Below are 46,328 nucleotides of genomic sequence, written 5' to 3' on the forward strand. Positions count from 1 at the left end.
CGTGATGCCGTCGTACCCGGTGAGCCACGCCCAGGCCTTCGCGGCGGCGAGCAGGGCGGTGGCACCGCGGGGGCTGACACCGACCCGCACGGACGGGGCCTGTCGGGTCGCACGGGCGAGGTCGACGATGTACGCCAGGACGTCGTCACGGGCTCCGACGGCCCGGACGGCCCGCTGGGCGGAGAGGACCTGGTCCGCACCGACGACCGGCACGATGCCCGCCGAGCGGACGTCGCGGGGGACGAACCCGTCGGCGTGCCGGCGGAGCACCTGCCACTCGACGTCGCGCGGCGGGATGTCGAGGGTCAGCTTCATGAGGAAGCGGTCGAGCTGGGCCTCGGGCAGCGTGTACGTCCCCTCGAACTCGATCGGGTTCATCGTGGCCGCGACGAAGAACGGGTCGGGGAGCAGCTTCGGCGACCCGTCGACGCTGACCTGGCGTTCCTCCATGGCCTCGAGCAGCGCGGACTGCGTCTTCGGGGGCGTGCGGTTCACCTCGTCGGCGAGGAGCACGTTCGTGAACACGGGCCCCTCGCGGAACGGGAACGTCCCGGTGGAGGCGTCGTAGACCAGCGACCCCGTGACGTCGCCGGGCATCAGGTCCGGGGTGAACTGGATGCGCTTCGTGTCGAGCGACATCGCGGCCGCCAGGCTCCGTACGAGCAGTGTCTTCGCGACACCGGGGACGCCCTCGAGCAGGACGTGGCCCTGCGCCAGCAGCCCGACGATCATCCCGGACACCGCGCCCTCCTGCCCGACGACGGCTTTGCCGACCTCGGCGCGGACGCGGGTGAACGCGTCGCGGAGCTCGTCGGTCGACGTGGCGCCGGTGGCGCCTGGGGTGGTGGGCAGGTCGGTCACGGTCGTCCTCCTGGTCGGGGGTCGGTCAGATGTGCGGGTCCGGTGGTGGTCGGGTCCACCGGCCGGGAGGCTCGTGGTGCGTCCCCGGCGACGGCTCGCCGGATGGTGCGTCCCAGGTCGTCGACCGCGGCCGCGCCGTCGACGAGCGCGCGGTCGTCCGGCGTCGGACCGCCGACGAGCACGGCGCCGACGTGCGTCACCGGCAGGCCGGTGGCGTCGGCGGCACGGCGGACGACCTCGTCGACGTGGGCGGAGCGGGGGAGCCCGAGCGACCGACCGATCCGGCGGAGGGCAGCGACCCGGAGGGTGTCGAGCGCGTGGGTGCGGTCGCGGGTCCTGGCGTAGAGGCGCGCTCGGCCCTCGGTCGTCTCCGAGGCGCGCACCACGACCGGCATCGACTCGACGACGAGCGGGCCGAGCCGACGCCCGCGCCACACGCCGGCTGCGACGGCCACCGCGGCGAGCATGCCGATCGCGCTGGGCACCCACGGGGGAGCGAGGTCGCCGAGCGAGGGCGCGGCGTCGGTGCTGCCGGCCTTCGGCACGTACCAGGACAGGTGGTCGGCGCCGCCGAGCAGGCCGAGCGCCAGCGACGCGTTCCCGGCGGTCGTGACGGTGTCGTTGCGGAGCGCCCCGGTGGTGCCGACGAGCGTCACGGTGCCGGTGGGGGTGTCGGTCCGGACGAGTCCCCAGACGCGGGCGGACCCCGTGCCGTCCGGGGCGCAGCGCGTGCCGGCCGACGCCCGCACGGTGTACCCGGAGCCGGTCGGGGTGACGGACCGGGCCGTCCGCGCCGCCGGGATCCCGCACGCCGCGGTCGAGACCGGTTCGGTGGAGTCGACGGGGCCGGCCGGTTCGGCGTCGACGCGGAAGGACTCGAGGACGCCGGGGTCGGAGGTGACGAGCACGACGTCCGACGCGGCACGGGCGATGCGTCGGGCGACACCCGCGGAGAGCACGCCGGCGGAGTCGTCCACCAGGACCGTGCCGTCGGGGTCGATCCGGTCGGCGTCCCGCACCACGTCGACGGTGGTGCCGCGCTGTTCGAGGACCCGGACGAGCGCCTTTGAGCCGCTCGCCGTCGACGACCCGGGGTCGAGCGGTGTGTCGGAGGGGCCGGACCCGCTGCCGACCGCCGCCGTGACCGCCGCGAGCAGGAGCCCGACCAGCACGATGGCGAGCCAGAAGACGACGCGGAACCGGCGGCCTCCGCGCTGGCCGTCCGGCGTCGGTGCACCTGGACCGGCGGTGGCGCGCTCGGCCGCCGCCGCCGCCGTCCGCGCCGGCGTCGTGGTGGTGGCGCTCACGCGGGGACCGCCGGGACGTCCGACCTGGCCGGTCGCGCCGTGCGGAGACGGCTCTCGGTGTCGAGGACCTGGCGCGCTGCGGCCTCGTCGGTGTCGAGCCCGAGGTACCGCACGGCGTCGAACGTCGTCGCTGCCCGGTGCAGGTCGTCGCTGAACGCCGGGAACGGCCGGGACGCCCGGACCGCGATCGCGCTCGCGGTGGCTCCGGGGACGTCGGGGACCAGGTCGCGCTCACCGAGGCCGCGTGCGACGGCCCGGTAGCCCTCGAGCACGGCGGTCGACCAGTCCCCGGCGCGCAGGGCCGCGCGGGCGGCGTCGGCGATGGCGGCGGCCGAGCGCAGGTCGTCGTCGTCGAGGACCCCGCGGGCGTCGTCGGCCCGGAGCCGGGCGCGGCGTCGGGGGAGCCCACGCGAGACGACCACGAGCACGACCACCGCGACGAGCACCACGATCGCCACGACGAGCAGCGTGCGGCTGACGCCGGCACCACCGAAGCCGTCGGGGCGGAGCGAGCCGAACCACTCCAGGACGTCCCGCGAGGCCCGGTCCCACCAGGTCACGTGGGCACCGCTGTACTCGCCACGCTCGAGCTCCCGCTCGAGGAGCCGTCGGGCCTGTCCGGGGTCGACGCTCGTCATCCCCGCCCGTCCGGTCGTGACGGTCCCCACTGCGGCGGTTGCTGCTGTCCACCCCACTGCTGCGGCTGCTGGCCCAGCGGCGGCTGCTGACCCCACGGTGGCGGCGGCGGTCCCCACGGCTGCTGCGGCTGCTGCGGCCACGGGCGCTGCGCGACGGGCTCTGCCGGCGCGAACGGGTCCGTCGGCTGGCCGGTCTCCAGGTGCGCGGCGATGCGCTGGTCGAGGGCCTCGGTCCGGATGCGGCGGTCGATCGACAGGAAGGTGGTGACGGAAGCGCTCAGGACGTCCGTGATGCACTGCACCGCGATGGTCAGGAGACTGCCGACCACGAGCGCGACGACGGCCCCGGCCGACAGGCTCCCCGGGCGCCCGGTGGTCTGGCCGAGCGGGTCGAACACGCCCGAGAAGAGCGAGACGCCGAGGGTGAGCGGCGTGCTCGCGATGCCGGCCACGATGCTGAAGGCGAACTGCACCAGGAGCAGGATGCCGAACGTCCGCCAGAAGGCCCCGCGGGTCAGGCGCCACGACTGTGCGGCGGCGGAGAAGACCCCGCGGCCCTCGAGCGCGATCGTCGGCACCGTGAAGGCGAACCGCGTCGCGAAGAACGCCACGAGCAGCCCGAAGACGAGCCCGAGCCCCAGGAGCGCCAGGAAGAACCCGCCGATCGCGGTGTCCGTCGCGCCGAGGGCCCCGAAGAACCCGATCAGCACGACCAGGAACACCACGCCGATCACCGCGCCGGCCGCGAGCTGCAGGAGCATCCACCACAGCACCGACAGCCGCCGGCCCTCGAGGAGCCCCCAGAGCCCGCGGAACGTGCCGCGCCGGCCGAGCACCCGCTGCCCGGTGTCGACCGCGACGGGCGCGACGAGGAACCCGCGTGCCAGGAACGCCAGGAACGGCACCCCGACCGCGAGCAGCAGGTACAGCGTGACCGAGCCGGCGGCGATCGCGTCGGCGTCCGTGCCGCCGCCCGTCCCCGTGCCGGTCTCGGTGCCGATCGCGGAGAGCATCCGCTCCTGCAGGGACCGCTGCCCGAGCGTGGTGGCGATGGTGGACGCCAGGCCGAGCACGCCGGAGAGCAGCAGGCTCCAGAGGAGCAGCACGCGCGCGTTCCGTCGGAACACCGTGAACGCGCCGGCCAGCACGTCACCGAGCCCGAGCGGGCGCAGCGGGATCACCGGGCGTGACGGCGGCGTCGGACCGGACCCGTGCCCTGGACCCGACCCCGTCGGGGACGGTGGCGGCGTCGTGCCGTACCGGGGGCCTCCCGGCTGCGGTCCCTGCTGCCCACCGGACTGCTGCTGCCCGCCGGACTGCTGCCCACCTGGCTGCTGTCCACCGGCAGGGGCCCCGCCTGCCCCTGGTGCGTGCCATCCATCGCCGGCCATCGGACCGCCCCCCTCACGTCGGCCGCGCAGGGAACACGCGGACCAGTCCATCATGGCGGAGAACCCGGCGTGATGGGCGCTCGGCTATCGTGAGCGGACGGTGCCTGCCCGGGCACCCCCGCACGCCACCCGGAGTCCACATCACATGACACCGCGCATCCTCGTCGTCGACGACGACCAGGCCCTCGCCGAGATGATCGGCATCGTCCTCCGCGCCGAGGGATACGAGCCCGAGTTCAGCGGCGACGGCAACGACGCCGTCGAGGCCTTCCACGCGACGAAGCCCGACCTCGTGCTCCTCGACGTCATGCTCCCGGGCATCGACGGCATCGAGGTGTGCCGCCGGATCCGCGCCGAGAGCGGCACGCCGATCATCATGCTCACCGCCAAGGGCGACACGTCCGACGTCGTCGCCGGCCTCGAGAACGGTGCCGACGACTACGTGGTCAAGCCCTTCAACCCGAAGGAGCTCGTCGCCCGGATCCGCACCCGCCTGCGGCCGACCGCGTCCGACGCGACCGTCCTGCACGTCGGCGACCTGGTCGTCGACGTCCCCGGGCACGAGGTCCGCCGCGGGGACGCCGTGATCGCGCTGACCCCGCTCGAGTTCGACCTGCTGCGCGCCCTCGCCGAGAAGCCGAACCAGGTCTTCACCCGCGAGATGCTGCTCGAACAGGTCTGGGGCTACCACTACAAGGCCGACACCCGCCTGGTCAACGTGCACGTGCAGCGACTCCGCGCGAAGATCGAGCACGACCCCGACGCGCCGCGCATCGTGACCACCGTCCGCGGCGTCGGCTACCGCGCCGGGGGAGCCTGAGCACCGTGCCGAGCTCGTCCGGGCAGCCGTCCCTGTCGCGGGCGCGTCGACGGCTCCGGGCATGGGCCAGGCGGGGCTGGCGGGGCATCGCGTTCTTCTGGCGGCGTTCCCTGATGTTCCGGTCGGTGGCCATCACGGTCACCACCACCGGACTCGCCGTCGCGATCATCGGCACCGCCGTGATGCTGAGCATCTCGAGCAACGTGTACTCGCAGCGCCGCGACCAGATCGAGGCCGAGTCGGCCCGTGCCACCAACGTCGCACAGGGCATCTTCGACGCCGCCACCGCCGCCGAGGACAACAACCAGTCCGAGCTCGAGACGCTGCAGAACGAGGCGCAGCGGGCGATCCTGTCGAACACCACGAGCCCGGGCGGCACGAGCATCGCGATCGAGCGCTCGCCCCGGTCGTCCGGCCCGCAGACGCTGCAGAACCTGGCGAGCCAGGACTTCCCCGACGCCGTCATCACCGACGAGCTCCGGAGCGAGGTCGCGAAGAACACCGGCAAGCTCAGCCTGCAGGCCGTCCGGCTCGAGGACGACGGGCGCCGGCAGCCAGGGCTCGCCGTCGGGTCGACGCTGCAGATCCCGAGCGCCGGCCAGTACGAGCTGTACCTGGTCTACGACCTGTCCGACGCCCAGCAGACCCTCGACTTCGTGTCGCAGACGCTGTCGATCGGCGGTGTGGCACTCATCGTGCTCATCGCCCTCGTCACCTCGCTCGTCGTCCGGCTCGTCGTCGTGCCGATCCGCGGCGCGGCGGAGACCAGCCGGAAGATCGCGTCGGGACGGCTCGACGAGCGCATCCCGGTGCGCGGGCAGGACGACGTCGCAACCCTCGCGCGGAGCTTCAACGGGATGGCCGACGCCGTCAGCCGGCAGATCACCCAGCTCGCCGAGCTGTCCCGGGTGCAGCAGCGCTTCGTGTCCGACGTCTCCCACGAGCTGCGCACCCCGCTCACCACGATCCGCCTGGCCGGTGACGTGCTCTACGACGCACGGCACGCCTTCGAACCGGCGGTCGGGCGCTCGGCCGAGCTCCTGCACGACCAGATCGACCGCTTCGAGCTGCTCCTGTCCGACCTCCTCGAGATCTCCCGCTACGACGCACAGGCCGTCGAGCTCGAGACCGAGCCCGTCGTGCCGGCGTCGCTGACGGCCGACATCGTCGACGAGTTCCGCCCGCTCGCCGAGCGCGCCGGCGTCGAGCTCGTTCTCGCGACTCCGGGCGGCCACACCACCATGCAGCTCGACGGCCGCCGCATCCGCCGCATCCTGCGCAACCTGGTCGGCAACGCCGTCGAGCACGGGGACGGCAAGCCCGTGCACGTGGTCGTCGACAGCGACGCCAGGACCGTGGCCGTCGCCGTGCGGGACCACGGCGTCGGGATGCCCCCGGAGGACACCGCCCGCGTGTTCGACCGGTTCTGGCGCGCGGACCCCAGCCGCAAGCGCACCATCGGCGGCACGGGCCTCGGCCTGGCGATCAGCCTCGGCGACGCGAACCTGCACGGCGGCCGCATCGACGTGTGGTCGCGGCCGGGCGAGGGCTCCGCGTTCGTGCTCACCGTGCCGCGCACCGGGCAGGAGAGCTCGGCGACGTCGGCCATCCCGCTGCCGGAACTCGACGAACACTACGACGGCCCACGCGGAGGAGGCACCCGATGACCAGGACGACCCCGACCACGCCCGTGGTGCCGCCCGCCCGTGGCGCCGGCAGCGCGCCCCGACGCGCGCCCCGGCGCCTGCTCGCCGTGGTGCTCGCCACCCTGACCCTCGTCGCGCTCACCGCCTGCGCCGCCATCCCCACCGGCGGTCCGGTCCGGAGCGGCCAGGACCTCAAGGACGACACCGTGTCCGGGGTGGACTACCGCCCGAGCGGCCCGGAGAAGGGCTCGGCCCAGGACACCATCCTGCAGCAGTTCATCGAGGCCGCCACCGGCGCCCAGGACAACTACGCCATCGCCCGGCAGTTCCTCAGCAGCTCCTTCGCGCAGAAGTGGAACCCGCGCCAGAGCGTCACCGTCCGCCAGGGCGCCGGGGACGTCGACCGCACCGGCACCCGCGAGCTCACGTACACGCTCACCGCGAGCGCCACCGTCGACAGCGACGGCGAGTACACCCAGGCCGTCCGTCCGACCTCGTCCACGCTGACCTTCCAGTTCGTGAAGGAGGACGGCGAGTGGCGCATCAGCTACGCGCCGGACGGGATCATCCTGACGCCGGTCAGCTTCGAGCAGGTGTTCCAGGCGCACGCGCTGTACTTCTACGACCCCACCTACCGCTTCCTGGTCCCCGACGAGCGCTGGTTCCTGGCCCGGTCGTCGACGAGCACCAGGATCGCGAGCGCCCTGCTCGCCGGCCCGGCCGACTGGCTCAAGGGCGCCGTGGTGTCCTCGTTCCCCGAGGGCACGCAGCTCTCGCTGAACGCCGTCACGGTGGACAACGGCAGCGCCCAGGTGGACCTGTCGAGCGACGCGCTCCGGGCGAGCACCGTCGACAAGGTGCGGATGCGGGAGCAGCTGGCCCGGTCGCTGTCGACGGTCGCCACCATCTCCTCCGTCACGATGACCATCGAGGGCGCCACCGTCTCGATGCCCGACTCCAGCGGCACGAGCGCCGTGGTGGACCCGGACGTCGACCCACGACCCCTCGTCGTCGACGGCAGCTCGGTCGGCTTCGCCACGCCCGGCAGTGGCGACGTCACCCCGCTCGGCAACGGCCTCGGGACCGCGATCAGCCGGCTCGACCCGACGTCGCTGTCGCTGACCGCCTCGGGCTCGGACGCCGCCTTCAGCAACGCCGACGGGGTGTGGACGGTGAAGAACGGCAAGAAGCCCCTGCGGATCGACACGCGGGACGACCTCGTCGACCCGTCCGTGGACGACGCGGGCTTCGTGTGGGTCGCCGAGCAGTCGAACACCAGGAAGATCACGGCCTACGGCTTCGCCGGTGACACGCACGCGGTCGCGTCGACCCTGCCGGACGGCGACCTGGTCTCCTTCCAGGTGTCCCGGGACTCCACCAGGGCCCTCGCCCTCGTGGACACCGGTGCCGGCGCCGCGCTCTACGTGATGGCGGTCATCCGTGACTCGGACCGCTCGCCGACGGCGCTCGGCGCACCGGTCCGGCTGCAGGCAGCGTCCGGCGAGGCACTCGGCGCCACCTGGGTGAGCGACCTCGACGTCGCCTCGCTCGGGCAGGCGACGAGCGGTCCGAGCGTCGTCCGCGCCACCATCGGTGGGCAGTCGACCGCCCTGCAACGACCGGAGGACGACGCGACGCAGATCGTCGGTGGCAGCGCGCACTCGCTGCTCCTGCGGATGCGGGACGGGCAGGTGGTGCAGTCCACCGGCGGTGGGTGGGACCGCACCGGGATCTCGGCGTCGGTGCTCGGCGTGCAGCGCTGACGGTCGCGGTCCGCTCCGTCCCTCCACAGGCGGCCCGGCCGGGAGGCTCTCCACCGCCCCCGCCGTCGGCCCCCGCCCGGCCCCCTCCCGCGGCCAGGATCGCCCCATGCCCCCGGCTCCACACCCCTGGCGCGACGCACTCGCCGCCGTCGTCGCCCTGTTCCTGCCCGTCGCCTGTCTCGGGTGCGGTGCGCCGGACCGTGCCCTCTGCCGGTCCTGCCGTGCCGCACTCGCCGAACGCCCGCGCCGGGTCCGGCTCGTCGGCGGGGTGCGCCTCGACGCCGCCTTCGAGTACGAGGGCCTGGTCCGCACCCTGCTCCTCGAGCTCAAGCTCCGGGGCCGTGTGGACGTCGCGGGCCCGCTCGGCCACCGGACCGCCGCGTTGGTGCGTCGCGCGCTCGCCGAGGCACCGCCGGGCACGGTCGTCCTCCGGGTCCCACCGTCCCCGCGCGGTCGCCGTCGCCGTGGCTTCGACCCCGTGGTGCTCCTGCTGGCGCGGGGCGGTGTCCGAGGGACCGGTCGGCTGCACCGCGCCCGGGTGCCCGGACGCGGACTGCTCGGCACCCGGGGCCCCGCCGGCGCCGGCCAGAAGGAGCGCACGGCCCTCGAGCGCGTCGCCGCGACGGTCGGCACCCTCCGCGCCGACCGCGTGCAGGGCCGCGACGTCGTCCTCGTGGACGACGTCGTCACCACCGGCGTGACCATGGCCGAGGCGGTCCGCGCCGTCCGGGCAGCCGGTGGCCGGGTGGTGCGGTGCGTGGCGACGGCGAGCGTGGAGTCGTGACGAGGTCCTCGGGTGGACGCCCGGTGTCCTCTGTGCATCCGGTGGGTGTCCGGCGCGACGCGCCCGCTCGCGGTGACACGGGTCGACCGGCGGGTCTAGCGTCCCTGACAAGGCGCAGGAGTTCGCCGGAACCAGGTGACGCGCCGACTCAGCGATGGGAGCCGCCATGGACGTGACGATCACAGGCCGGAACGTCGGGATCACCGACCGATTCCGTACCTACGTCGAGCAGAAGTCCGACAAGATCGACGTGCTCGCTGACCGCGCGCTCGCGTTCGAGGTGCGGATCAGTCGGCACAACGAGAAGAGCGGCGGCGGTCAGGGCGAGGACCGCGTCGAGCTGACGCTCATCGGCCCAGGACCCCTCGTGCGGGCCGAGTCCGCCGCGTCGGACAAGTACGCGGCGTTCGACCTCGCCTTCGCCCGGATCATGGAGCGCCTGCGCCGGGCCCGTGACCGCCGCAAGGTGCACCGCGGACGTCACCGCCCCACCTCCGTCGCCGAAGCGGCCGGTTCCGCGTTCGACGGCATGGACGTCGTCCCCGCGGACGGCAAGCTCATCGAGGAGGTCGCCACGGGCGCGATCCCCGTGGTCACCGAGGAACGCCACGACGACGACGAGGACGAGGTCTACTCGCCGGTCGTCATCCGCGAGAAGGTCTTCACGGCTGAACCGATGACCGTGGACGACGCGCTCTACTTCATGGAGCTCGTCGGGCACGACTTCTACCTGTTCGTCGACGCGGAGACCCGTCGTCCGAGCGTCGTCTACCGGCGCAAGGGCTGGGACTACGGCGTCATCGGGCTCGACGGCACCGACGCCGCCGACACCGACACGGCGGCCTCCGGTGCCGCACAGACGGAGCCCGCGGCCGCGCTCGCCTGAGCGACCGGGGGACCACCTGCGGTGTGCGCGGCCCGTCCTCGGGTCGCGCACACCCACGTCGGACAGCGTTCTTCACAGCGCACGGCTCCGGCGGGTTGCTAGCATGACTGGCTGATCGGACGCGCCGACCGCGCGCGACGACCTGTAAGGAGTTCACGTGGCAAACGTGCTGGAGAAGGTCCTCCGCGTCGGTGAAGGACGCACCCTCCGACGACTGAAGGCGTACGCCTCAGCGATCAACGACCTCGAGGACGACTTCGCGAGCCTCAGCGACGAGGAGCTCCAGGACGAGACCAAGGAGCTGCGCGAGCGGTACGCCAACGGCGAGACCCTCGACGACCTCCTGCCCGAGGCCTTCGCCGCGGTGCGCGAAGCCTCCAAGCGCACCCTCGGCATGCGGCACTTCGACGTGCAGCTCATGGGTGGCGCGGCGCTCCACCTCGGCAACATCGCCGAGATGAAGACCGGTGAGGGCAAGACCCTCGTCGCGACGACCGCGGCGTACCTCAACGCGATCCCGTCCCGCGGCGTCCACGTCATCACCGTGAACGACTTCCTGGCGTCGTACCAGTCCGAGCTCATGGGCCGCGTGTTCCGTGCCCTCGGCATGACGACCGGGTGCATCGTGGCGAACCAGTCGCCGGCCGAACGTCGCGAGCAGTACGCCGCCGACATCACCTACGGCACGAACAACGAGTTCGGCTTCGACTACCTGCGCGACAACATGGCGTGGCAGGCCGTCGACATGGTGCAGCGCGGACACTTCTTCGCCATCGTGGACGAGGTCGACTCGATCCTCATCGACGAGGCCCGCACGCCGCTCATCATCTCGGGCCCGTCCTCCGGCGAGGCCAACCGCTGGTTCACCGAGTTCGCGTCCATCGCCAAGCGCCTCACGGCCGGCGAGGACTTCGAGGTCGACGAGAAGAAGCGCACCGTCGGCGTGCTCGAGCCCGGCATCGAGAAGGTCGAGGACTACCTCGGCATCGACAACCTCTACGAGTCGGCGAACACCCCGCTCATCTCCTTCCTGAACAACGCCATCAAGGCGGACTCGCTGTTCAAGCGCGACAAGGACTACGTCGTGATGAACGGCGAGGTGCTCATCGTCGACGAGCACACCGGCCGCATCCTGATGGGCCGTCGCTACAACGAGGGCATCCACCAGGCGATCGAGGCCAAGGAGGGCGTCGAGGTCAAGGCCGAGAACCAGACCCTCGCGACCGTCACGCTGCAGAACTACTTCCGCCTGTACCAGAAGCTCTCCGGCATGACCGGCACCGCGGAGACCGAAGCGGCCGAGTTCATGTCGACCTACAAGCTCGGCGTCGTCGCCATCCCGACGAACAAGCCGATGCAGCGCATCGACCAGACCGACCTCGTCTACAAGAACGAGAAGGCCAAGTTCGAGCAGGTCGCCAACGACATCGAGGAGCGCCACGAGAAGGGCCAGCCCGTCCTCGTCGGCACGACCAGCGTCGAGAAGTCGGAGTACCTCTCCAAGCTCCTCGCGAAGAAGGGCGTCAAGCACGAGGTCCTGAACGCGAAGAACCACGCGCGAGAAGCCGCCATCGTTGCCCAGGCCGGTCGGTACGGCGCCGTCACGGTCGCCACGAACATGGCCGGCCGCGGTACCGACATCATGCTCGGCGGCAACTCGGAGTTCCTCGCCGTGCAGGAGATGCACACGAAGGGCCTCTCGCCCACCGAGACCCCCGACGAGTACGAGGCCGCCTGGGACGAGGTCTTCGCCTCCACGAAGGCGGTCGTCGAGGAAGAGGGCGACAAGGTCCGTGCGGTCGGCGGCCTGTACGTCCTCGGCACCGAGCGCCACGAGTCCCGTCGCATCGACAACCAGCTGCGCGGTCGTTCCGGCCGTCAGGGCGACCCGGGCGAGAGCCGCTTCTACCTGTCGCTGACCGACGACCTGATGCGCCTGTTCAACTCCGGTGCCGCCGAGAGCCTGATGGGTCGGTCCAACGTCCCGGACGACCTCGCCATCGAGAACAAGCTCGTGGGCCGTGCGATCCGGTCCGCCCAGTCGCAGGTCGAGGGCCGCAACGCCGAGATCCGCAAGAACGTCCTCAAGTACGACGACGTCCTCAATCGGCAGCGCGAGGCGATCTACAGCGACCGCCGCCACATCCTCGAGGGCGACGACCTGCACGACCGCACCCAGAACTTCCTGAAGAACGTCGTGGACGACGTCATCGACACCCACACCGGAGAGGGCTCCCCGGACGACTGGGACCTCGACGCCATGTGGACCGAGCTCGGCACGCTGTTCCCGATCTCGATCACGATCGACGAGATCATCACCGAGGCCGGCTCCAAGGGCAAGGCCACGCGGGAGTTCCTCGGCCGCGAGATCCTCTCGGACGCCCAGCTCGCCTACGCCAAGCGCGAGGAGACCCTGGGCGAAGAAGCGATGCGCGAGCTCGAGCGCCGCGTCGTCCTCTCGGTGGTCGACCGTCGCTGGCGTGACCACCTCTACGAGATGGACTACCTCAAGGACGGCATCGGCCTGCGTGCGATGGCGCAGCGCGACCCGCTGGTCGAGTACCAGCGCGAGGGCTACGCCCTGTTCCAGACGATGATGGGGCAGATCCGCGAAGAGTCCGTCGGCTTCCTGTTCAACCTCGAGGTGCAGGTGCAGTCCGACGGCGAGAACGCGGTCATCGAGGCCAAGGGCCTGGACGAGGAAGAGGTCGCCGGCCTCGAGTTCTCGGCGCCGTCCATCGACGGCGAGGTCGAGGTCCGCGACGAGCGCGGTCGCCTCGAGCAGGCCGCCACTGCGCTGGCCCAGCAGGCCCAGGCAGAGGAAGAGGCCGAGATCGCGCCCGAGAAGGGCTCGGCCTTCGGCTCGGCCGCCACGGCGACCGGCCAGGCCGCGTCGACCAACCGCGCCGACCGTCGTCAGGCCGCCAAGAAGGGCTAGACCCGACCACACCACCAGACGGGAGGCCCGGTGCCAGCTGGCACCGGGCCTCCCGTCTGTGGCGTGGTCCGTCCAGGAGCGACCGCGCCGGTCAGAGCATCCCGATCGCGGTGGCGCGCCACCGGCCCGCACGCTCCTCGAGCCGGATCGCGACGGCGCGCGCGTGGCTGCGGGTGTGGACGACCACGCTCGCCTCGGCGACGCCGTCTCGCGGGCGACTGACGACGACGCTCCCGACGCGGATCGACGGCCGTCGGTTCCGGTGCGGGGACGCCGACCGGGCCCGTGCGGCGTACGCGGCTCGTTGGTGCAGGTGCCGCTGCACGTCGTCGGTGATCCACCGGGCGATGCTGTCGACGTCCCGCGCCCCGGTCAGGATCTCGGCGACGCAGAGGGCCAGCGCCTGCGCGGTCTCCGCCGGGTCGGGCAGGGGTGGTGGCCTCTCTGCGTACCGCTCGACCGCGGTGTCCTCCGGTCCCGTGATCTCGTGCAGATCGTCGTCGATCCGCCGTGCTTCCCGCGCCACCCCGGCCCCTTTCGTTGGTGGGCAGAGCGTATGGGGAATGCGAAATACGAAATGGCGAGGGGCGAGGGCCTGTGGACAGAGGCGATCTGTCCACAAGTCGCCGGACCTAGACTGGTCGGGTGTCGACCCTCAGTGATCTCGTCCTCGCACAAGGCCGGTCCTCCGAAGCGGACGTGGAGTGGCTCCACCTGCTGGTGGGGGACTGGCAGCTCCTGTCGGACCTGTCCTTCGCCGACATGGTGCTCTGGGTGCCGACGGCCGAGGACGGCTCCTTCGTGGCGGTCGCCCACGCGCGCCCGTCGTCCGCCGCGACGCTGTTCTACCGCGACATCGTCGGGCAGGAGATCCGCGAGGAGTGGCGCGAGCAGGTCACCGAGAGCTTCGCGTCGTCCCGGGTCGTGGACTCCGCCGAGCCGGACTGGTACGAGGACACCCCGACGCGCGTCCGTGCCATCCCCGTGCTCCGCCGCCTCAGCGCGAAGACCAAGCAGACGACCGATCGGCCCATCGCCGTCGTCACGCGGCACTCCAACCAGGACGAGATGCGCACGCCGAGCCGTCAGGAGCTCAACTTCACCGCGAGCGCGAACGACCTGTTCGGCATGATCGCGACCGGGGACTTCCCGGACCTCGGCGCTCCCGCCGGCCCCCGTCGTGGTGCGCCCCGTGCCAGCGACGGCCTGCTCCGCCTCGACACCAACGGCATCGTCACGTTCGCCAGCCCGAACGGCCTCAGCGCCTTCAACCGGATGGGCTTCGAGGGCGAACTCGAACGGAAGTCCCTGGCCGAGGTCACCACCGAACTCCTCGGCGCCCAGCTCGACGTCGACGAGTCCCTGCCGCTCGTCGTCACCGGGCGTGCCCCCTGGCGCGCGGACATCGAGTCCAACGGCGTGGCCGTCACGCTCCGCTCGATCCCGCTGCGCGACCACGGTGAGCGGATCGGCGCCGTCGTGCTCTGCCGCGACGTCACCGAGATGCGGCACCAGGAACGCGAACTCATCACCAAGGACGCGACGATCCGCGAGATCCACCACCGCGTGAAGAACAACCTGCAGACGGTGGCATCGCTCCTGCGCATCCAGGCACGTCGGACCCATTCGGAAGAGGCCAAGACGTCCCTGCAGAACGCGATGCGGCGCGTGGCGGCGATCGCCGTCGTGCACGATACCCTGTCGACCGGCCTCAGTCAGAACGTCGACTTCGACGAGGTCTTCGACTCCGTGCTCAAGCTCGTGACCGAGGTCGCGGCGTCCCACAACACCACCGTGCACCCGAAGAAGACCGGGGAGTTCGGCGTCCTACCCTCCGAGGCCGCCACGCCGCTCGCCCTCGGGCTGACCGAACTCGTGACGAACGCGGTGGAGCACGGCCTCGACGGCCGCGACGGCGAGGTCGAGATCGTCGCCCACCGCTCGGACGACCACCTCGAGATCCAGGTCCGCGACAACGGGGTGGGCCTGCCGGAGGGCAAGGTCGGTTCGGGCCTCGGCACGCAGATCGTCCGCACGCTGATCCAGGGCGAGCTCGGCGGCACGATCGACTGGCACACCCTCACCGGCAGCGGCACCGAGGTCACGATCTCGATCCCCTTCCGCTGGGAGACCGCGGCCGCGTAGCCCCCGCGGCCCGGCGGCCGGCGGCGTGGCAGCGCCAGCGTCGACTTGCGCCACCGACGTCCGCGGCGCGAGCGGGTTGCCGTTGGGCGGGTCCGTCCGGAACCGTCTGGAGGCCCGCAGCGCGTCCGGCGGGCCGCTGCTGGGCCTCCCGGCGGCGCCGGCGGCTCCGCACCGCGGAGCGGACACTGCACCGCGCGCAGCCGTGGTGCAGTGTCCGCAGCGTGGTGCGGTGCGGTGCGGCGTGGCACCACCAACGTCGGCTCGCGCCGCCGACGTCCGCGGCGCGAGCGGGTTGCCGTTGTGCGGGTCCGTCCGGAACCGCCTGGAGTCCCGCAGCGCGCCCGGCGTGCGGCTGGCGGGCCTCCAGGCGGTGCCGGCGTGGTGCGGTGCGGCGTGGCACCACCAACGTCGGCTTGCGCCGCCGACGTCCGCGGCGCGAGCGGGTTGCCGTTGTGCGGATCCAGGCGGTGCCGGCGGCTACAGCACCGCGGAGCGGACACCGCACCGCGCGCAGACGTGGTGTGGTGTCCGCCGCGTGGTGCGGTGCGCCCCCGCGCGCACCGCGCGCCCCACGCACGACGACGCCCGCCGCGCCCCGGAGGGCACGACGGGCGTCGTGGTCAGCGCTGCTGCGTCAGGAGGCGCGGCGAGCCCGGGCGGCGCGACGCTTGAGCGCGCGACGCTCGTCCTCGCTGAGGCCACCCCAGACGCCGGAGTCCTGGTTGTTCTCGAGTGCGTACTGCAGGCACATCTCCGTCACCGTGCAACGAGCGCACACCGACTTGGCCTTCTCGATCTGGTCCACCGCGGGCCCGGTGTTCCCGACGGGGAAGAAGAGCTCGGGGTCTGCGGTGAGGCAAGCTGCCTTGTCACGCCAATCCATGTGGTGGTGCTCCTTGATGTCAGTGCTCGAACGGCAGGCCGGGGCCGTGGTTCGGGGCTGGAGGACTCTGCACATGCACATGTGACGAGCGGGAAGATCCTGTGGGGAGGAAACCGCGCGGGGAGAGCCTGACGCCCGCAGAACGCTCGGGGGAGGAGCGTCGAACCACGGGAGACGCACACCACATCGTGCCGTCCAAACGACCTCGGACATCGTTCCATACTGATATGACCAAATCAAGGGTTGCAATGCTGGAGGATCTCTGTGTCTGACCCCACCTCGACCGTCCCCGACGCTCCCGAGCCGCGGTCGCGGGCGATGTACGGGCTGCTCATCGTGCTCGCGCTCGAGTTCCTCGCCGTCGCGGTCGTGACGGTCGTGCTGCTCGTCGAGCTCCTCGTCGCGCCGGCGACGAGCGTGGCGTCCGGCATCGCCCTCGTGGTGCTGGCGGCGATCGCGGCGCTGTGGCTCGGGTCGCTGCTCGTCGGCCTGTGGCGCAGCCAGCCGTGGGTGCGCAGCGGCATCGTCGTCTGGCAGGTCCTGCAGGGAGCCCTCGCGATCGGTGCGTTCCAGGGCGTGTTCCGCGTCCCGGCGGTCGGGTGGGCGCTGCTCCTGCCGGCGCTCATCGCGATCACGCTGGTGCTGTCGAAGTCGGTCACCACGACGCTGGCCCGCCGGGTCGAGTAGCGACACCGCCACCGGCGACGCAATCGGTGCCGCCACCGGCAACGCACTGGAGGCCCGGTGCGTCGCGGACTCAGACCAGGCCGAGCTTCTTCCGGAGGCTCGCCACGTGACCGGTCGCCTTCACGTTGTAGAGGGGGAGCTGCACGGTGCCGTCCTCGTCGACGACGATCGTCGACCGGATCGTGCCGGTGACGACCTTGCCGTAGTTGTTCTTCTCGCCCCAGGCCGCGTACGCCTTGTGCACCGCGAGGTCCGGGTCGCTCAGCAGCGGGAAGGTCAGGGCCTGCTCGTGCCGGAAGGTGGCGAGGGCGGGGAGGTCGTCCTTCGACACGCCGAGGACCTCGTACCCGGCGGCCTGCAGCGAGGACATGTTGTCGCGGAAGTCGCACGCCTCGGTGGTGCAGCCCGGGGTCGACGCCGCGGGGTAGAAGTACACGATGACCTTGCGTCCGCGCAGGGAGCCGAGCGTGTGCTCCGTGCCGTCCTGGTCCTGCAGGGTGAAGTCGGGGGCGGTGTCGCCGGCGACGAGACGGTCCGTCATGGTGCTCCTGTTCGGTCGGTGCCCGGAGGTGTTCTCGGGCACGCGAATCCCATGCTATTGTTGATTCCCGTTGCGGAACACACACCGCAGCGGCACTTGCAAGCGGAGTGCATGCACCTCTAGCTCAATTGGCAGAGCAACTGACTCTTAATCAGTGGGTTCTCGGTTCAAGTCCGAGGGGGTGCACACGACTGAGACCCTCGCTCCGGCGGGGGTTTCCGTGTATCCGGAGGGGGTCGGGACGCATGGGCACACAGGAACCGAAGGGCGGCGCGCTCGACGCCGCCGAGCTGGCACGTCGGCTCAACCTGCTGCTCGACTTCGAGGAGTCGCAGCGGGGCTCGCCGGTGCCGTTCTCGGCGATCGAGGAGTGGGTCGACGCCCACGGCGGATCGCTGTCCCGCGCGAAGTGGACCTACATGATCTCGGGCGACGGCCGTCGCAACCGGGACACCGCGCTGCTGCAGCTCCTCGCCGAGTTCTTCGAGGTCGACGAGCGCTTCCTGCTCGAGGACAGCCAGATCCCGGAGCGGATCGGCGCGCAGCTCGCCCTCGTCCGCTCGCTCCGCTCGGCCCGGGTCAGCGGGTTCGCCGCCCGCACGTTCCCCGGCGAGCTCTCACCCGACGCCCTCCGCCGGATCGCCGCGGTGATCGAAGAGGAATCCCAGCGCGGGATCCTGCCGTGACCGCGGACCGGGTCGACGCCTTCTGGCGCCGCGGACACGACGAGCACTGGGCGGACGTCGACGACGCCGTGCGCGTGGCGTCGGAGATCGTCGGCAAGCCGATCGTCGTGCGCGAAGAGGCCTTCCTGACGGACGAACCCGTGTGCGGCTTCGTCGCCACGCTCGAGCACCAGCACCTCATCATGATCTCGCCGTCCCCGTCGCGCACGTTCCGCGCGTTCGTCATCGGGCACGAGCTCGGCCACGTGCTGCACGCCCACCACGACGCCTCCGCGCAGTCCGCGTACATCCGCGACGTCATCCCCGACCTGCCGGAGTACAAGGTCGAGCGGGCCATGGCTCGCGGGTTGTTCGAGAACACCTTCGAACGCGAGGCCGAGCACTTCGCCGACCGCCTCGCCCAGCTCATCCGCGACCACCGCAGTCGGCCGAGCGCCTTCCGCGGCGTCTTCGGCTGACCGGGCACCCGCGATGATCCTCGCCGTCGCCCAGGCCGTCCTGCTCGTCGCGGGCGCGATCGTCCTGTTCGTCCTGCAGCGCGGGCAGGACCGCACCCTCGCGGTCACGTTCCTGTTGTTCTCCGCGACGATCGTGACGAACGTCGACCCGCTCTACCGGTGGCTCGACCCGCTCGTCGGCGGCCGGAACGTCGTGACGGTGGTCAGTGACTGCCTGATGATCGCCGGCACGAGCACGCTGCTCTGGGGCGTCGCGAAGGCCGTCGGTGCCGACAGTCGGTGGCTGCGGAACGCGATCATCGTGTCGTGCGCCGTGGTCGGGGTCGTGATCGTCACGGCGTTCGTGGTGCTGGACAAGCCCCCGACCACGACGACCTTCATGCTCGTCGCGGGGGCAGCGCCGGCAGCGGCGGTCTACTCGATCGCGCAGACGGTCTACCTCGGCGTCGCCCTCGCCGCGACCGGGTGGATCTGCGTGCTGCACGTCCGCGAGGCCCGCACCCGCACGGACCTGGTCGGGCTCTGGGTGCTCGTGCTCGGTGGGGTCGCCGGGGTGGTGCGGATGGTCGTCGTCATCGTGATGGACCTCGCCCACGTGCTCGGGGACGTCGCCCTCACCCGCCGGCTCTCGCTGCCGTACGACATCGCCACCCCGGGAGCGGTGCTGTGCGTGGCGTCGGGCATGCTGCTGCTCGTGGTCGGGCACCGCACCGCACGGGCACGACGGGCCCGCGCCGTGGAGAGCGCGATCGAGACCCTCACGCCGCTGCACGCCCGCATGGGCAGCGACAACGAGTACCCGGCCACCGCCGACCCAGCGACCAGGCTGAGCCGCCTGATCGTCGAGATCAACGACGGCGTCCGCAGCTCCCGGTCCACGCTCGAGGACCACGAGCGCTCCGCCCTCGCACGGGCCGAGTCCGCGCTCGACGCCTCCTGAACCGACCGGACTGCCCGTGGGTCGACGCGGGACGCCGCGCCGTGTATGTTTGTAGCCATTGCTACACAAGGTGTGGTGATCTCCGGTGGGACTCGGCCGCGTTGGGGGCGGCCGAGCTCCCCGGACCTGAACGGCGCGGACCTGATCGACTCGGACCCCGTCGGTAGACTCCTCCGGTGCTCGTCTTCGCCGCAGTCGTCCTGTTCATCGGTGCCCTGTTCAACCTGGTCGCCTGGCCCCGCTTCTTCCAGCGGGTCGCGAAGGACACCCGCGCCCGTGACGCCGCCGGCCGCCCGACGACCTTCTACCGTGTGCACCTGGTCCTGCTGCTGATCGCCCTGGCGATCACCGCCGCGTCGATCGTCGCCGGGATCCTGCTGCTCGTCTGACGCCGCCTCCGGTTGCGACCCGCCGACCCGGCCGACCACCGGACGGGAGGCTCGGTGCCGGCCCGCCCCGAGCCTCCAGGCCGTGGGTGGTCGCGACCACCGCTTCAGGCGCGCTTCAGCGCCTGCCGAGGACAATGGCGGCCATGCGTGTCCTGGTGGTCGATGACGAGGTCCGGCTGGCCGACGGTGTGCGCCGCGGGCTCGAGGCCGAGGGCTGGGCGGTCGACGTCGCCCAAGACGGCATCGACGGCCTGTGGCACGCGCGCGAGTTCCGCTACGACGCCGTCGTGCTCGACCTGATGATGCCGGGGATGAGCGGCTGGGCGGTCTGCGGGCAGCTGCGGGCCGAGGGGAACTGGACGCCGGTGCTCATGCTCACGGCGAAGGACGGCGAGTGGGACCAGGTCGAGGCGCTCGACGCCGGCGCCGACGACTACGTGACGAAGCCGTTCTCGCACCCGGTGCTCGTCGCACGCCTCCGTGCCCTGGTGCGCCGTGGTGCGCGGGAGCGGCCCGCCGTGCTGACCGTGGGGGACCTGCGGGTGGACCCGGCGGCGCGGACGGTCACGCGCGGTGGCACGCTCCTCGACCTGACGAGCCGCGAGTTCGCGGTGCTGGAGTTCCTCGTGCGGCACGCCGGGCAGGTCTGCTCGAAGCGCGAGGTGATCGAGAACGTGTGGGACGTCGACTTCGACGGCGACCCGAACATCGTGGAGGTCTACGTCGGGCACCTCCGCCGCAAGGTCGACCGGCCGTTCGGGCGTGCCACGATCGAGACCGTGCGGGGTGCCGGCTACCGGCTGGCGGACGACCGTGCCTGAGCGCAGGCGGTTCCCCCGCCCGCGCAGCCTGCGGGCGCGGACGACCCTCGCCGCGGTGCTCGTGGTGCTGGCGGCGCTGGTCATCGGGTCCGTGGCGTTCGTCACCGTCCTGCGGCTCGTGCTCGTCGACGGCGTCCGCGCCGGTGCCGAGAGCGGTCTCGAGCAGGCCGCCGCCCGGGTCGAGGCCGACGGTGCCTCGGCGGTGGACGGTTCCGACGAGGTCCTGGTGCAGGTCGTCGGTGACGGCGGCCGCGTCCTCGCCCACGGGGACGACGCCGACCCGCCGGCGCTCCCGACGGCGGACGAGTCGCGGGTCACGCGCGACGGCGAGCGGTGGCTGCTCGTGGCGGACGACGTCGACCTGCCCGGCGGGTCCGAGGCGACGATCGTCTTCGGCGCCTCGCTCGACGCAGCGGACACCGCGACGACCGCGGTGGTGACCCTGCTCGCGATCGGGGTGCCGCTCCTCGTGACGCTGACGGGCGTGGGGACCTGGATCGTCGTCGGGCGCTCGCTCCGGCCGGTCGAGCGGATCCGCCGCGAGGTCGCCACGGTCCGCGCGGAGTCCCACGGCGTCCGGGTCGCGGTGCCGGGGACCGGGGACGAGGTCGCCCGGCTGGCCGACACGATGAACGACATGCTCGACCGGCTCGAACGGTCGGCGGTGGCGCAGCGCCGGTTCGTCGCGGACGCCTCGCATGAACTGCGCTCGCCCATCGCGTCGGTGCGGCAGCACGCCTCGGTCGCCAGGGCGCACCCCGACCGGATCGACGTCGACGAGCTGACCGACGTCGTGCTGGCGGAGAACGACCGGCTCGCGGGCCTCGTGGACGGGCTCCTCGAGCTCTCCCGGCTGGACGAGCGGGGGATCGGGGAACGGCGTGCGGTGGACCTCGACGACCTGGCGCTGGCCGAGGTGTCGCGGGTCCGGGCTGCTGGCGTCTGCACCGTCGACGGCACGGGGATCGGCGCCGCCCGGGTGCTCGGTGACGAGCGGGTGCTCGGACGGGTCGTGCGGAACCTCGTGGACAACGCCTGTCGGCACGCGCGCGAGCGGATCGCCGTCGCCGTCCGCGAGGCCGGGGGAGCGGCGGAGCTGACCGTCGACGACGACGGCAGCGGCGTGCCGGAGGCCGAGCGCGAGCGGGTGTTCGACCGCTTCGTCCGGCTCGACGAGTCCCGCAGCCGCGACGCGGGCGGCTCGGGCCTCGGGCTGGCCATCGTGCGGGACGCGGTCCGGGCACACGGCGGTTCCGTCGAGGTCGGGACGTCGTCGCTCGGGGGCGCCCGGTTCGTCGTGCGGCTGCCGCTCGGCGGCTGACCCGGCGGCTGCCATGGCGGTCGTCCAGGGCGCTTCAGGTCTGCTTCAGCACCTGAGCACGAGGGTGGTGCTCATGAACATCACCGACCTGACCCGCACCCGCACCCGCCGCCTCGTCCTCTCCGCCTCCGTCCTCCTCGCCGGGGCGCTCGTCGTGACCGGCTGCGCGAACGACGACCGCGACGACGACGACACCGCTGCCGGCACCGGGACCGCGCAGTCCTCCGGCGCAGCCGCCGGCTCGGCCAGCGGCGCCGCCACCTCGGCCGCCGCGTCGAACGAGGCCCTGGTCGCCGCCGCTGCGACCGCCCGCGACGCCGTCGGCTCGGGTGCCCCCACCGTCATCGGCGTCGAGCAGGAGCGGGGCGGCAGCGCCTGGCAGGTCCTCGTCGTGACGTCCGACGGTCAGGAGCACGAGGTGCACACGAACGCCGCCGGGACCTCCGTGGAGGGCACCCCGACGGTCGACGACTCCGACGCCGACGACGTGCGCGAGAACGAGCGCTTCGTCGCCGCTGCGGAGCTCGACGCCGGGGACGCCGCCGGCAAGCTCCAGGACGTCGTCGCGGGGACCGTCACCGAGCTCGGGCTCGACGACCACCTCGGGAAGGTCGTCTGGGAGGGCGACGTGCGCGACGACGCCGGCACGAAGCACAGCATCCGCATCGACGCCGGTTCCGGGGCCACCGTCACGAACACGGTCGACACGGACGACTGACCGGGCAACGCCCGCTCGCGACTCGACCGCCGACCTGCCGTCGGCGGTCGTCGTGCGTCAGGACTCGGTCGGGGCTGGCTCGCCGAGGACCCGCTGCAGCGCCAGGGCCGCGACGCCCCGGTCGGACGTGTCGAGCAGCACGCGGTAGGTGTCCTCGGGCGTCAGGAACTCCACGCAGACGGCGTCGAAGTCGCACGGCTCGATGCGCCAGCCCTGCACGTGCTCCATCGGCACCGCCGTCAGGCCCTCGCGCTCGTAGCTCGTCTCGGCGTGCACCCGGTCCGGGAACACGCGGACACGTCCGAAGGTGCCCCGCCACGAGAGTTGGAGGTCGAGCGTCGGGGAAGCAGAGAGGTCCGGCACCCGCTGATCGTAGCGGCGGGTGCCGGACCTCTCCGTGTCACACGGACGGTCGTCGCGTTGCGCGGACAACCATCAGGAGCGGGAGTCGCCCCCGTCGTCGCCGCGGCGGACCTGGTTCGCCGGGTCGCGACCGGTGATCGGGTAGGGGCCGGTGACGCCCTGGCGGAGCGAGGCGATGCGCAGGATCCGGTCGCGCTGCAGGAACCACCCGACGACGAGCAGCGGGACGATGACCACGAGCGAGGCGATGGTGAGTGTGCCGACCGGCCAGTCGATCGCCATCAGCACGAGCACCGACACCAGGAACGCCAGGGTCAGCCACGAGGTGACGGGAGCGCCGGGGAGCTTGAACGACGGCTCCTTCGCCAGGCCCTGCTTCGCCCACTGCCGCAGCTTCATCTGGCAGAGGATGATCGTGCCCCACGCCGTGATGATCCCGAGGCTGGCCACGTTCAGCGCGATCTCGAACGCCTGGCTCGGCACGAAGTAGTTGAGCGCGACGCCCGCGACGGTGAAGGCCGCGGTGAGCAGGATGCCCGCGAAGGGCACACCGCCCTTGGTCATCTTGGTGGTCCACTTCGGCGCCGAGCCGTTCATGCCCATCGAGTGCAGCGCGCGGCCGGTCGAGTACAGCCCGGCGTTCAGCGAGGACAGCGCGGCGGTGAGGACGACGAAGTTCATGATCGAGCCCACGATCACCCCGACCTGCGGGTTGCCGAGCGACGAGAAGAACGTCACGAACGGGCTCTGGCCCTCCTTGTACGACGTGTACGGGAGCAGCAGCGAGAGCAGCACGACCGAGCCGACGTAGAACACCGCGATGCGGAGGACGACGGAGTTGATGGCGCGGGGGATGACCTTCTCGGTGTCCTGGGTCTCACCGGACGCGGTGCCGACGAGCTCGATGGCGGCGTACGCGAAGACGACGCCCTGCACCACCAGCACGGCGGGCAGCAGGCCGTTCGGGATCAGACCGCCGTTGTCCTGCCAGATCGAGAACCCGGTGCGCACCGCTTCGCCGCCGGTCTCCACGGGGAACGCGAAGATCAGCCAGACGAGAGCCACGACGAGGAACGCGACCAGCGCGACGACCTTGATGATGGCGAACCAGAACTCCAACTCACCGAAGACCTTCACCGCCACCATGTTCGCCGCGAGGACGACGATCAGGGCGATGAGTGCGAGCAACCACTGCGGCGCCGCCGTGAAGGCCCGCCAGTACTGCAGGTAGAGCGCGACCGCGGTGGTGTCGACGATCGACGTCATCGCCCAGTTCAGGAAGTACATCCAGCCGGCGGCGTACGCGAACTTCTCGCCGTAGAACTCGCGTGCGTAGGAGATGAACGAGCCGGAGGACGGGCGGTGCAGGACGAGCTCGCCGAGGGCCCGCAGGATGAAGAACGCGAACACGCCCGCGATCAGGTACACGACGGCCAGGGCGGGCCCGGCGGTGTGCAGTCGGCCACCCGCTCCGAGGAAGAGGCCGGTACCGATCGCACCACCGATCGCGATCATCTGGAGCTGCCGGGGCTTCAGTCCGTGCTGGTAGCCCTCCTGCTCGTGCGAGAAGTCGTTCGCGGGCGCACGGTCCGCCCCGGTGTCGTTCTGCGCTGTCATGGCCGACACGCTACATGTGGATCGGACTCTTGCGGCACATCCACCTCCGAACCGGCTGGGTCCTGTCCACCAACCTGCCGACATCGCACACGACCCCGCGCCGGGTCTGTCCGTCTCCTGGACGGCGCACCCGCGGCGTTGCCACGATGGTCTGATGGACATCCTCATCCGCCTCCTGGTCGCGGTCGGGTTCGCCCTCCTCGTCACCGCCGTCGTCGCGCTCGTCCTGCACCTGGTCTTCCGCGCGCTCGGCCGTCGCGAGCGCTGGGCCGCCTCCCTGTCCCGACGCTCCCGACACGCCACCAGGACGATGCTGCTGGTCGCCCTGCTCTGGGTCGCGTTCGCCTCCTCGATCCCGGACACCGACCGGTACCCGTGGCGGGACGCCGTCTCCCACGTCTTCCTGGTCGCCACGATCGGCGTCGGGACGTGGCTCGCGTGCGTCCTCGCGGTGTTCCTCGAGAGCCTCGGGCTGCACAAGTACCGCGTCGACGTCCCGGACAACCGGGTCGCCCGCCGGATCCGCACGCAGGTGCTCATCCTCCGTCGGCTCACGGTCGCCGTGCTCGTCATCATCGGTGTCGGCGCGATCCTCCTGACGTTCCCCGGGGTCGAGGCCGCCGGTGCGAGCGTCCTCGCGTCGGCAGGGCTCATCTCGGTCATCGCCGGTCTCGCCGCGCAGTCGACGCTCGGCAACGTGTTCGCCGGCATGCAGCTGGCGTTCTCCGGGTCGATCCGCGTGGACGACGTCGTCGTGGTCGAGCAGCAGTGGGGCCGCATCGAGGAGATCACCCTGACGTACGTCGTCGTCCACCTGTGGGACGACCGTCGCTTCGTGCTGCCCTCGACCTACTTCACCTCGACGCCCTTCGAGAACTGGACCCGCACGAGCAGCGAGCTCCTCGGCGCCGTCGAGTTCGACCTGGACTGGCGGGTCAGCCCGGCGGAGATGCGCACGGAGCTCGACCGCATCCTCGAGACCTCGACGATCTGGGACCGTCGCACGAAGGTGCTCCAGGTCACGGACGCGGTCGGCGGGATGGTGCGAGTCCGCATCCTCGTGACCGCACCGGACGCCGGCGGCCTGTTCGACCTGCGCTGCTACGTCCGCGAGGAGATGGTCGACTGGCTGCAGCGCACCCACCCAGATGCGCTCCCGGTTCAGCGCGTCCAGCTCGCCGAGCCAGCCGCCCCGGCCCGTCGGCGCAGCCGGTCGTCCGAGGGCGACGCCTCGCTCTTCGGCGAGGGCGACGAGCGCTCGGCGCTCTTCACCGGCCCCATCCAGACCTCGGACATCCGGGCGTCGGACGTCCCCCCGGAGCGGTAGCGGCGACCGCGGACAGACGGGAGGCTCGGTGCCAGCTGGCACCGAGCCTCCCGTCCGCCCCGTGGGGACGTCAGATCACGGCTGACGCGAGCGCACCGCTCGGTCGTCCTCGACGACCGTGCCGATGGCGACGATCGTCGTCGAGATCCACGCCACCCACGTCAGGGCGAGACGCCAGTCCCGGGGTCCCTGACGGGTGGTCTGCAGAACGCTGTAGCCGCTGATGAGGGAACTCCACACCGCACCGTTGAACATGAACTTGCGCACAGATGCCTCCTGTTGTCGTCGGACCAACGCTACCGGTGGGTACATTGGAACGCCGCCGGGCGCACAGGCACCTCCGGCTCACCACCGCGAGGAGAACCACCGTGCGCCAAGCCGTCATCGGAGCCGCCCTGCTCGTCGCCGGGGCCGTGTGCGTGGCCCTCGGGCTGCTGCCGCTGACCGACCTCGGGGAGCTCGCCGCCCGGGTCCTGCCCGTCCTCGGGTTCGTCCTCGGGCTCACGATCGTCTCCGAGCTCGCCGCCGACGCCGGGGTCTTCGACCGCCTGGCCGACGTCGCCGCAAGGATCGGTGGCGGTCGGACCATCGGTCTGTGGGGCGCGGTCGTCGTGCTCGCCGTGCTCTGCACCGTGTTCCTGTCCATCGACACCACGGCCGTGCTCCTGACACCGATCGTCATCGCGCTCGCCCGCCGGGTGGGCCTCCCGCCGATGCCGTTCGCCCTGACCACCGTCTGGCTGGCGAACACGGCGTCGCTGCTGCTGCCCGTGTCGAACCTGACGAACCTGCTCGCCGTCGACCGCATCGGCCTCGACGGCCCGCTGCCCTTCGCCGGCCTGATGGTCTGGGCCGCGCTCGCCGGGGTCGTCGTGCCGTGCGCCGTGCTGCTCGTCGTCTTCCGCGGCAAGCTGTTCGGCCGGTACACGCCGGTCGAGGTGCGCCGTCCGGCCGACCCGGTGTTCTTCGGAGCGGCCTCCGCCGTGCTCGTGGCGCTCGTCGTCGCGCTGACCGTCGGCGTGACCGTGTGGATCGCGGCGCTGGCGGCCGCCGTGCTGCTCGTCGTGGTCGCGGCCTTCCGTGCGCCGTCGGAGCTGAAGCCGTCGCGCGTGCCGTGGTCGACGCTCGTGTTCGCCGCCGGGCTGTTCGTCGTCGTCGAGACCCTGCACACGACGGGCATCACCGACCCGCTCGTCCACGCGGTGTCCGGCGGCACGGGGACCGGGTCCCTGCTGCTGCTCGGTGGTGCGGGTGCGGTGACCGCCAACGTGATCGACAACCTGCCCGCCTACCTGGTGCTCGAGCCGTCGGCGGGGCACGAGGCCCTGCGGTACGCCGCGCTCCTGATCGGGGTGAACGCCGGCTGCCTCATCACGCCGTGGGCCTCGCTCGCGACGCTGCTGTGGCACGCGCGGCTCAGCGCCGAGGGCGTGCACCTGTCGTGGGGGCGCTACATGGCGCTCGGTTGCGTCGTCGCGCCGCTCACGGTCGTCGCCGGCGTCCTCGCGCTGCGGCTGTAGCTTCCGCGGCGGTGGCTACAGCCAGTCGCGGTGCTTGAACGACCGGTAGAGCACCAGCGACGTCACGATGATGAGCGCCAGGGACGCGAACAGCCCGCTCCAGTGCCCCTCGCCGGGGAACGTCACGTTCTGCCCGAAGAACCCGGTGATCGCGGTCGGGATGGCGATGATGGCCGCCCAGCTCGTCACCTTCTTCATGACCGTGTTCTGCCGGTTCGACGCCAGGTTGAGGTTGGTGTCGAGCACGCTGCCCACGGCGTCGCGGAGCTGGTCGACCGAGTCCGCGATGGAGACCAGGTGGTCCTCGACGTCGCGGAAGTACGGCCGGATGCCGTTGACGATGGTCTCCGCGTCCCCGTGCAGGAGCGACGCGACGCTGTCCTTGGTCGGCACCACCTGACGCCGGAGCACCCCGAGCGCCTTGCGCAGCCGGAACGACCGACGCTGGATCTGCTGCTCGCGGGGGTCGCCGTGTTCGAAGAGGTCGTCCTCGAGCGCGTCGATGTCCTGCCCGATCTGTTCGACCACCGCGGTGGCGTGGTCGACGACGGCGTCCAGGAGCGCCCACACGAGCCACGGCACCCCGTGTTCGGCCATGTCGGAGTTCGACGCGAGTCGGCGCTCGACGGCGGCGATGTCGACGTCCGCGCCGTGGATCGTCACGAGGGCGCGCTTCGTGACGAAGGCCTTGACCTCGCGCGTGACGAGCTCGCCCTCGGCGTCCCGCCCGTGCACGTCGTAGACGACCAGGAACAGGCTGTCGCGGTACCGGTCGAGCTTGGGACGCTGTCCGTGCTCGACGGCGTCCTCGACGGCGAGCGCGTGGATGCCGAGCTCCTCCTCGACCTGCTCGAGGTCGGCGGCCGACGGGTCCGTGTAGTCGATCCAGACGAAGGCGTCCTCATCGGCGACCAGGTCCGAGACGCGGTCGACGGGGAAGTCCCGCTCCGCGTCCGAACCGTTCCGCCACGAGCGAGTGCTGACCATGCGGCAGAGCCTAGTGAGGGACGACTGCGCGCCGGGACCGGGACGACCGGCCCCGGCGCGCAGTCCGCTCAGGTTCCGCCACTGGCGGGTGTCCTGCCGACGCCTCAGTACGGGCTCACGAGCTCGCCGTCCTCGACCTTCAGGTACTCGTACACGTCGAAGGTGTCCTCGCCGTGGGTGCGCTCCCCGGAGTACGTCGTGTAGTCGTACGCGACGACGCCGTCCGACGTGCTCGTCACCTGCACACTGCCGGACCCCGACCCGACCACGCGCAGCTCGGGCTGCTTCGTGACCTGGTACTTGACAGCCCCCTCGGCGTCGTACGGGCCGTACCAGGGGCAGCCGCGGAGCGCGTCGACACTGGTCTTCGCCGCACATGCAGAGATCGCGTCGCTGACGAACGCCTGGGCGTCCTTCGTCAGCTTCTTCGTCGGCGTCGCGGTGAACGTGGCGTACCCGCTGCCCGACGCCCCGACCGACACCGTCTTCGTGCCGCCGGTGAAGTACTCCGACCCGCCGACCTCGACCGTGTACGACCCCGGGTAGGCGAGCGAGCGGAAGGCGCCGTCGCGGATGGTCCCGACCCGCTTGCCGCCGACCGTCACCGGGGCGCCCTCGAGCGTGGGGACGGCCGAGACGGACACGCTCTCGGCCAGTGGCGTGGTCACCCGCCACTCGTCCTTGACGAGCCAGCTCGTCCCGGTACGCCGCAGCTCGACCTGCCCCGATCGGTTCTTGCCGCCCTGCGTGTAGCTGACGACCGCAAGGGCCTGGTCACCCGTCGTCGTGACGCGTCCGACCCGGACGTTCCGCGGCCGGTCCTCGGCACTGCGCAGCACAGGGCCGGCGAGCATCGGCGCGTCGTCCGGCAGCTCGCTCATCCGCTCGGCCGTGGCGGCGTCACCAGCGGCGATCGCGTCCACGTAGCTCCGGACGGTCGGCGCCGGCCCCCACACGTTCGAGCGCAGGAGCCCGGTCGTGACCGCACCGGCCACCACGACGACCACGACCGCGCCGGCGGCGACCAGGGAGCGGACGAGCACCCGCTTCGTCCGCGGGGACATCGGCGGAACGGCGCTCGCCGCGTCCGCCCCGATGAACGGCGCGGGAGCACCGACGGCGGCGCCCTGCACCCACGACGGCGCATCGGCGCGATCAGGTGCAGCGGCCCATGCCGGCGCAGCGGCATCCGACGGCACAGCGGCATCCGACGGCACAGCGGAACCCGACGGCACAGCGGCACCAGCGCCCGCAGCGGGCGCGGGACCGACGCCAGCACCCCACGCGGGCACCGGCCGCGGGTCGGAACCGACGAGTCGCGCGGTCACCAGCAGCACGCGGCCGCCGAGCCGGGGGAGCAGGAGCGGTGCGAGGTACCGGGCGACCACCTCGATCGCCGCACCCCAGAGTGCGAACACGACCGGTGTCCACGGGGCGACCCCGACGGAGCCCGCACCGCTGACCGCCCGCGCACCGGAGACGTCGTACGACACCACGGCCGTGCCGAGCACGAAGACGACCAGCCCGACGAGGAGCCAGGCGGCGGGGGAGACGACCCAGTCCAGCGTGGTGCGGGCCCGGTCGTTCCGCCGGACGGCGAGTGCCAGGCCGGCAGCGACCGCGGTGAGCACGACGAGCAGGACGACGAGCCACAGCCACCCGGACGCGTCGAACACCGAGACGGTCCCGGACGCGTTCCCGAAGCCGGACACGCCGAGGCCGCCGAGGAACCCGAGCGACACGACGGCCAGGCCGACGTTGCCGACGAGGAGCGGCAGCGCCGCACCCCAGCTGGGCTGGGCCACGAGGGCGACCACCGTGACGACGACCGCCACGAGGACGACGAGCATCCCGACCTGGGTCACGGCGACCCGCAGGGTGCCGAGGGCACGGGCGGTCCACACGCTGCTGCGCCCGAGCATCGACGGGCGGGCGAGGAGCGCGGCGAGTGCCCCGACGACGAAGGCGCCGAGGACGCTGCCGACCCCGACGGCGTGCACGGCGCTGATCGTCGCGCCGGTGCCACGGGGGAACCGGATCGCCAGGGCCAGTGCGGCGAGCGAGGTGAAAGCGGTCAGCACGAGCCCGGTGACCGCCGAGGTCAGGAGCAGCTGTGGGAGCGCGAGGGCCCTGGACCGCAGGCGTCGGGTGAGGACGACCGCCAGGACGACCTGCGCGGCGAGGACGAGTGCCGGCACCACGCCGAGCGACGCCGCACCGGCGACGCCGATCAGCGGCACCGAGCCGGAGCCGTGGAGCCGCCCGAGGTCGGCGAGCGCCACGAGCTGCGCCGGGGCACCGAGGAGCACGCTGATGCCGGACAGCAGGCTCTGCAGGTCAGGCGTCGCGGAGCCGACCGCGCCGGGACCGTCGTCGAGCGACCCCGGACCGAGCGACGCGCTCCCCGAGCCGCTGACACCGACCGCGACCACGGTGAGCAGGAGTGAGAGCGCGGCGACGACGTAGGCGGCGACCCACGCCGAGGCACCGGCGGTCACCGCGACCAGCCAGTCGCGACCACTGACCGACCGCAGCAGCCGCCCGAACGGGTCCGGCTCGCGCTGGGCGCCTGGGCTGGAGGCGCCTGGTGACGGCGTCGGGCTCGGGTCGCTCGGGGGGACGGACGGGATGTCGCTCACGGCGGGGGTCCTCTCCGGCCGGGCGGCCGCGTGCCACCCCTCGGGCACGCTGTGTCCCCCCGACACGAACGGCAGCATATCGGCATCCCGCGGATCCACCGGGAGCGGGCTGTCGGCGCGCTGGTAGTTTCGGTGGCGTGTCAGCTCCGCATCCTTCGTCCACCAAGTACTCCTTCGTCGTCGCCAGCAACCGTCTCCCCGTGGACCGTGTCGTCGACGAGGACGGCAACGAGGGCTGGCGGCACTCTCCCGGCGGCCTCGTCACCGCGCTCGAACCGGTGATGCGCGCCAACGACGGCGCCTGGGTCGGCTGGGTCGGTCAGCCCGACGTCGAGGTCGAGCCCTTCGACAACGAGGGCATCCACATCGTCCCGGTCCCGCTCAGCGCGAGCGACGTGCAGGACTACTACGAGGGCTTCAGCAACGACACCCTCTGGCCGCTGTACCACGACGTCATCGAGCACCCGAGCTACCACCGCGACTGGTGGAACGCGTACAAGAGCGTGAACAAGCGCTTCGCGGAGCAGATCGCCGACATCGTCGAGCAGGACGGCATCGTCTGGGTGCAGGACTACCAGCTGCAGCTCGTGCCGGCCCTGCTGCGGGCGCTCCGCCCCGACGTCACGATCGGGTTCTTCAACCACATCCCGTTCCCACCGGTCGGCATCTACGCGCAGCTGCCGTGGCGCGCCCAGATCCTCGACGGCCTGCTCGGCGCCGACGTGATCGGGTTCCAGCGGCAGGACGACGCCAGCGACTTCCTGCGTGCGGTCCGGCACATCAAGGGCTACACGACCAAGGGCACGACGATCGACGTCCCCGTGGACGACCCGGCGGCACCCAGGAGCCGCAAGGGCATCACCGTGCGCCACGTCGAGGCCCGGCACTTCCCGATCTCGATCGACGCCGAGAGCTTCGAGGACATCGCCAGGAAGCCCGAGGTGCAGGAGCGCGCCCGCGAGATCCGCGCCGGCCTCGGCAACCCGAAGACCGTGCTGCTCGGGGTCGACCGGCTCGACTACACCAAGGGCATCCGGCACCGCATCAAGGCGTTCGGCGAGCTCATCGAGGACGGCCGCATCCGGGTCGAGGACGCCACGCTCGTGCAGGTCGCGAGCCCGAGCCGCGAGCGCGTCGACACGTACCGCACGCTGCGCGACGAGATCGAGCTGAGCGTCGGCCGCATCAACGGCGACCTCGGCACGATCGGCCACCAGCCGATCTCGTACCTGCACCACGGCTACCCGCGCGAGGAGATGGTCGCGCTCTACCTGGCGGCCGACATCATGCTCGTCACCGCACTGCGCGACGGCATGAACCTCGTCGCCAAGGAGTACGTCGCCACGCGCTTCGACAACGACGGCGTCCTGATCCTCTCCGAGTTCGCCGGCGCCGCCGACGAGCTCAAGCAGGCGGTCATCATCAACCCGCACGACATCGGCGCCATGAAGGACGCCATCGAGCGGGCCATCGAGATGCCCCGCCGCGAGCGCTCCACCCGCATGCGCGCGCTCCGAAAGCGCGTCCGCGACAACGACGTGGCGCGCTGGTCGCGCTCGTTCCTCGAGGCGCTCGACCGCCACGCCCCGCGCAACGCGCGGATCGACGCGTCGGCGACGGAGCCGGCCGACCGCCACCGCGAGGCCCAGACCGACGGCATGTCGATCTTCGACCAGGACGCCCAGAAGGCGCGTGCAGCAGAGGACACCCGGGAGGCCCGTGATGCGTGACGAGACCACGAACGACGACCAGAGCACGGCTCCGGGGCTCGACACGGCCCTCGCGGACCTGGCGGCGGTCGACACGCTGCTGGTCGCCCTCGACTTCGACGGCACCCTGGCGCCCTTCGCGGACGACCCCGGCCACGTCGGCGCACTGCCCGGCAGCTGGGCCGCCGTGCTCACCCTGCAGCGGGCGAAGGGCACCGAGGTGGTGCTCGTCTCCGGGCGACCGCTCGACAGCCTCGCCGCGGTGACGCAGGCGCCGGCGGACATGGCGCTCGTCGGCTCGCACGGTGTCGAGTGGCGGGTGGACGGCCACGCCGAGGCCGCCCTCACCGACGACGAGCAGCAGCGGGTCGCCCGGGTCGGTGCCGCGCTCGACGCGGTCGGCGAGCGGTTCCCCGGTGTCGTCATCGAGCACAAGCCCGCCGGGCACGGCGTGCACACGCGCCGGGTCAGCGCCGAGGTCGCCGCTGAGGTGAACGCCGCGGCGAGTGCGGCGGCGCACGAGGCCGACGCCGACGTGCTCGAGCGCGGCGGCAAGGACATCCTCGAGTTCGCCGTGCGGCACGTGACGAAGGGCGACGCGATCGCCCGGCTCCGTGACCTCCGCGGGTCGGACGCCGTGTTCTTCGCGGGCGACGACGTCACCGACGAGGACGCCTTCCGCGTGCTCGGGGACGGCGACGTCGGCGTGAAGGTGGGGGAGGGCGACACGCTCGCCGGTTTCCGCGTCGCCGACCCGGCGGCCCTGACCGACGTCCTGAAGCAGCTCGCCAGGCTGCGTGCGGTGCGCTGACCAGGCCGAGCCGAGCCTCCCGGCCCTCCCTCGTAACATGCGGATGCATGGACGTGCGTCGCTGGTATCCCAATTCGTCCTAGACTCAGCGCATGCCTGACATCGACGTGAAGCCGCGGAGCCGGGTCGTCACCGACGGGATCGAAGCAACCACCTCGCGTGGCATGCTGCGGGCCGTCGGGATGGGCGACGAGGACTGGGAGAAGCCGCAGATCGGCATCGCCTCGTCCTGGAACGAGATCACCCCGTGCAACCTGTCCCTCGACCGACTCGCCCAGGGCGCCAAGGAAGGCGTCCACGGCGGTGGCGGCTACCCGCTGCAGTTCGGCACCATCTCCGTCTCGGACGGCATCTCGATGGGGCACGAGGGCATGCACTTCTCGCTCGTCTCGCGTGAGGTCATCGCGGACAGCGTCGAGACCGTCGTCAACGCCGAGCGCCTCGACGGCACCGTGCTGCTCGCCGGCTGCGACAAGTCGCTGCCGGGCATGCTCATGGCCGCCGCGCGCCTCGACCTGGCGAGCGTCTTCCTCTACGCCGGCTCGGTCATGCCGGGCTACGTCAAGCAGGCCGACGGCTCGATGAAGGAAGTCACGATCATCGACTCCTTCGAGGGCGTCGGGGCCTGCAAGGCCGGCACCATGAGCGAAGAAGAGCTCAAGAAGATCGAGTGCGCGATCGTCCCGGGCGAGGGTGCTTGCGGCGGCATGTACACGGCCAACACGATGGCGTCCGTGGCCGAGGCCCTCGGCATGTCGCTGCCCGGCTCGGCCGCGCCGCCCAGCGCCGACCGCCGTCGTGACTACTACGCGCACCGTTCCGGCGAGGCCGTCGTGAACATGCTCCGGCTCGGCATCACCGCGCGCCAGATCCTGACGAAGGAGGCCTTCGAGAACGCCATCGCCGTCGCCATGGCCCTCGGAGGCTCGACCAACGTCGTGCTGCACCTGCTCGCGATCGCGCACGAGGCCGAGGTCGACCTCAGCCTCGACGACTTCAACCGCATCGGCTCGAAGGTCCCGCACCTGGCCGACATGAAGCCGTTCGGCAAGTACGTCATGCTCGACGTGGACCGCAACGGCGGCATCCCGGTGATCATGAAGGCGCTGCTCGACGCCGGCCTGCTGCACGGCGAGTGCATGACCGTGACGGGGAAGACCGTCGCGGAGAACCTCGCCGAGATCGACCCGCCAGAGCTCGACGGCAAGGTCTTCCGCAAGCTCGACGACCCGATCCACGCCACCGGCGGCCTGACGATCCTGCAGGGCTCGTTCGCTCCCGAGGGTGCCGTCGTGAAGACCGCCGGCTTCGACGCCGAGGTCTTCGAGGGCCCCGCGCGGGTGTTCGACCGCGAGCGCTCCGCCATGGACGCCCTGACCGAGGGCCGGATCCACAAGGGCGACGTCGTCGTCATCCGCTACGAGGGCCCGAAGGGTGGCCCCGGCATGCGCGAGATGCTCGCCATCACGGCGGCCATCAAGGGCGCCGGCCTCGGCAAGGATGTACTACTCTTGACCGACGGTCGATTCTCAGGCGGCACAACCGGCCTCTGCATCGGCCACATCGCACCGGAGGCAGTGGACGCAGGTCCAGTCGCCTTCGTGCGCGATGGCGACCGCATCCGTGTCGACATCGCGGCTCGGACGCTCGACCTACTGGTCGACGCCGCCGAGCTGGAGGCCCGCCGCGACGGCTGGGCGCCGCTGCCCCCGCGCTACACCCGCGGAGTCCTCGCGAAGTACGCCAAGCTCGTCCAGTCCGCCGCCAAGGGCGCGGTCACGGGCTAGCGTCGACACCCGCATCATCGCCACCTCTCCAGGCAGGAACCCGCACATGCCCACGGAAGCAACACCGTTGTCCGCGGCCACCGGAGCGCGACGCACGCCGGAGGTCCTCACCGGCTCGGGAGCCGTCCTGCGGTCCCTCGAGCACCTCGGGATCACCGACGTCTTCGGGCTGCCCGGCGGCGCGATCATCCCGTTCTACGACGAGCTCATGGCGTCGAAGACGATCCGCCACATCCTGGTCCGGCACGAACAGGGCGCCGGTCACGCCGCCGAGGGCTACGCGTCCTCGTCCGGCAAGGTCGGCGTCGCGATCGCCACGTCCGGCCCCGGGGCGACGAACCTCGTCACCGCGATCGCCGACGCCTACATGGACTCGGTGCCGTTCATCGCGATCACCGGCCAGGTGTTCTCGACGCTGATGGGCACCGACGCGTTCCAGGAGGCCGACATCGTCGGCATCACGATGCCGATCACGAAGCACTCGTTCCTGGTGACGAAGCCGGAGGACGTCCCCGCGACGATCGCGGCGGCCTACCAGATCGCGACGACGGGCCGACCCGGTCCGGTGCTCGTCGACATCACCAAGGACGCCCAGCAGAAGTCCGCACCGTACGTCTGGCCGCCCAAGGTCGACCTGCCCGGCTACCGTCCGGTCACCAAGGCGCACGGCAAGCAGATCACCGCCGCGGCCCAGCTGCTCGCGGCGTCGTCCCGCCCGGTGCTCTACGTCGGTGGCGGCGTCATCCGCTCCGGTGCCTCGAAGGAGCTCCTGGCGTTCGCCGAGGTCACCGGCGCGCCCGTCGTGACCACGCTGATGGCGCGCGGCGCGTTCCCGGACTCGCACGCCCAGCACCTCGGCATGCCGGGGATGCACGGCACCGTGCCGGCTGTGCTCGGGCTGCAGGAGAGCGACCTCATCATCGCGCTCGGCGCCCGCTTCGACGACCGCGTCACGGGGAAGGTCGACGACTTCGCGCCCGGCGCCAAGGTCGTCCACGTCGACATCGACCCCGCCGAGATCTCGAAGATCCGGTACGCGGACGTCCCGATCGTCGGCGACGCGAAAGAGGTCCTGGTCGACCTCACCGCGGCCTGGGCCGACGTGCCGCTCGACGACCGTGCCGCCACGACGGACTGGTGGGCGCACCTCGAGCAGCTGCGCACCGACTTCCCGCTCGGCTACACCGAACCGACCGACGGGCTCCTCGCCCCGCAGGCGATCATCAAGCGGATCGGTGAGATGACCGGACCCGAGGGCGTCTTCGCCTCCGGCGTCGGCCAGCACCAGATGTGGTCGGCGCAGTTCATCCAGTACGAACGCCCGAACGCCTGGCTCAACTCCGGTGGCGCCGGCACCATGGGCTACTCGGTCCCCGCCGCGATGGGGGCCAAGGTGGCCCAGCCCGACCGGGTCGTCTGGGCGATCGACGGCGATGGCTGCTTCCAGATGACCAACCAGGAACTCGCGACCTGTGTCATCAACGACATCCCGATCAAGGTCGCGATCATCAACAACTCGTCGCTCGGCATGGTGCGGCAGTGGCAGACGCTGTTCTACGACGGACGCCACTCGTTCACCGACCTGCAGACGGGCCACGGCACCCGCCGCGTGCCGGACTTCGTGAAGCTCGCCGACGCCTACGGTGCCCTCGGCATCCGCGTCGAGAAGGCGGACGAGGTCGACGCCGCCATCCAGCTCGCGCTCGACACGAACGACCGCCCGGTCGTCATCGACTTCGTCGTCAGCCGCGACTCCATGGTGTGGCCGATGGTCCCGCAGGGCACCGGCAACTCCTCGATCGAGTACGCCCGCGAACTCGCCCCCACCTGGGACGACGAGGACGCCGACATGACGGGAGAACCCGCATGAGCCACGTCCTGTCCCTCCTGGTGGAGGACAAGCCCGGTCTGCTGACCCGCGTCGCCGGGCTGTTCGCCCGACGGGGCTTCAACATCGAGTCCCTCGCCGTGGGGAACACCGAGGTGGAGGGCCTGTCCCGCATCACGGTGGTCGTCGACGTCGAGGACCTGCCGCTCGAACAGGTGACCAAGCAGCTCAACAAGCTCGTCAACGTGATCAAGATCGTCGAACTCGACTTCCCACAGTCGGTCCAGCGCGAGCACATGCTCGTGAAGGTCCGTGTCGACAACCAGACACGCTCGGCCGTGCTCGAAGCAGTGACCCTGTTCCGCGCCCAGGTCGTCGACGTCGCGAACGACTCGCTCATCGTCGAGGTGACCGGTGACCCCGGCAAGATCCAGGCGATCCTCCGCGTGCTCGAGCCCTACGGCATCAAGGAGCTCGCCCGCGCGGGTCTCCTCGGCATGGGCCGCGGACCGAAGAGCATCACCGACCGGGTGCGCTGAGCACCGCCACGCACCCGCACGAACACCGACCCAGGAGAACCACACCGTGACTGACATCGTGTACGACGCCGACGCCGACCTGACGCTCATCCAGGGCAAGAAGGTCGCGGTCATCGGCTACGGCTCGCAGGGCCACGCCCACGCCCTCAACCTCCGCGACTCCGGCGTCGAGGTGAAGATCGGTCTGCAGGAGGGCTCCAAGAGCCGTCAGAAGGCCGAGGAGGCCGGCTTCGAGGTGCACACGCCCGCCGAGGCCACGAAGTGGGCCGACGTCATCGTGATCCTCGCGCCCGACCAGGTCCAGCGCATCGTCTACAAGGACGACATCGAACCGAACCTGCAGCCGGGCGCGACGCTCGTCTTCGGCCACGGCTTCAACATCCGCTACGGCTACATCGAGGCGCCCGCCGGCGTCGACGTCACCCTCGTCGCCCCGAAGGGCCCGGGGCACACCGTGCGCCGCGAGTACGAGGCCGGCCGTGGCGTCCCCGTGATCGTCGCCGTCGAGGTCGACTCGTCCGGCAGCGCCTGGGACCTCGCCTGGTCCTACGCGAAGGCCATCGGCGGTCTGCGCTCCGGCGGCATCAAGACGACCTTCACCGAGGAGACCGAGACCGACCTGTTCGGTGAGCAGGCCGTCCTCTGCGGTGGCACGTCGCAGCTCATCCAGTACGGCTTCGAGACCCTGGTCGAGGCGGGCTACCAGCCGCAGATCGCGTACTTCGAGGTCCTGCACGAGCTCAAGCTCATCGTCGACCTGATCTGGGAGGGTGGCCTCACCAAGCAGCGCTGGTCCATCTCCGACACGGCCGAGTTCGGCGACTACGTCTCCGGCCCCCGTGTGATCTCGCCCGAGGTCAAGGAGAACATGAAGGCGGTGCTCGCCGACATCCAGAACGGTGCCTTCGCGAAGCGCTTCATCGACGACCAGGACGCCGGCGCCCCGGAGTTCAAGGCCCTGCGCGAGAAGGGCGAGGGCCACCCGATCGAGGCCACCGGCCGCGAGCTCCGCAAGCTGTTCGCGTGGAAGCAGTCGGACTCCGACTACGTCGACGGTTCGGCTGCGCGGTAGTCTTCTCGAGAACCACTCGACGACGAGGCGGCGGTGTGCACCGTGCACCGCCGCTTCTCGATGTGACCCGAACCACATGCAGCCCTTCTCCACCGCTCCCGCCGCCGCACACCGGCGTCCCTCCGCCCCTGCCCAGGGCGTCGAGCGACGCCGCTCGACCCCACCAGGCGGCCCGGTCGCCGTGTGGCAGGACCAGCCCGACCAGCATGGGATGATCGTTCGATGGCGGTGACGAAGCGAGCGGTCCACATCGGCGCCGGCAAGATCGGGCGCGGCTTCGTGGGCCAGTTCCTCGTGGCGAGCGGCTACGAACTGACGTTCGTCGACGTCGACGAACGGGTCGTGTCCGCCCTGAACGAAGCCGGCCGGTTCGTGGTCCACGAGGTCGGCGAGGCCCCGGTCGAGCACGTCGTGCACGGCTTCCGGGCGCTCAGCAGCAAGTCCGACCGCGCGCGGGTCGTGCAGGCCATCGCCGAGGCGGACGTCGTCACCACCGCCGTCGGTGCCCGCACCCTGCCGCTCGTCGCCCCGATCATCGCCGAGGGCCTGGCGGCACGGCCGTCGGAGGCGGGGGCCGTCACGATCGTGGCGTGCGAGAACGCCTACAACGCCACCGACTCGCTGCACGCCAGCATCCGACGTGCCCCGGTGCTCGAGGACCGTGTCGTCGCAGCGGTCTTCGCCAACTGCGCGATCGACCGCATCGTCCCCGACCAGTCCGGCGTGCTCGGGCAGCTCGGCGGCCTGGACGTCGTGCTCGAGCCCTTCTACGAGTGGGTCATCGAACGCACCCCGTTCGCCGGCACCGACGCCGAGCCGCCCGCGATCGACGGCGTGACCTGGGTCGACGACCTCCAGCCGTTCGTCGAGCGGAAGCTCTACACGGTGAACACCGCCCACGCGACGGCCGCCTACCACGGCTACGTCCGCGGGATCCGGCTCATCCGCGAAGCCCTCGAGGACCCGACGGTGCGCGCCGCGGTCGACGGCGTCCTCGCGGAGACCACCGAGCTCCTCGTCGCGAAACACGGCTTCGACCGTGCGGACCACGCCCGCTACGTCGCCGCGAACCTGTCCAGGATCGCGAACCCGCACCTGCCGGACACCACGGCACGGGTCGGGCGGAACCCGCTCCGCAAGCTCGGCCGCCGCGAGCGCTTCATCGGTCCGGCCGCCCAGCTCGCCGAGCGCGGGATGCCCGTCGAGCACCTCGTCGGCGCGGTCCGCGTGGCACTCGCCTTCGACGACCAGGACGACCCCGAGTCGATCGAGCTGCACGCGCTGCTCCGCTCCGGCGCGACGGCGCACGCCCTCACCGAGATCCTCACCGGACTCATGGAGAGCCACCCGCTGTTCCCGGCCGTGCGCGACGTCGTCGCCGAGGTCCTGCAGACCGAGGCAGCGGACGTCTGACCCGTCCATCCGACGCCCCCGACGGTCCACGGCTGTCGTCGGCCTCTCGTAGGATCGAGGGCATGACCCCGGCACCTCCCGCACACGACGGCGCCGCCGCGTCCCCGCCGGACCCGGCCGTCGACCACGACGACGACGCCGCGCTCTCCTGGGGAGACGCCGCCGATGCCACCCACGTCGACGCCGCGCACAACCCGGTCCGGGTGCGCGCGCGTCGTGAGTCCGACACCGAACAGCCGCTCGGGTCCGGGGCGCTCGTCGGCATGGGCGTCTTCGGTGGCGTCTACCTGCTCTACACGGTCGCGTGGCTCGTCAGCGCCAGCCTGTTGACCATCACGGGCACGGGCGTCGCCGGCGTCGTGTCCGAGGTCATGCGCGTCCTCGCCATCATGGCGCCGGCCTTCTGGTTCGCCGCCACGCTCTGGCTCGGGCAGGCCAGCAGCACCCGCACCCGGTTCACCTGGTTGCTGGTCGGGGCGGTCGTGCTCATCCCGTGGCCCTTCATCATGACCAGGAGCTTCGGGTGAGCGCCGAGGTCACCGAGCGGCCCCGCGTCGTCACCACCCCGGGCAAGGCCCTGGTCTGGGTCGTCGCCGCCCTGTGCCTGGCGTACGTGACGTGGCAGGCCGTCGGCAACTTCGTCGGCGTCTCCAAGTCCGTCGCCGACTTCAACGCCTTCGTGCACAAGAACGGCGGGACGGGCCTCGAGACCTCCACGCCGTGGGTCGCACTCGTCATCGACGTCGCGATCGCGCCGGTCGCGTACGTCGCGGCCTGGGTCGTGTCCCGCCGGATGGACGTCGTCCGCACGGTCGTGGTGTTCGTCGCCGCGCTCTGCGCGGTGTCCGCACTCTGGTTCACGCTGCTGCAGTACGTCGGCTCCACGCTGCGCATCGGCGCCTGATCGGACGGCACCCGGGACATCCCGGGAGGCTCGTGGCGGCCCCGCCACGAGCCTCCGTCCGTCATGCGGTTCTCCACAGGGCCCCGTCAGCGGTCGTAACGCGCCCGTCGGCGTCGATACGATGGGCGGACACCGCCCGTCTCGTGTGAGGAAACAGCTGTGCCGAAGCCGGTCGTCCTGATCGCCGAAGAACTCTCGCCCGCCACAGTCGACGCCCTCGGGCCCGACTTCGAGATCCGGAACGTGGACGGCACCGACCGTGCCGCACTCCTGGCCTCCCTCGCCGACGCGCACGCCGTCCTGGTGCGTTCCGCCACCAAGGTCGACGCCGAGGCGATCGCCGCCGCGCCGAACCTCAAGGTCGTCGCCCGTGCCGGTGTCGGGCTCGACAACGTCGACATCAAGGCGGCCACCACCGCCGGTGTGATGGTCGTCAACGCCCCGACGTCGAACATCATCTCGGCGGCCGAGCTCACGGTCGGGCACATCCTCTCGCTCGCGCGGCACATCCCCGCAGCGCACGCATCGCTGGCGGCCGGCGCGTGGAAGCGCTCCGCCTACACCGGCGTCGAGCTCTACGAGAAGACCGTCGGCATCATCGGCCTCGGTCGCATCGGTGCCCTCATCACGCAGCGGCTGCAGGCCTTCGGCGTCTCGGTCATCGCCTACGACCCCTACGTCACGACGGCCCGCGCCCAGCAGCTCGGCGTCGAGCTCGTGTCGCTCGACGACCTGCTCCGCCGCGCCGACTTCGTCACGATCCACATGCCGAAGACCCCCGAGACCCTCGGGATGATCTCCGACGCCCAGTTCGCGGTCATGAAGCCGACCGCGTTCGTCGTGAACGTCGCCCGCGGCGGCCTGATCGACGAGGACGCCCTGCACCGGGCGCTCACCGCCGGACAGATCGCCGGCGCCGGCCTCGACGTCTTCGTCACCGAGCCGCCGACGGACTCGCCGCTGCTCGCCCTGCCGAACGTCGTCGTCACGCCGCACCTCGGGGCCTCCACGGACGAAGCGCAGGAGAAAGCAGGCGTCTCGGTGGCCAAGTCCGTGCGGCTGGCCCTCGGCGGGGAGCTCGTCCCCGACGCCGTCAACGTCGCTGGTGGCGTCATCGACCCCTACGTCCGCCCGGGCATCCCCCTGGTCGAGAAGCTCGGGCAGGTCTTCACCGCGCTCGCCACCTCCCCGGTCACCAGCATCGACGTCGAGGTCCACGGCGAGCTCGCCGGGTTCGACGTCAGCGTGCTGAAGCTCGCGGCGCTCAAGGGCGTGTTCACCGACGTCGTCAGCGACCAGGTCTCCTACGTCAACGCCCCGCTCATCGCGGAGCAGCGCGGGGTGTCCGTCCGGCTCATCACCGACACCGACAGCACCGAGTACCGCAACGTCCTGACGATCCGCGGCGCCCAGTCCGACGGCCCTGCGATCAGCGTCTCCGGCACCCTGACCGGCCCGAAGCAGGTCGAGAAGCTCGTCGAGATCAACGGGTACGACGTCGAGGTCGCGCTCGACAAGCACCACGTGGTGATGGACTACATCGACCGCCCGGGCATCGTCGCGGTCTACGGCAAGGAGTTCGGCGAGGCCGGCATCAACATCGCGGCCATGCAGATCGCGCGCCAGGCTGCCGGCGGCCACGCCCTCAGCGTCCTGACCGTGGACTCGCCCGTGCCCGCGGAGATCCTCGAGCACGTCCGTTCGACGATCGACGCCTCCTCGCTCCGCGAGATCGACATCACGCTCTAGGGACTCGCATGACGCAGACACTCCAGCTCGCGGTCATCCGCGGTGACGGCATCGGCCCCGAGGTCGTGGACCAGGCCCTCCGGGTCCTGCACGCCGTCGCCCCGGACGACCTGGTCATCCACGAGACACCCTTCGCCCTCGGCGCGACCCGCTACCTCGACACCGGCGAGATCCTGACGCAGGACGACCTCGACGCCCTCGCGACCCACGACGCGATCCTGCTCGGCGCCGTCGGCGGGGACCCGCGCGACCCCCGGCTCGCCGGCGGGATCATCGAACGCGGGTTGCTGCTGCGGCTCCGGTTCGCGTTCGACCACTACGTCAACCTGCGTCCGACCAAGGTCCACGACACCGTCGCCTCCCCGCTCGCCTCGCCGGGGGCGGTCGACTTCGTGGTGGTGCGCGAGGGCACCGAGGGGCCCTACGTCGGCAACGGGGGAGCGATCCGCGTCGGCACACCGCACGAGATCGCGACAGAGGTCTCGCTCAACACGGCACACGGTGTCGAGCGCACCGTCCGCTACGCGTTCGACCTCGCCGGCCGCCGGGAGCGCAAGCACCTGACGCTCGTGCACAAGAGCAACGTCCTGGTGCACGCCGGATCCCTCTGGCAGCGCACCGTCGACGCCGTCGCCCAGGAGCACCCCGACGTCACCGTCGACTACCAGCACGTGGACGCTGTGACCATCCACATGGTGCGGGACCCCGGTCGCTTCGACGTCATCGTCACGGACAACCTGTTCGGCGACATCATCACCGACCTGGCCGGCGCGATCAGCGGCGGCATCGGTCTGGCGGCCTCGGGGAACGTCAACCCCGACGGCACCTTCCCCAGCATGTTCGAGCCGGTGCACGGTTCCGCGCCGGACATCGCCGGCCAGCAGAAGGCCGACCCCACGGCCGCGATCCTGTCCGTCGCCCTGCTGCTCGACCACATCGGCCGCGCGGACCTGGCGGCGGTCGTGACGGCCGCGGTCGAGGCAGACCTGGCCGACCGGGGCACATCCGAGCGGAGCACCACCGAGATCGGCGACGCCGTCGTCAGCGCGGTCACCGCACGCACCAGAACCGCCTGAGAAGGAGCCACACCGATGAGCAGCGACACCGTCAGCGCCGACTCGGTCTTCGGACTCGAGTTCTCCACCACCCCGTCAGCGAAGCGTCGTGCGGAGGCCGAGCGCGAGACCATCCTCGCGGACCCGGGCTTCGGCAAGCACTTCACCGACCACATGGCCACCATCGAGTGGACGGTGGACGACGGCTGGCACGGCGCCTCGATCCACCCGTACGGGCCGCTCTCGCTGGACCCGAGCGCCAGCGTCCTGCACTACGCGCAGGAGATCTTCGAGGGGCTGAAGGCCTACCGCCACGCCGACGGGTCCGTCTGGACCTTCCGCCCAGAGGCCAACGCCCGCCGCTTCCAGCGGTCCGCTCGGCGCCTGGCGCTGCCGGAGCTCCCGGAAGCGGCCTTCGTCGAGTCGATCCGGCAGCTCGTCCAGACGGACGTGGACTGGGTGCCGTCGGCTCCGGAGACCAGCCTGTACCTGCGACCGTTCATGATCGCGACGGAGTCCTTCCTCGGGGTCCGCGCTGCCCAGGCCGTGGCGTACCACTGCATCGCCAGCCCGGCCGGCGCGTACTTCGCCTCGGGTCCGAAGCCCGTGTCCATCTGGCTCTCCACGAACTACGCACGAGCCGGCCGCGGTGGCACCGGTGCCGCGAAGACGGGCGGCAACTACGCCGCGTCCCTGCTCCCGCAGCAGGAGGCCTACGAGCACGGCTGTCAGCAGGTGATGTTCCTCGACTCCGAAGAGGGTCGCTACCTGGAGGAGCTCGGCGGCATGAACGTCGTGCTCGTGAAGGCGGACGGCACGCTGGTGACACCCGACTCGCCCTCCATCCTCGAGGGCATCACGCGCGACTCGATCCTGCAGCTCGCAGAAGACCGCGGCCTGACGGTCGAACGTCGACGCGTGACGCTCGACGAGTGGCGTGACGGCGTGGCGGACGGCTCGATCACCGAGGCCTTCGCGTGCGGCACCGCCGCCGTGGTGACCCCGATCGCCGAGCTCCGCGGCGAGGGCTTCACGATCGGGTCACCGACGGTGGGGGCCGGGGAACTCACGATGTCCCTCCGCGAGGAACTGACCGACATCCAGTCCGGCCGTCGTCCCGACCCGCACGGGTGGATGACCAAGCTGACCGACGCGTCCTGATCGCGGCGCGGACGTCGGTAGGGTCGAACGGTGAAGATCGCACGGTTCAGCAGCAAGGGTGAAGACCCCCGGTACGGCATCCTCGACGAGCGCGCTCTGGTGGTGCTCGCGGGAGACCCGATGTACCAGGGCTTCGAGACGACGGGGGAGCGGGTCCCACTGTCGGACGTCAAGCTCCTCGCGCCGGTGATCCCGCGGTCGAAGGTCATCGGCGTCGGGCTCAACTACGCCGAACACGCAGCGGAGATGGACGACGTCTCGAGTGACGACCCCGTGGTGTTCCTCAAGCCGAACACCTCGGTGATCGGACCCGACGAGCCGATCCGCCTGCCGGAGGGCATCGGGCGGGTCGACCACGAGGGTGAACTCGCCATCGTGATCGGCTCCCTCGCGAAGAACGTCAAGCGCGAGGACTTCGCCAGCGTGATCCTCGGGTACACGATCGCGAACGACGTCACCGCCCGCGACCTCCAGGCGCGCGACGGTCAGTGGGCCCGGGCGAAGGGCTTCGACACGTTCTGCCCGCTCGGCCCGGTCATCGAGACCGAGATCGACCCGTCGGACATCCGCCTCGAGACCCGCGTCGACGGTGACCTGCGCCAGGTGGCGTCGACGAGCGAGATGGTGCACGACATCCCGTCGCTCATCGAGTTCGTCTCGGCGATCTGGACGCTGCTGCCCGGTGACGTGATCCTGACCGGCACGCCCTCCGGCGTCGGTGAGATCCGCGACGGCGAGGTCGTCGAGGTCACCATCTCCGGCATCGGGACGTTGAAGAACCCGGTCATCGCCCGCCACTGAACGACCCCCGACCGCAAGGTCACGAGGGCCCGACGTCCACCCGGATGTCGGGCCCTCGCTCGTCCTCGGCGCACGATCCCCGTCGTTCCGGGCGACACGCCGTCGTGGCGCCCCGGTTTGCCCGATCGGCGGATCGCCCGTAATGTTCTTACTCGTCACCCCAAAGGTGCGGCGGAGACGCCGAGACGGTCACCGGAGCGAGAGCCCCGAGCGACGCAGTCCGGATCACGCCGACCTCAAGCGGGGGCCACCCACTCCAATGAAGCCGGTCATCAAGACCGCCACTGAAGTAGTGGTACCGTACCGAAGTTGCCCGGACAGGCATCCTGCAAAGGGAAGAAGTCCGGTGCGTCTGGTCCTTGAGAACTCAACAGCGTGCACATTGTCAATGCCAATTTATTGACCTCGTCGCCGAGCTTGCTC

Annotated in this window: 42 protein-coding genes and 1 tRNA gene (1 of these 43 cut by a window edge); 31 read left to right on the plus strand and 12 right to left on the minus strand. The window is 71.4% G+C overall.

Going from position 1 to position 46,328, the window contains the following annotated elements; genetic code table 11:
- The 4 genes in view from ITJ54_RS16460 to ITJ54_RS16475 are tightly spaced (each overlapping or abutting the next) and all read right to left on the minus strand, a layout consistent with a single transcriptional unit that may run on beyond the window.
- Positions 1-861, minus strand: the 5' portion of a protein-coding gene (locus tag ITJ54_RS16460; protein WP_323741767.1) for a MoxR family ATPase. 135 nt of this gene lie to the left of the window's left edge; 861 of the gene's 996 nt are visible here — the first part of the coding sequence; its start codon is at positions 859-861; the stop codon falls past the left edge of the window.
- Entirely contained in the window at positions 858-2,168 is a 1,311-nt protein-coding gene (locus ITJ54_RS16465; protein WP_194630138.1) for a DUF4350 domain-containing protein, read from the minus strand. The genes ITJ54_RS16460 and ITJ54_RS16465 overlap by 4 nt, the downstream gene beginning before the upstream one ends.
- Positions 2,165-2,806 (minus strand): DUF4129 domain-containing protein, encoded by a 642-nt coding sequence (locus ITJ54_RS16470; protein WP_194630140.1) that lies wholly within the window; start codon positions 2,804-2,806, stop codon positions 2,165-2,167. The genes ITJ54_RS16465 and ITJ54_RS16470 overlap by 4 nt, the downstream gene beginning before the upstream one ends.
- The gene (locus ITJ54_RS16475; RefSeq protein ID WP_194630142.1) at positions 2,803-3,987 is read right to left on the minus strand and encodes a glycerophosphoryl diester phosphodiesterase membrane domain-containing protein; all 1,185 of its coding nucleotides are present in this window, start codon (positions 3,985-3,987) and stop codon (positions 2,803-2,805) included. Before ITJ54_RS16475 ends, ITJ54_RS16470 begins: the two co-directional genes overlap by 4 nt.
- A 355-nt stretch (positions 3,988-4,342) precedes the next feature.
- Between ITJ54_RS16475 and mtrA the strand changes: the two genes are divergently transcribed.
- The 6 genes from mtrA (at position 4,343) to secA (ending at position 13,034) form a co-directional block, all read left to right on the plus strand.
- Entirely contained in the window at positions 4,343-5,017 is a 675-nt protein-coding gene (gene mtrA, locus ITJ54_RS16480; protein WP_071271417.1) for an MtrAB system response regulator MtrA, read from the plus strand.
- Between the two features lie 5 nt (positions 5,018-5,022).
- On the plus strand, positions 5,023-6,684 hold the full coding sequence (gene mtrB / locus ITJ54_RS16485) for an MtrAB system histidine kinase MtrB (RefSeq protein WP_323741768.1): 1,662 nt from the start codon (positions 5,023-5,025) through the stop codon (positions 6,682-6,684).
- Positions 6,681-8,426, plus strand: a complete 1,746-nt coding sequence (locus tag ITJ54_RS16490) for an LpqB family beta-propeller domain-containing protein (RefSeq protein WP_194630144.1) — start codon at positions 6,681-6,683, stop codon at positions 8,424-8,426. The genes mtrB and ITJ54_RS16490 overlap by 4 nt, the downstream gene beginning before the upstream one ends.
- A 106-nt stretch (positions 8,427-8,532) precedes the next feature.
- Positions 8,533-9,210 (plus strand): ComF family protein, encoded by a 678-nt coding sequence (locus tag ITJ54_RS16495; protein WP_194630146.1) that lies wholly within the window; start codon positions 8,533-8,535, stop codon positions 9,208-9,210.
- Positions 9,211-9,376: 166 nt separating this feature from the next.
- On the plus strand, positions 9,377-10,096 hold the full coding sequence (hpf, locus tag ITJ54_RS16500) for a ribosome hibernation-promoting factor, HPF/YfiA family (protein WP_194630148.1): 720 nt from the start codon (positions 9,377-9,379) through the stop codon (positions 10,094-10,096).
- 157 nt (positions 10,097-10,253) lie between these two features.
- Positions 10,254-13,034, plus strand: coding sequence for a preprotein translocase subunit SecA (gene secA, locus ITJ54_RS16505; protein ID WP_194630150.1), 2,781 nt, complete (start codon positions 10,254-10,256; stop codon positions 13,032-13,034).
- 91 nt (positions 13,035-13,125) lie between these two features.
- Here the strand turns inward: secA and ITJ54_RS16510 are convergent, their stop codons facing one another.
- The gene (locus tag ITJ54_RS16510) at positions 13,126-13,560 is read right to left on the minus strand and encodes an Rv3235 family protein (protein WP_194630152.1); all 435 of its coding nucleotides are present in this window, start codon (positions 13,558-13,560) and stop codon (positions 13,126-13,128) included.
- 119 nt (positions 13,561-13,679) lie between these two features.
- Here ITJ54_RS16510 and ITJ54_RS16515 point away from each other — a divergent pair, with 119 nt between their 5' ends.
- Positions 13,680-15,179: a sensor histidine kinase gene (locus ITJ54_RS16515; RefSeq protein ID WP_194630153.1), complete on the plus strand. Its 1,500-nt coding sequence runs from the start codon at positions 13,680-13,682 to the stop codon at positions 15,177-15,179.
- A 634-nt stretch (positions 15,180-15,813) separates the two neighbouring features.
- On the opposite strand, the gene ITJ54_RS16520 is transcribed toward ITJ54_RS16515, so the two are convergent.
- Positions 15,814-16,062: a WhiB family transcriptional regulator gene (locus ITJ54_RS16520; protein WP_017888820.1), complete on the minus strand. Its 249-nt coding sequence runs from the start codon at positions 16,060-16,062 to the stop codon at positions 15,814-15,816.
- Positions 16,063-16,326: 264 nt separating this feature from the next.
- Between ITJ54_RS16520 and ITJ54_RS16525 the strand changes: the two genes are divergently transcribed.
- A complete protein-coding gene (locus ITJ54_RS16525) occupies positions 16,327-16,749 on the plus strand; it encodes a hypothetical protein (protein ID WP_194630154.1) in 423 nt (140 codons plus the stop codon).
- Positions 16,750-16,819: 70 nt separating this feature from the next.
- On the opposite strand, the gene bcp is transcribed toward ITJ54_RS16525, so the two are convergent.
- Positions 16,820-17,290 carry a thioredoxin-dependent thiol peroxidase gene (bcp, locus tag ITJ54_RS16530; RefSeq protein WP_194630155.1) on the minus strand — a complete coding sequence of 157 codons (471 nt, stop codon included), beginning with the start codon at positions 17,288-17,290 and terminating at the stop codon, positions 16,820-16,822.
- A 113-nt stretch (positions 17,291-17,403) separates the two neighbouring features.
- On the opposite strand from bcp, the gene ITJ54_RS16535 reads away from it, so the two are divergent.
- The 8 genes from ITJ54_RS16535 to ITJ54_RS16570 all read left to right on the plus strand — a co-directional run bounded on the left by ITJ54_RS16535 (position 17,404) and on the right by ITJ54_RS16570 (position 22,623).
- Positions 17,404-17,476: transfer RNA gene (locus ITJ54_RS16535), tRNA-Lys, on the plus strand.
- A gap of 59 nt (positions 17,477-17,535) precedes the next feature.
- Positions 17,536-17,976 carry a hypothetical protein gene (locus ITJ54_RS16540; protein WP_194630156.1) on the plus strand — a complete coding sequence of 147 codons (441 nt, stop codon included), beginning with the start codon at positions 17,536-17,538 and terminating at the stop codon, positions 17,974-17,976.
- Positions 17,973-18,434: an ImmA/IrrE family metallo-endopeptidase gene (locus ITJ54_RS16545; RefSeq protein WP_194630157.1), complete on the plus strand. Its 462-nt coding sequence runs from the start codon at positions 17,973-17,975 to the stop codon at positions 18,432-18,434. The genes ITJ54_RS16540 and ITJ54_RS16545 overlap by 4 nt, the downstream gene beginning before the upstream one ends.
- A 13-nt stretch (positions 18,435-18,447) precedes the next feature.
- Entirely contained in the window at positions 18,448-19,374 is a 927-nt protein-coding gene (locus ITJ54_RS16550; protein ID WP_194630158.1) for a hypothetical protein, read from the plus strand.
- 176 nt (positions 19,375-19,550) lie between these two features.
- On the plus strand, positions 19,551-19,763 hold the full coding sequence (locus ITJ54_RS16555) for an SCO4848 family membrane protein (protein WP_071271390.1): 213 nt from the start codon (positions 19,551-19,553) through the stop codon (positions 19,761-19,763).
- 143 nt (positions 19,764-19,906) lie between these two features.
- Positions 19,907-20,584 carry a response regulator transcription factor gene (locus ITJ54_RS16560; protein WP_194630159.1) on the plus strand — a complete coding sequence of 226 codons (678 nt, stop codon included), beginning with the start codon at positions 19,907-19,909 and terminating at the stop codon, positions 20,582-20,584.
- Positions 20,577-21,905, plus strand: coding sequence for a HAMP domain-containing sensor histidine kinase (locus ITJ54_RS16565; protein WP_323741769.1), 1,329 nt, complete (start codon positions 20,577-20,579; stop codon positions 21,903-21,905). Before ITJ54_RS16560 ends, ITJ54_RS16565 begins: the two co-directional genes overlap by 8 nt.
- A gap of 73 nt (positions 21,906-21,978) precedes the next feature.
- Positions 21,979-22,623, plus strand: a complete 645-nt coding sequence (locus ITJ54_RS16570; RefSeq protein ID WP_194630161.1) for a PepSY domain-containing protein — start codon at positions 21,979-21,981, stop codon at positions 22,621-22,623.
- Positions 22,624-22,680: 57 nt separating this feature from the next.
- Here ITJ54_RS16570 and ITJ54_RS16575 read toward each other — a convergent pair whose 3' ends face one another.
- Both ITJ54_RS16575 and ITJ54_RS16580 read right to left on the minus strand, forming a co-directional pair.
- A complete protein-coding gene (locus ITJ54_RS16575; protein ID WP_194630162.1) occupies positions 22,681-22,986 on the minus strand; it encodes a hypothetical protein in 306 nt (101 codons plus the stop codon).
- A gap of 72 nt (positions 22,987-23,058) precedes the next feature.
- Entirely contained in the window at positions 23,059-24,603 is a 1,545-nt protein-coding gene (locus ITJ54_RS16580) for an amino acid permease (protein WP_194630163.1), read from the minus strand.
- Between the two features lie 154 nt (positions 24,604-24,757).
- On the opposite strand from ITJ54_RS16580, the gene ITJ54_RS16585 reads away from it, so the two are divergent.
- Positions 24,758-25,930, plus strand: a complete 1,173-nt coding sequence (locus tag ITJ54_RS16585) for a mechanosensitive ion channel family protein (protein WP_194630164.1) — start codon at positions 24,758-24,760, stop codon at positions 25,928-25,930.
- A gap of 75 nt (positions 25,931-26,005) precedes the next feature.
- Here ITJ54_RS16585 and ITJ54_RS16590 read toward each other — a convergent pair whose 3' ends face one another.
- Positions 26,006-26,197, minus strand: coding sequence for a hypothetical protein (locus tag ITJ54_RS16590; RefSeq protein WP_071271369.1), 192 nt, complete (start codon positions 26,195-26,197; stop codon positions 26,006-26,008).
- A gap of 101 nt (positions 26,198-26,298) precedes the next feature.
- Between ITJ54_RS16590 and ITJ54_RS16595 the strand changes: the two genes are divergently transcribed.
- Positions 26,299-27,450 carry an SLC13 family permease gene (locus ITJ54_RS16595; RefSeq protein WP_194630165.1) on the plus strand — a complete coding sequence of 384 codons (1,152 nt, stop codon included), beginning with the start codon at positions 26,299-26,301 and terminating at the stop codon, positions 27,448-27,450.
- A 15-nt stretch (positions 27,451-27,465) separates the two neighbouring features.
- Here the strand turns inward: ITJ54_RS16595 and ITJ54_RS16600 are convergent, their stop codons facing one another.
- Both ITJ54_RS16600 and ITJ54_RS16605 read right to left on the minus strand, forming a co-directional pair.
- Positions 27,466-28,437 carry a magnesium transporter CorA family protein gene (locus ITJ54_RS16600; RefSeq protein WP_194630166.1) on the minus strand — a complete coding sequence of 324 codons (972 nt, stop codon included), beginning with the start codon at positions 28,435-28,437 and terminating at the stop codon, positions 27,466-27,468.
- Positions 28,438-28,541: 104 nt separating this feature from the next.
- Complete coding sequence (locus ITJ54_RS16605) at positions 28,542-31,076, minus strand: hypothetical protein (RefSeq protein WP_194630167.1); 2,535 nt, start codon at positions 31,074-31,076, stop codon at positions 28,542-28,544.
- Between the two features lie 137 nt (positions 31,077-31,213).
- On the opposite strand from ITJ54_RS16605, the gene otsA reads away from it, so the two are divergent.
- From otsA to ITJ54_RS16670, 13 genes are all read left to right on the plus strand, one after another.
- Entirely contained in the window at positions 31,214-32,806 is a 1,593-nt protein-coding gene (gene otsA / locus ITJ54_RS16610) for an alpha,alpha-trehalose-phosphate synthase (UDP-forming) (RefSeq protein WP_194630168.1), read from the plus strand.
- Positions 32,799-33,596, plus strand: coding sequence for a trehalose-phosphatase (gene otsB, locus ITJ54_RS16615; RefSeq protein WP_194630169.1), 798 nt, complete (start codon positions 32,799-32,801; stop codon positions 33,594-33,596). Before otsA ends, otsB begins: the two co-directional genes overlap by 8 nt.
- Before the next feature lie 92 nt (positions 33,597-33,688).
- Complete coding sequence (gene ilvD / locus ITJ54_RS16620; protein WP_194630171.1) at positions 33,689-35,383, plus strand: dihydroxy-acid dehydratase; 1,695 nt, start codon at positions 33,689-33,691, stop codon at positions 35,381-35,383.
- 46 nt (positions 35,384-35,429) lie between these two features.
- On the plus strand, positions 35,430-37,253 hold the full coding sequence (locus ITJ54_RS16625) for an acetolactate synthase large subunit (protein WP_194630173.1): 1,824 nt from the start codon (positions 35,430-35,432) through the stop codon (positions 37,251-37,253).
- Complete coding sequence (ilvN, locus tag ITJ54_RS16630; protein ID WP_071271345.1) at positions 37,250-37,750, plus strand: acetolactate synthase small subunit; 501 nt, start codon at positions 37,250-37,252, stop codon at positions 37,748-37,750. The genes ITJ54_RS16625 and ilvN overlap by 4 nt, the downstream gene beginning before the upstream one ends.
- A gap of 46 nt (positions 37,751-37,796) precedes the next feature.
- Positions 37,797-38,822: a ketol-acid reductoisomerase gene (ilvC, locus tag ITJ54_RS16635; RefSeq protein ID WP_071271342.1), complete on the plus strand. Its 1,026-nt coding sequence runs from the start codon at positions 37,797-37,799 to the stop codon at positions 38,820-38,822.
- Between the two features lie 222 nt (positions 38,823-39,044).
- On the plus strand, positions 39,045-40,235 hold the full coding sequence (locus tag ITJ54_RS16640) for a mannitol-1-phosphate 5-dehydrogenase (protein WP_194630175.1): 1,191 nt from the start codon (positions 39,045-39,047) through the stop codon (positions 40,233-40,235).
- Positions 40,236-40,297: 62 nt separating this feature from the next.
- Positions 40,298-40,762 carry a hypothetical protein gene (locus tag ITJ54_RS16645; protein WP_194630176.1) on the plus strand — a complete coding sequence of 155 codons (465 nt, stop codon included), beginning with the start codon at positions 40,298-40,300 and terminating at the stop codon, positions 40,760-40,762.
- Positions 40,759-41,139 (plus strand): hypothetical protein, encoded by a 381-nt coding sequence (locus tag ITJ54_RS16650; protein WP_194630177.1) that lies wholly within the window; start codon positions 40,759-40,761, stop codon positions 41,137-41,139. The genes ITJ54_RS16645 and ITJ54_RS16650 overlap by 4 nt, the downstream gene beginning before the upstream one ends.
- Before the next feature lie 159 nt (positions 41,140-41,298).
- Positions 41,299-42,888, plus strand: coding sequence for a phosphoglycerate dehydrogenase (serA, locus tag ITJ54_RS16655; protein WP_194630178.1), 1,590 nt, complete (start codon positions 41,299-41,301; stop codon positions 42,886-42,888).
- An 8-nt stretch (positions 42,889-42,896) separates the two neighbouring features.
- Positions 42,897-43,964, plus strand: coding sequence for a 3-isopropylmalate dehydrogenase (locus ITJ54_RS16660; RefSeq protein ID WP_194630179.1), 1,068 nt, complete (start codon positions 42,897-42,899; stop codon positions 43,962-43,964).
- A gap of 15 nt (positions 43,965-43,979) precedes the next feature.
- A complete protein-coding gene (locus ITJ54_RS16665) occupies positions 43,980-45,104 on the plus strand; it encodes a branched-chain amino acid aminotransferase (RefSeq protein ID WP_194630180.1) in 1,125 nt (374 codons plus the stop codon).
- Between the two features lie 30 nt (positions 45,105-45,134).
- The gene (locus tag ITJ54_RS16670; RefSeq protein WP_194630181.1) at positions 45,135-45,905 is read left to right on the plus strand and encodes a fumarylacetoacetate hydrolase family protein; all 771 of its coding nucleotides are present in this window, start codon (positions 45,135-45,137) and stop codon (positions 45,903-45,905) included.
- The last annotated feature ends 423 nt before the right edge of the window (positions 45,906-46,328 follow it).

Origin of the sequence: Curtobacterium sp. VKM Ac-2865 (genome assembly GCF_015350905.1) — a bacterium.
In the GTDB taxonomy this organism is placed as follows: Bacteria; Actinomycetota; Actinomycetes; order Actinomycetales; family Microbacteriaceae; genus Curtobacterium.

Excerpts from the sequence above, each read along its gene's own strand:
- ITJ54_RS16550 (WP_194630158.1), top strand. The coding sequence starts at position 18,448 with ATGATCCTCGCCGTCGCCCAGGCCGTCCTGCTCGTCGCGGGCGCGATC.
- hpf (WP_194630148.1), top strand. The coding sequence starts at position 9,377 with ATGGACGTGACGATCACAGGCCGGAACGTCGGGATCACCGACCGATTC.
- ITJ54_RS16580 (WP_194630163.1), bottom strand. The coding sequence starts at position 24,603 with ATGACAGCGCAGAACGACACCGGGGCGGACCGTGCGCCCGCGAACGAC.
- ITJ54_RS16540 (WP_194630156.1), top strand. The coding sequence starts at position 17,536 with ATGGGCACACAGGAACCGAAGGGCGGCGCGCTCGACGCCGCCGAGCTG.
- ITJ54_RS16640 (WP_194630175.1), top strand. The coding sequence starts at position 39,045 with ATGGCGGTGACGAAGCGAGCGGTCCACATCGGCGCCGGCAAGATCGGG.
- ITJ54_RS16490 (WP_194630144.1), top strand. The coding sequence starts at position 6,681 with ATGACCAGGACGACCCCGACCACGCCCGTGGTGCCGCCCGCCCGTGGC.
- ITJ54_RS16665 (WP_194630180.1), top strand. The coding sequence starts at position 43,980 with ATGAGCAGCGACACCGTCAGCGCCGACTCGGTCTTCGGACTCGAGTTC.
- ITJ54_RS16520 (WP_017888820.1), bottom strand. The coding sequence starts at position 16,062 with ATGGATTGGCGTGACAAGGCAGCTTGCCTCACCGCAGACCCCGAGCTC.
- ITJ54_RS16600 (WP_194630166.1), bottom strand. The coding sequence starts at position 28,437 with ATGGTCAGCACTCGCTCGTGGCGGAACGGTTCGGACGCGGAGCGGGAC.
- ITJ54_RS16470 (WP_194630140.1), bottom strand. The coding sequence starts at position 2,806 with ATGACGAGCGTCGACCCCGGACAGGCCCGACGGCTCCTCGAGCGGGAG.
- bcp (WP_194630155.1), bottom strand. The coding sequence starts at position 17,290 with ATGACGGACCGTCTCGTCGCCGGCGACACCGCCCCCGACTTCACCCTG.
- otsB (WP_194630169.1), top strand. The coding sequence starts at position 32,799 with ATGCGTGACGAGACCACGAACGACGACCAGAGCACGGCTCCGGGGCTC.
- ITJ54_RS16645 (WP_194630176.1), top strand. The coding sequence starts at position 40,298 with ATGACCCCGGCACCTCCCGCACACGACGGCGCCGCCGCGTCCCCGCCG.
- ITJ54_RS16585 (WP_194630164.1), top strand. The coding sequence starts at position 24,758 with ATGGACATCCTCATCCGCCTCCTGGTCGCGGTCGGGTTCGCCCTCCTC.
- ITJ54_RS16495 (WP_194630146.1), top strand. The coding sequence starts at position 8,533 with ATGCCCCCGGCTCCACACCCCTGGCGCGACGCACTCGCCGCCGTCGTC.
- ilvD (WP_194630171.1), top strand. The coding sequence starts at position 33,689 with ATGCCTGACATCGACGTGAAGCCGCGGAGCCGGGTCGTCACCGACGGG.
- mtrA (WP_071271417.1), top strand. The coding sequence starts at position 4,343 with ATGACACCGCGCATCCTCGTCGTCGACGACGACCAGGCCCTCGCCGAG.
- ITJ54_RS16570 (WP_194630161.1), top strand. The coding sequence starts at position 21,979 with ATGAACATCACCGACCTGACCCGCACCCGCACCCGCCGCCTCGTCCTC.
- ilvN (WP_071271345.1), top strand. The coding sequence starts at position 37,250 with ATGAGCCACGTCCTGTCCCTCCTGGTGGAGGACAAGCCCGGTCTGCTG.
- ITJ54_RS16660 (WP_194630179.1), top strand. The coding sequence starts at position 42,897 with ATGACGCAGACACTCCAGCTCGCGGTCATCCGCGGTGACGGCATCGGC.
- ITJ54_RS16560 (WP_194630159.1), top strand. The coding sequence starts at position 19,907 with ATGCGTGTCCTGGTGGTCGATGACGAGGTCCGGCTGGCCGACGGTGTG.
- ITJ54_RS16625 (WP_194630173.1), top strand. The coding sequence starts at position 35,430 with ATGCCCACGGAAGCAACACCGTTGTCCGCGGCCACCGGAGCGCGACGC.